This window comes from Nonomuraea marmarensis (assembly GCF_043197025.1).
In the GTDB taxonomy this organism is placed as follows: Bacteria; Actinomycetota; Actinomycetes; order Streptosporangiales; family Streptosporangiaceae; genus Nonomuraea; species Nonomuraea marmarensis.
Genome location: NZ_JBICRM010000046.1, coordinates 1 through 55,751 on the forward strand (window position 1 = coordinate 1; position 55,751 = coordinate 55,751).

Here is a 55,751-nt window from a genome sequence, read left to right on the forward strand (position 1 = left end):
CGTCTTGACCCGTCAGGTCGATCTCTCCTGCTCATAGGCCAGGAGGACACACAGGAAAAACGGCACCAAACCATCAGCATTCGGGCCGGTGTGGCTGCAAAGCCTTGACGGGCCGTTTCATATCAGATCTGTAAAGGTACGAGTCTGCGGATGTTGGCGCCGCCCTCGCCGGGCGCGGTCGACGGCGTCTTGGCGGAGTTGCCGTTGATCAGGTACGGCACGCCGTTGCCGGTGCGGTGCTGGAAGTCCGCCTCCGAGTGGTCTGTGCGCGCAGCGCCTTCGGCGGGCGGGTGGTCGGAGGCCGTGGCCCTCGGGCGTGCTGTTACGAGGTCATTGAATTCCGGTTAATCACCCCTTTGGTTATTGACCGCCCGGAACCAGGTGTGGATGATGGCGTGCATCGGATGATGTCAGACATCATCCGACCCCCGTTTGGAGACCCCCATGACCCCTCGTCCCGGGCCGTCCGTGCCCGCCTCGACGTTCGCCCGCCCCCTGGCGTACCGGCGGGACCTGCCGTTGCGTGTCGCCGTGTACAGCGAGATCGCCAGGGCGATCCGCTCGGGCGTGCTGGAGCCGGGGCAGTTGCTGCCCTCTGAGCCGGAGCTGAGCGCGGCCTACGCGGTGAGCCGTACGGTCATGCGCGAGGCGCTGATCCTCCTGGAGGAGGACGGCCTGATCCGGAACCGCCGCGGAGTCGGCCGCTTCGTCATCGACGTGTTGCCGGCCATCGGGCTGGAGCAACTGCAGCCGATCGAGCGCATGCTCGCCGCCTCCGGACCCGCTCACCCCGTCACCCGCCGCAAGGCCGCCCTGGAGAGCAGCACCGACTTCACCCTGCGCGGCCTGCAACTGGACGCAGACGGCGACGTGCTCATGTGGGAGAGCGTCGTGACGCGGGACGACGAGCCCATCGCCCTGACCCAGGAATGGGTGCCGTCCGGTCCGGCCCTCGACGCCGCGGACCCGGGCCTGGCGGGTGCGCTCGAGGCCAGGCACGCCGACCCGGTGAGCATGCTGACCGTCCTCACCGAGCACGTGGGCGCCAAGCTCGGCCCGGGCGTGTGCGACGTCTCGGTGAGCAACGCCGGATCGGAGCGGGCCCACTCCTTCGGCGTGGGCAGCACCAGTCCCGTCCTCGTGTTGTCCCAGACCGTGCTGCTCGGCAGCCGGCCCATCTACGTCGCCAAACACCTCATCGCCCAGCAAGCCGGCCATCTCACCGTCGTCCAGACCTCGTCCCTGTGAGCCTGATCCCCGGAGCCGACCATGAAGATCCCCCGCCCCGCAGTCCTCCTCACCGCCGCCACCCTCACCCTGTGCACCGCGTGCGGCGCCTCCGGCACCTCAGGCACCGGCTCCACCTCGGCAAAGGGGATCACTCCCGGTGTGATCACCGACATCGGCGGCCTCGGCGACCACGGCTTCAATGACCTGGCCAGCACCGGCCTGCAGGCCGCCGAGCGGAAGCTGGGCGTCAAGGGCCGGGTCGTCGTGCCGCAGACCCCCGCCGACTACGCCAACAACCTCGACCAACTGGCCCAGAACGGCGCCCAGCCGGTCTTCGGCATCGGCTTCACCTTCCAGGACCCGATCACCGCCGCGGCCAAGCGCTACCCGGACACCCATTTCGGGATCATCGACGCTACCGTGGACGCGCCGAACGTCGCCTCGCTGGTCTTCCGCGAGGAAGAGGGCTCCTATCTCGCCGGAGTCCTGGCCGGGTCGATGACCCAGCGGAAGACCGACTACACCGATCCGGCGAACAAGGCCGTCGGCTTCATCGGCGGGCAGGAGTCGCCGCTCATCGAGAAGTTCGGCGCCGGCTTCGAGCAGGGCGTGAAGTCGGCCTGCGCCGACTGCGAGGTGCTCTTCCAGTACGTCGGCACGACCACCAAGGCGTTCAGCGACCCCGGCACCGCGGGCGAGATCGCCAGGAACATGCGGTCCAAGGGCGCGGACGTCATTTACCACGCCGCGGGCGCCAGCGGGGACGGGCTGTTCAAGGTCGCCCAGGACGAGAAGTTCTTCGCCATCGGCGTGAACGTCGACCAGGCGGCCACCAACCCGAACGCGCCCATCCTGACCTCCGTCCTCAAACGGGTCGACACCGCCGTGGCGACGACCATCGAGGCGCAGGCGAAGGGCGGCTGGAAGGCCGGCACCCAGTCGTTCGGCCTGTCCGACGGGGGCATCGCGCTCGCCCCGTACGGCAAGTTCGACGCCCTGGTGCCCGCCGACGTCAAGCAGGCTGTCGAGGACGCGCGCAAGAAGATCGCCGGTGGTTCGCTGAAGGTCGCCACCACCCGTGCCGCGGTCGGCACGCCGTGACGGCGGACCGCCCCGCCGCGCTCCGGATGACCGGCATCACCAAGGCGTTCGGGCCGGTTCTCGCCAACGCCGGGATCGACCTGGACGTGCGCGCGGGCGAGGTGCTGGGGCTGCTCGGGGAGAACGGCGCGGGCAAGTCCACGCTGATGAACATCCTGTACGGCCTGGTACGCCCGGACGCGGGCCACGTCGAGATCGACGGGAGCGCGGTCGAGATCGGCGACCCCGCCGCCGCGCTGGCCCACGGGATCGGCATGGTCCACCAGCACTTCATGCTCATCCCGGCCTTCACGGTGGTGGAGAACCTGGTCCTGGGCGCCGAGCCGGCCAGCGCGGGCCTGCTCGACCGGGCCCGCGCGCGGGAGGCCGTCATCGAGATCTCCCGGCGGTTCGGGCTAGACGTGGACCCCGACGCCAGAGTCGCCGGCCTGGGGGTCGCGGCCCGGCAGCGGGTGGAGATCCTGCGGGCGCTCTACCGGGGAGCCAGGATCCTCATCCTGGACGAGCCGACGGCCGTGCTCACCCCGCAGGAGAGCGCCAGCCTCTTCGCCGTGGTCCACGGGATGGCCAACGAGGGCATGTCGGTGGTCCTCATCTCCCACAAGCTACGCGAACTGCTCGCGGTGACCGGGCGGATCACGGTGATCCGCGACGGCCGCGTGGTCCGTACCGTCGCCACCGCCCGGACCGGCCCGGCGGAGCTCGCCAGGCTGATGGTGGGGAGGGAGACGGAGCTCGGGTTCGACGTGCCCATGGTGGAACGCTCCGAGCTGCCGCTGCTGGAGCTGCGCGGCCTGCGCGACCGGGCCGGGCGGCTGCGCGACGTCGATCTCGCCGTCCACGGCGGCGAGATCGTGGGCATCGCGGGCGTGGACGGCAACGGGCAGTCCGAACTGGCCGAAGCCATCGCCGGCCTGCGCCCGATCGCGGCGGGGACCGTCAGGCTCGGCGGCGTCGACGTCACCCGTCTCGGGGTACGCGCCCGCACCGAGGCCGGGCTCGGCTACGTCCCCGAGGACCGCGGCGCAGAAGGGCTCGTCGCGGACCTGCCGTTGTACGAGAACGCGGTGCTGCGCAGGCAGCGCCGCGCCGGGCTGCGCCGTGGCGGGCTGCTCTCCCGGCGCAGGATGAGGGAGCGGGCCCGCCGGCTGGTCGAGGAGAGCGACGTACGCCCCCCGGACGTCGAACGGCCGGTCCGCGTGTTGTCCGGCGGCAACCAGCAGAAGCTGCTCGTGGGCCGGGAGTTGGCCGACGATCCCGCGGTGCTGGTCGTCAGCCAGCCCACCCGCGGGGTCGACGTCACCGCGGGCCGGGCCCTGCACCAGCGGCTCCTCGACGCCCGCGGCCGCGGCCGCGCGGTCCTGCTGATCAGCCTCGACCTGGACGAGGTCAAGGCGTTGAGCGATCGCATCCTGGTGATGTCCGGCGGCCGGATCGTGGGCGAGCTGGCCCGCGGTGAGGCCGGGGACGAGCGGCTCGGACTGCTGATGGCCGACGCCGTGCCGACCGGGACCGCCTCGTGAACGGCTCGCGTGCCCGGATGGCCTGGCGGTCCGCGCTGGTGCCCGTCGCGGCACTGGCGGTCAGCCTCCTCATCGGCTCGGCCATCATGGCGGCCTCCGGCGTGGATCCGCTCATCGGTTACCGCTCGCTGCTGCTGGGCGCCTTCGGCTCACCGCAGGCGTTCGGGCGTACGCTGCAGAACGCCACGCCGCTCATCCTCACCGGCCTGGCCGTCGCGTTCGCCTTCAGGGGCGGGCTGTTCAACATCGGGGGAGACGGGCAGTTCGCCGCCGGAGCCACGGCGGCGGCCTGGGCGGGCGTCGCGCTCGGGCTGCCCGCGGGGCTCGGCCCGGTGGCGGTCCTGCTGCTCGGCGCGCTGGCAGGCGGCCTCACCGGAGCCCTCGCGGGATTCCTGAAGGCCAGGTTCGGCGCGCACGAAGTGGTCACCACGATCATGCTGAACTTCATCGTGACGGACCTGTCCACCTGGTTGCTGCTGCATCCGCTGTCCGATCACGGGCAGGTGCCCGGGTCATCCGCGATCCGGCCGTCGAACGCGCTGCCACTGCTCGGTGCTGGTCTCGGAGGCGCGCACTGGGGACTGCTCGTCGCCCTGGCCGCCGTCGTCGTCGCGACGCTGCTGCTGTGGCGTACCGCGCAGGGACTGGAGCTGCGCGTGTCGGGCCTGGCTCCGCGGGCGGCGAAGTACGCCGGAGCCTCCCCGACCATGGCCGCGATCACCGCGCTCGGCGCGGGCGGAGCCTTCGCCGGTCTGGCCGGCGCGGGCGAGGTGATGGGCACGTACGGGCACATGACCGTGCCGTTCGTCACCAACCTCGGCTTTCTCGGCATCGGTGCCGCGCTGCTGGGCCGCAACCATCCGATCGGTTGCGTCGTGGGCGGGCTGGTGCTCGGCGCGCTGGCCGCCGGCGGCCAGCAGATGCAGTTCGACGTGGGAATCTCGGCGCACCTGACGGAGGTGCTCGTCGGGGTCGTCCTGCTGCTGGTCACGGTCCAGACCCTGGGGGTACGCAGGCGTTCGCGGCGCTCCCTCGCGGCCGGACCCGTCGTGGAAGGCGCACGCTGATGCTCGAAGTGACCGAACTCCTCGCGTCGGCCCTTCGGTTCGCAACCCCGCTGATCTTCGCCGCCCTCGGCGGGATCCTGTGCGAACGCGCCGGGGTGGTCAACATCGGCCTCGAAGGGCTGATGCTCACCGGCGCGTTCTTCGGCGTGCTCGGCGCCCACCTCACCGGCAGCGCCTGGGCCGGGCTGCTGCTCGCCGTGGTGGCGGGGGTGCTGCTCGCGTCGCTGCACGCCGTGGCGAGCATCCGGTTCGGCGCCGAGCAGATCATCTCGGGAACGGCCGTCAACCTGCTCGCGCTCGGCGGGACGAGCTATCTGCTCCCCCAGGTGTTCGGCAGCCCGGGCAGTTCGCCGCAGGTGACCGGTTTCGGCAGCTCGCCCGTCCCGCTGCTGCACGACATACCAGTGCTGGGACCGGCGCTGTTCGGCCAGCAGTGGTTCGTGTGGGCCGGGCCGCTGTGCGCCCTGGTGATCGGGTGGTTCCTGGTCCGCACGGTGGCCGGGCTGCGGCTGCGCGCGTCCGGCGAGGCGCCGCGGGTCCTGGAGGCGGCGGGTGTCCGGGTGTTGCCCCTGCGGTACGCGGCGGTCGCGGCGTCCGGCGCGCTCTGCGGCGTCGCGGGCGCCTACCTGTCCCTGGGGCTGCTCAGCGGCTTCTCCGCCAACATGACGGCCGGGCGCGGCTTCATGGCGCTCGCGGCGGTCATCCTCGGCGGCTGGCGGCCCCTGCGCAGTATGGCGGCCGCGCTCTTCTTCGGTCTCGCCGGGGCGCTGGTCATCCGGCTCCCGCAGGACGCGGTGGACCTGCAGATCCTCGACATGATCCCGTACGTCGCGACGATCCTGGTGCTCGTCGTCTTCAGCCGTGGCGTGCACGGCCCCGCCGCGGTCGGCCGGCCCTACCGGCCGGGCGCTGAGTGAATCCCCCTGAAAGGAACCACATAAATGGAAACAGTGGATAAGTCGGCTGTCGGTGTCACCGGGCCGCAATACCACGTCGGAGTGGCGCCCGGTGAGATCAGCGAGGTGGTCCTCATGCCCGGCGATCCCTTCCGCGTCCAGCTGATCGCCGACCGGCTCGACGACGTGACCGAGGTGGCGCACAAACGTGAGTACCGCACGGTCAACGGCTACTACAAGGGCCGGAAGATCACCGCCTGCTCCAGCGGCATGGGCTGCCCGTCGACGGCCATCGGGGTGGAGGAACTGGCCAGGGCCGGCGCCAAGGTCTTCATCCGGGTGGGCAGCACGGCGGCGCTCCAACCGCACATCGGCGTGGGGGATCTCGTGGTCAGCGAGGGGTCCTACCGCAACGACGGCACCACCGCGGCGTACGTGCCGCCCGCCTACCCCGCCGTGCCCGACCTGGAGCTGACCGTCATGCTCGCCAAGGTAGCCGCCGAGCTGGGCGAGGAGCGCGGGTTCACGGCGCATACCGGTATCAACGCGACCGACGACGCCTTCTACGCGGAGTCCCCGGAGTGGATCGCGAAGTTGTCGTCCATGGGGCTGGCCAACGTCGAGATGGAGAGCTCGGCCATGTTCGTCGTGGCCAGGCTGCGCGGACTGCGCGCGGGCATGGTGTGCGCGGTCTCCGGCAACCTGGTGACCGGCGACGTCGTGTACGGCGCGCACAACGACCGCCTGGCGACCGGATGGGACCACAGCATCGAGGTGGCGCTCGAAGCCGTGCACCGGCTGGGGCTGTAGGCATGCTGGTCAACCTGCACACCCATCTCGAAGGATGCGTACGGCCCGCGACGGCCGCCGAGCTGGCCCGCGAGGCCGGACTGCCGGAGCCGCCCGGCGGATGGGACGCGGCCCTGCGCATGCGGGAGCGAGCCGACCTGACCGTCTTCCTGGCGCACGTGGCCGCCGCCTATCCCGTTCTGGCGGGCCTGGACGGGCTCGCACGGGTCGCCAGGGAGGCGGTGGAGGACGCCGCGGCCGACGGGTGCGCGTTCGTGGAGTTCCGGGTCGGGCCGAGCACCCACGCGGGGCTCGGCCGCCCGATCCGCGAGGTGTTGCGTGCCGTCTGCGAGGGCGTCGCCGACGGCAGCGCCGCGACGGGCGTTCCGGCCGGGGTGATCGCCTGCCTGCTGCGGCACGAGCCGGCGCCGGCTAACGACGAGGTGGCCCGCGCCGCCTGCGCGCTGGCCGGGCAGGGTGTCGTCGGCCTTGACGTGGCCGGGGACGAGTTGCTGTACCCGGCGCTCGAACCGTACAAGGACGCCTTCGCCATGGCCCGCGCCGCGGGCCTCGGTCTGACGGCGCACGCCGCGGAGGCCTCCGCCGCGCCGGCGGTCCGGCAGGCCGTGGAGTCGCTCGGTGTCACGCGCATCGGGCACGGCAGCCGGGCGGCCGACGACCTCGCCCTGCTGGCGTGGTGCGCGGACGAGGGGGTGTGCTTCGAGGTGTGCCCGACGTCGAACGTGCTCACCGGAGCGGCGAACGACCTCGCCGGGCATCCGGTGCACCGGTTCCTCGCGGCGGGGTGCCGCGTGGTGCTCGGCGACGACGACCCGGTCACGACCGGGGTGCGGCTCGGCGAGGAGGTGTCGCGCCTGCTGTCGGAGGGCGGGCTCAGTCCCGGCTCGCTCGACCGGATCGCGGCCACCTCGGTGGAGGTCGCGTTCTGCCCGGACGATGTGCGGGCGGGTCTGCGCCGCCGGCTCGCTTCGTGACGGCGGGCAGCAGCCCGTGCGGCAGGAACAACACGACCAGGATGAGTACGAGCGCGTAGACGGCATACGACAACACGCTCGGCGCGTACGTGGGCATGCCCGGCAGCGCGGCCAGGCTGTTCAGTGCCTGCACCAGCAACGTGATCGCGGTCGCCCCGACCACGGCCCCCCAGATCGTGCCCAGGCCCCCGACGACGGCCATGACGATGTACTGGATCGAGATCAGCACCGGGAACGAGCCGGGCGCCACGTACCCGGTGTAGAAGCAGTAGATGCCGCCGGCGAGCCCCGCGAACGCCGCCGACAGCGCGAAGACGACCAGCTTGTACCGCCCGACCGGGATCCCCGACGAGGCGGCGGCGGTCTCGCTGGTGGCCAGGGCGCGCAGCGCGCGTCCAGGGCGGGAAATAATGACATTGCGCGTCACCAGCATCACCAGCGCCAGCCCCGCCCAGGTCAGGTACGCGTACGCGGAAGCCCCGCCCGCCTCGAACGACCCCACACTGAACTGCGGGATCGCCTGCAACCCGATGTCCCCGCCGGTGATCTCGAGTTGCCCGGCCAGCGAGAGCAGGATGAGCTGCATGGCCAGCGTCGCGAACGCCAGATGGTGCCCCCGCAGCCGCAACAGCGGGACGCCGATCACCAGCGCGGACAGGGCCGCCACCACGGGCGCGGCGACCAGCCCGGCCAGCGGTGGCACGCCGTTCAGCGCGAGCAGCGCGGCGGTGTAGGCGCCGATGGCGTAGAAGGCGCCCTGGCCCAGGGAGACCTGCCCGGCGTACCCCATGAGCAGCGACACCCCGACCGTGACCATGGCGGCCAGCCCGAGCAGGATGTACACGGCCAGCGCGCTGTCGTCCAGCACCGCCGGCAACACCAGCGTCGCGGCGGCGACCAGCAGCCCGGCCACGAGCCTGATCATGTGGACTCCTGCGAGATGGCCGAGCGGCGGCTGGCCTGCGCGATCATCACGACGATCATGAGACCCAGCGCCACCTCCAGCTGGTGGGACCCGTAGCCGTACCCGGCGGCCATGGTCTCGGCCACGCCCAGCAGCAGCGCGCCGACCAGGGTGATCACCGGCCGGGTGAGGGCGCCGAAGACGGCCGCGGCGAAGCCGTTCACGATGAGCGTGACGTCGGTGTCGAACGAGATCGGCCGCAGCGGCGTCACCAGCACCCCCGCGATGCCGCCGAGCAGCCCGCCCAGCGCGAACGCCAGGAGTCCCATCAGCCGGGTGTCGATGCCGACCACGCGGGCGGCGTACGGGTTGGAGGCGCACGCCGTCAGCGCCTTGCCCAGGTAGGTGCGCCCGAAGAAGAGCGCGAGCAGGACGAACGTGGCCGCCGTCACGCCGATGACCAGCAGGTGCTGTGTCTGGATCCGCGCCCCGGCCAGCGTCACCGAGCCCGCCAGGCCGGGGGCCGAGCGTGGCTGGTCGCCCCACAGGACGATCTCGACCGCGTAGGCCAAGACGCCGACCCCGAGCGTGATGATCAGGGATGACAGCAGAGTCGTGTCCCGCTTGCCGATGGCGGCCAGGCCGGTCAGCAGGCCCGCGAGCGCCGCGACCAGGGCGGCGGCCACCTCGCTCAGCCCGTGCGGGAACCCGAGCGCGAGCAGCGAGGACGTGCACAACCCCGCGATCACGGCGAACGTGCCCTGCGCGAAGTTCACCACGCCGGTGACCCGGTGGATGGTGACAAGACCGCTGGCGATGAGCGCGATCGCACATCCGACTGCCAGTCCGTTGAGCAGGTAGGTGAGGAACGCGCTCATGTGATCGCCCCGCCCAGGTACGCGCTGGCCACGCGCGGGTCGTCGGCCAGGTCCGCGCACTCGCCCTCGGTCACCAGCCGCCCGGATTCCAGGACATAAGCCCGCTGGCACAGGTCGAAAGCCAATCGAGCGTTCTGCTCGATGAGCAGCACGGTCAGCCCCTGCGATCGGTTCAGCTCCACCAGGTGCTCGGCCAGGTCGGCGGTCACGTTCGGCGCCAGGCCCAGGGACAGCTCGTCCACCACGAGCACGGAAGGACGCGACATCATGGCCCGCCCGAACGCCACCATCTGCTGCTCACCGCCCGACAACACGCCCGCCTGCCGCCGCGCCAGCTCGGCCAGCCGGGGCAGCAGGTCGTACACGAAGGAAGGGTCCCGCCGGCCCGAGCGCCAGCCGCCGAGCGCCAGGTTGTCGGCGACGGATAAATCCGGAAATAGCTGGCGGCCCTCCGGGATCAGCGCCAACCTGCCGTCTACCGACACCGTTCCCGAGGCGGGTTTCAGCAGGCCCGCGAGGGTGTTCGCGAGGGTCGACTTGCCCGCGCCGTTCGGGCCGAGCAGCGCGACCATCTCGCCCGGCCGTACCGTGAGCGTGACGTGTTCGAGCGCGGTCGCGGTGCCGTACGAGACCACCAGGTCCTTGACGTCGATCATGTGGCCTGTCCGAGATAGGCGGCGAGCACCAGCGGGTCGGCCCGCACCTCGGCGGGCGAGCCGTCGGCGATGACCTGCCCCAGGTCCAGCACCACGACGCGGTCGGCCAGCCGGGTCACGAACGCGACGTCGTGCTCGATGAGCAGGATCGTCAGCCCGCCCGCGCGCAACTCCTCGACCAGCGTCGCGAGCCGCTCGCGCTCCTGGCCGCGCAGCCCGGAGGCGGGCTCGTCGAGCAGCAGCAGCCGGGGCCGCGCGCACAGGGCGCGGGCGAGCTGGAGCGCCCGCTGCTGGCCGATCGGCAGCCGGTCGGCGGGCCGGTCTGCCCACTCGGCCAGCCCCACCCGCTCCAGCGCGACCCCGGCCTCCGCCGCGATCTCGCGCTCGTCGCGCCGGTGCCGCGGCAGCCGCAACGCCGCCGAGACGAATCCCGCCCGGGTACGCCCGTGCAGCCCGACCATGACGTTCTCCCGCACGGTCATGCCGCGGAAGACCCTGGCCGCCTGGAACACGATCGACATGCCCAGCCGGGCCCGCCGGTGCGGCGCGAGCCGGTCCACCCGGTGCCCGAGGAAGGAGATCTGGCCGTGCTCGGCCGTCAGATGCCCGGTGATCAGGTTGAACAGCGTGGACTTGCCGGCCCCGTTCGGCCCGATGATGCCGCAGACTTCGCCGTCCGCGACGTTCAGCGAGACGTCGCGGACGGCGTAGACGCCCCCGAAGGAGCGGGAGACCCCGGAGACCGTCAGCACGCGTTACCCCGCGGTGACGGTCTTCGTGAGCTGCTCCTGGGCCCAGTCGGTGGGGACGAACTGGCCCTTCTGCACCGTGTTGACCGAGATGAACTCGGGTGAGAGCCCGGAATGGTCGGTGGGGGAGTAGCGGAAGCGGCCGTTCGGCGTGATCAGGTCCATGGTCTCCAGTGCCTGCTGGATCTTGGTCTTGTCGGTGCTGTTGGCTTTCCTGATCGCCTCGAACAGCAGCAGGCTGGCGCTGTAGCCGTCCTGCGCGAACTGCGGCGGCGGGTAGCCGTGCTTCTGCTGGTACGGCTTGGCCATCTGCTCGATGACCTGCTTCTGCTTGCCGTCGGGCAGGTGGTCGCCGACGACGCCGATGGCGCTCTGCACCGTCATGCCCTCGGCGGCGGCGCCCATCGGCTCCAGCCACAACTTGCTGGCCTGCGACGCGGTCAGGAACAGCGGCGTCTTGAGCCCGGAGGCCACGTACTGCTTGGCGGCCGTCACGCCGGGCGCGCCCGAGCCCCAGAACACCAGGGCCTCGGCGTCGGAGTCGCGCACGTGCTGGAACGCCGGGCTGAAGTCGGAGGTCGTGGTCTCGTACGGCTCGTCGATGGCGATCTTGACGTTGTACTTCGGGGCGAGCGCGACCATGGCCTTGTGCCCTGAGACCGAATAGGCGCTCTTGGAGTCCCAGGCCACCGCGACCGTCTTGATGCCCTCGGCCTGGATGTACTGCAGGTAGCGCTCGGCGTACATGCTGGACAGGGCCGGGGTGACGAAGATGTACGACTTGATCGGCTCGACCTGCTCCTGGGCCGGGGCCAGCGACAGGTACGGCATCTTGTCGCGCTGCGCGAGCGGCTCGACCGCGAGCGCGGAGTTGGAGAACACCGGGCCGATCAGCGCGTCGATGTCGCCCTTGATCTGGTTGTAGGCCACGATGCCCTGGTCGGGAGCGGTCTTGTCGTCGCGGGTGACCAGCTCCACCTTGCGGCCCAGCAGCCCGCCCGCCGCGTTGACCTGCTCGACCGCCAGCTCGACGGCCTTCTTGTCCTCGCTGCCCAGCGGCGTGTAGTTACCGGTCAGGGAGACGATGAGGCCCACTTTGATGTTGTCCTGGGCGCCGCCGCCCGTGTCGCCTCCGCCGCACGCGGCCACGGCGAGCACCAGACAGACCAGGGACGGGAGCAACCTGCGCATCAGGACCTCCGCGTTCATTTGCCTCACTGCGTGAGGCGGCTCGGTCGCTATGGAGCCGCCGCCTTCCCTCGTCGCTCTGGTCGCTTCGCTCCCGCCGCTCCTCAGTCCAGGCGGCGGCGCTCCCTCGCGTGACCCCGAACGTAGGCAGGTACATTACGGCTGTCAATAGAGTGCCTAATATCCGGGAGGGCGATAGATGCGGCCTCAGTCAGTGATTCTGACCTTTCTCGGAGATCACGTATACGGCCGCGGGCTCTGCGTGTCCTCGAGAAGCTTCATCGAGGCCTTCGCCAAGGTCGGGATCTCGGAGGAGGCGACCCGCTCGACGCTGACCCGGATGGTCCACCGCGGGCTGCTGCGCCGCCAGCGCTCGGGCCGCCGCATGTACTTCGGGCTCACCCCGACCAGCACCGAGGTGCTCAAGGACGGCGAGCGGCGCATCTGGCACAGCGGCGTCGTCAACGACGCGGACGGGGACCGGTGGACACTGGTCGGCTTCTCGTTGCCCGAGTCGTGGCAGCGGCAGCGGCACGAGCTGCGGTCGAGGCTGATCTGGGCCGGGTTCGGGCCGTTGCAGAACGGGTTGTGGATCGCTCCAGGCGAGGTGGACGCCGCCGGGGTGATCGAGGACCTCGGCGCGAACGTGAAGGTCTTCGCCGCCGAGCCCCGGTGCCCCACCGACATGCACGCCCTGGTCGGGGACGCGTACGACCTGGCCGGGCTGGGCGAGCGTTACCGGGCGTTCCTGCGGCGCTGGGACCAGGCCGATCCCGCGCCCGACGCGCCCGACGACCTGGCCCGCTCGCTGACGCTGCTCACCGGCTGGCTGCAGATCATCAGGACCGATCCGCGACTCCCGCTGCGTTACCTGCCGGACGACTGGCCGGCGGAGAAGGCGCAGCGGGTCTGCCACACGCTGCACGAGCGGTTCAGGCCTGAGGCGGCGCGGGTCGCGGAGCGGCTCCTGGACACGGTTCCCGATCAAACTTGGGCAGAACGGTGACAGCAATCGCATCGTGGCCTAACTTGAGCCATGAGCGACGCGTCAAGGAGTGCCGATGCGGAATCAGGGGATTGGCTCATGGCCGGCACGCAGGGCGCGCATGACGCCCGAACGGGTGGCGCTGACGTACCGCGGGCGCGACTACACCTATCGTGAGCTGCGGGAACGGTCGAACAGGCTGGCCTCGGCCCTGGACGTCGGACGTGGCGACCGGGTGGCCTTCCTTGGGGTCAACCAGCCGTCGATGGTGGAGACGTTCTTCGCGGCGGGGCTGCGGGGAGCGGCGTTCGTGCCGCTCAACGCCCGGCTGGCCCGGCCCGAGCTGCGTTTCATCCTGGAGGACGCCCAGGCGGCGGTCGTCGTGCTGGGCGAGGGGCAGGACGGCGACGGGCTGCCGGGCCGCCACATCCGGGCCGCCGACTACGAGGAACTGCTGGCGACGGGCTCGCCCGAGCCGATCGACGAGCCGGTGAGCCAGGGCGACGTGTGCCTGATCATGTACACCTCGGGGACGACCGGACGCCCCAAGGGCGCCATGCTCACCCATGCCAACCTGACCTGGAACACCGTCAACCTGCTGGTGGACGTGCCGCTCGCGCACGACGAGGTGACGTTGATCAGTGCGCCGCTGTTCCACATCGCGGCGCTGGCCCAGACACTGATCCCGACCGTGCTCAAGGGCGGCCGGGCCATCCTGGAGCCCTCCTTCGACGTGGACCGGACGTACGACCTGATCGAGGCGGAGCGGGTGACGGTGATGTTCGGGGTGCCGTCGATGTTCAACTTTCTGACCCGGTCGCCGCGGTGGGAGAGGGCGGACCTGTCGAGCCTGCGGCACCTGCTGTGCGGGGGCGCGCCGGTGCCCGAGCCACTGATCCGGATATATCAGGATCGGGGGCTGACGTTCCTCCAGGGGTACGGCATGACGGAGACCGCACCCGGCGCGCTCTTCCTCGGCTCCGAGCACTCGATCGCCAAGGCGGGCTCGGCGGGGGTGCCGTGCTTCTTCTCCGACGTCCGGCTGGTCGCGCCCGACGGCTCCGCGGCGGCGTCCGGCGAGCCGGGCGAGGTGTACGTACAGGGTCCCAACGTGATGCCCGGCTACTGGGGGCGGCCCGAGGAGACCGCGAAGGTGTTGTCGCCCGACGGCTGGTTCCGCTCAGGAGACGTCGGCGTGGCCGACGAGGATGGTTATGTGCGCATCTCCGACCGGCTCAACGACGTGATCATCTCCGGCGGCGAGAACATCTACCCCGCCGAGGTGGAGAGCGCCCTGTACGAGCACGACGCGGTCGCCGAGTGCGCGGTGATCGGCGTGCCGGACGAGAAGTGGGGCGAGGTCGGCAAGGCCCTGGTCGTCCCGCGGCCGGACACGGAGGTCCAGTCCGACGAGCTGCTGAAGCACCTGGACGGCCGCCTGGCCCGCTTCAAAATCCCGAAATATCTGGAATTCGTCCCCGAACTGCCCAAGAACGCGGCGGGCAAGCTGCTCAAAGCCCCGCTCAGAAAGCTCCACGGAGGACCCGCGTGATCGACCTCGACGCGCTGGTCGCGATCGACGTACACACCCACGCCGAGATCGCGGAGAACGGCGCGGAGTCGCTGGGCGGAGAGCTCAAGGCCGCCGCCGACCGCTACTTCAAGGCGGGCCGCGAACGCCCGACCGTGCCGCAACTGGCCGCTCACTACCGGGAGCGGAACATGGCGGCGGTCGTCTTCACCGTCGACGCCGAGACCGCGACCGGCCATCCGCCGGTGCCCAACGAGGAGGTCGCCCAGGCGTGCGCCGACAACGCCGACGTGCTGATCCCGTTCGCGGGCGTGGACCCGTGGAAGGGCCGCGTCGCCGTCCGGCAGGCCCGCCGGCTGGTCGAGGAGCACGGCGTGCGCGGCTTCAAGCTGCACCCGAACCTCCAGGCGTTCTTCCCCAACGACCGGATGGCCTACGACCTGTACGAGACGATCGCCGAGCTCCAGGTGCCCGTGTTGTTCCACACCGGGCAGACCGGCATCGGCGCGGGCGTGCCCGGCGGCGGGGGAGTGCGGCTGAAGTACTCCAACCCGCTGCACGTGGACGACGTGGCGGCCGACTTCCCCGACCTGACGATCATCCTGGCCCACCCGTCGTTCCCCTGGCAGGACGAGGCTCTCGCGGTCGCCACGCACAAGCCGCGCGTGCACATCGACCTGTCCGGCTGGTCGCCGAAGTATTTCCCGCCGCAACTCGTCCAGTACGCCAACACGCTGCTGCAGGACAAGGTGCTCTTCGGCTCCGACTACCCGCTCATCTCCCCGGACCGCTGGCTGGCCGACTTCGCGAACCTCCCCATCAAGGACGACGTCCGCCCCAAGATCCTCAAAGACAACGCCGCACGACTGCTCAACCTCCAGTAAGAGGAGATGATCCATAATGCGTACCTCACCCCCCTTCCGCGCGGACCACGTCGGCAGCCTCCTGCGACCCTCCGCGTTGCTCCGCGCCCGCAACGGCCTCTCCGGTGAGGCGCTGCGGGAGGCGGAGGACGCGGCCATCAGACAGGTGGTACGCAGGCAGGAGGAGACCGGCCTGCAGAGCGCGACCGATGGAGAGTTCAGGCGGGCCTCCTGGCACATGGACTTCATCTACCGGCTCGGCGGCATCGGCCAGGCCACCGACGAGAACATCACGGTCCGCTTCCACAACGAGCGCGGCGACATAGAGTTCACCCCGGCCGCGTTGCGGGTGCACGACCGGATCAAGCTGAACGAGCCGGTCTTCGCCGACGACTTCACGTACCTGCGCGACACGGTGACCACGGCGGTGCCCAAGCTGACCATCCCGTCGCCGAGCATGGTCCACTACCGGGGCGGGCCCGCGGCCATCGACCCGAAGGTCTATCCGGACGTGGAGGAGTTCTGGCGGGATCTCAGCGCGGCCTACGCCGAGCAGGTGCGCAGGATCGGCGCGCTGGGGTGCACGTACCTGCAGTTCGACGACACGAGCCTGGCCTACCTGAACGACCCGGCGCAGCGGGCGGAGCTGAGCGAGCGCGGGGACGACGCCGAGCACATGCACCTGCGCTACATCAAGCAGATCAACGCCGCGCTGGCGGCCAAGCCGGCGGGCATGACGATCACGACGCACATGTGCCGCGGCAACTTCCGCTCCTCCTGGGCCGCCGCCGGGGGCTACGACTTCGTCGCCGAGGCCCTGTTCGGCGAGCTCAAGGTGGACGGCTTCTTCCTGGAGTACGACGACGAGCGGTCCGGCGGCTTCGAGCCGCTGCGTTTCGTGCCGCCGGGGAAGATGGTCGTGCTCGGCCTGGTCACCACCAAGCACGGCGAGCTGGAGTCGAAGGACACGCTGAAGCGCCGCATCGACGAGGCCGCCAAGTTCATCGACCTCGACCAGCTCTGCCTGTCGCCGCAGTGCGGCTTCTCCTCCACGGTCGAGGGCAACGAACTGACGGCCGACCAGCAGTTCGCCAAGCTCGCCCTGATCGTCGAGACCGCCCAGGAGGTGTGGGGCTAGAGGGTCACCACCGTGCCCGTGAGGCGGGCCTGTTCGGCGGCCCACACCACGCGGTGGGACATCAGGCTCTCGGCCGCGTCCGACTGGAGCAGGCCGGGGTCACCCGACGCGACGGCGGCGAGGAAGGCATCGGTGAGCCCCTCGTCGCCGCCCCCGTGCCCGTCGGACGCCACCCAGCAGGCCGTCATGCAGCGCGGCCAGGGGCCGCCGTGGCCGTCAAGCGCGATCGTCACGGTCTCCTGATGGGCCGGCGTGCGCCCAGGCGGCACCTGGCCTGGGCGCACGCCGTCGTCACCGGATGACGATCGTGGTGAGCGCCCGGGGCTGCAGCGTCACCGTGCGGCCCGTCACCGGGGACGGGGTGAGCGAGTTGGCGTTGTCGGTGAGGTAGGCGGTGGCCTTCCCGCGCACGCCCTGCCACGTGACGGCGGCTGTGCCCGTGTTGAGCACCTCGATCACGCGTGAGCCATCGGCGTTGCGGAACGCTGAAACTTTCAGCGCCGGATCCGCCGCCGCCGCGTCCAGCCGGACCGCGCCGGGCCTGATGAACCTGCTGTACGCCGCCAGCGCCCACAACCGCTTGGACACGCGGTACGTCTTCGCCGTGTCGTCGATCTGCAGCAGCGCCCTGGTCGCGCCGCGCGAGCCGCCCAGCCAGTAGACGTAGCCGCTGGCATTGCCGAGGGTGAGCGCGTCGTGCACGGCCTGCGCGATCGTGAATCCGTCGTAGCCGCTGCCGTCGTCCCAGCTCTCGTTCCAGGTGCTGCCGTTGGGGTTCCACTCCGACATCCACGTCTTCCGGCCGGTCGGCAGCGGGCCGTCGACGGGGCTGGCGTACGTGTGCCCGGTGTGGGTCTTCACCCAGCGGCGGGCCTCGGGGTCGGCCTCGATCGCCGCCGTGTACGCCTTGGCCTCGCTCCAGCCGAACGAGTCGCAGCAGGCCACGTTCACGCCCTTCGCGACCGGGCCCAGCACCTTGACGAACTCGGCGGCCTGCTCCGGGGTGAAGCGCATGGAGGCGTACGTGGCCGTCCAGTCGGGCTCGTTCGTGAACCCCAAATCGGTGATCTTGATGCCCTCCTGCGCGTAGAACTTCGTGTACTGCACCAGGTAGTTCGCATAGGCCCGCTGCCACTCCGGCTTCAGCGTGCCACCGTTCTTGTCGTCGCCGTTGTCCTTCATGTAGCCGGGCGCGCTCCAGGCGTCGGCGTAGAAGCGCTTCACCCCGTACGCCTTGGCCGCCTTGGCCACCCACACCTGGCTGTTGTCGTCGCCGTCCCAGACGTACTTCGGCGGCGCGTCAGGCCCGCCGGGGTCCTCCGGCTGGATCGACACCATGTGGTCGTACGGGCTGCCCGCCGGGGATGAGCCGATGCCCAGCCGCAGGATGCTGAGCCCGGCCCCCTTGCCGCGGTCGAACCAGAGGTCGAGCACCTCGCGCTGCTGCGCCGCCGAGAGCGCCTCGAGCAATTCGTTGCGCCGGAACGCCTGGGAGATGCCGAACCCGTCGATCTCCTGGTGCCGGACGTGCTCGTGCACGGTGACGGCCGGGGGATCGGCCGGATGGCCCACCGTGGGGAGGCCGAGCAGGGTGACCGCGACAACTCCTCGTAACATGACGCCTCCGAAAGTTTCGGAATTGTGACGATATATTTCGCCGATGGCCGGAACCGTAAGCGCCGGAGAGGCCCGCCGTCAACCACTCGGGGCTGCATGTAGAGGGCGCGTCAACATTCGGGCTGCGGTGGCATGGAAGCCGTCAAGAAGGGGAAAACCGCCCATTTCTGGGGGCCTGCTTTCCGTGCCGCCGCCTGTCCTGGTGGTCGAGAGCATTTCCTGATGCGAGGAGTGGGGATGGCCGACGTCATCTTCGTGGCCCTGACGATCGTGATCTTCGCGGTCTTCGGGCTGGTGGTGCGGGCGGTGGAGCGCCTATGAGCCTTACCAATACCAGCGGCCTCGTGGTCGCCGTCGCCCTGGTGATCTTCATGGTCGCGGCCCTGCTGTTCCCGGAGCGGTTCTGATGAGCACCGCGATGGGGATCGTGTACCTCGCCTCCCTGGTCATCGCGCTGATCCTGGTGCACAAGCCGTTCGGCGACTACATCCACCGGGTCTACACGAGCCGACGGCACAACGCGGTCGAGCGGAGCGTCTACCGGCTCCTCGGAGTCTGCCCGGACGTTCAGCAGACGTGGGGCGTGTACGCGCGGAGCCTGCTGGCCTTCTCGGTGGTCTCCATCCTGGTCCTGTACGGGTTGCAGCGGCTGCAGGACAAGTTGTTCCTGAGCCTGGGCCACCCGCCGGTGACCGACCACGTCGCGTGGAACACGGCGGTCAGCTTCGTCACCAACACGAACTGGCAGGCGTACTCGGGCGAGACCACCATGGGGCATCTGACGCAGATGGCCGGGCTGGCGGTGCAGAACTTCGTGTCGGCGTCGGTGGGCATGGCGGTGGCGGTCACGCTGGTGCGGGGGTTCGCGCGCAGCCGTACCGACCTGCTCGGCAACTTCTGGGTGGACCTGGTACGCGGCTGCGTGCGCATCCTGTTGCCCATCGCCTTCGTGGCCGCGCTGGTGCTGGTGGCGGGCGGCCTGATCCAGAACCTCTCGGGGGTCCACGAGGTCCAGACGCTGACCGGCGGCACCCAGGGCATCACCGGCGGCCCGGTGGCCTCGCAGGAGGCCATCAAGGAGCTGGGCACCAACGGCGGCGGCTTCTACAACGCCAACTCCGCCCACCCCTTCGAGAACGCCACCAACTGGACCAACTGGCTCGAGAACTTCCTCATCCTGCTCATCCCGTTCGCGCTGCCACGCGCCTTCGGCAGGATGGTCGGCGAGGTCAGGCAGGGGTACTCGATCGTCGCTGTGATGGCCGTGATCGCGCTGGCCAGCGTCGTGCTGACGAACGTCTTCGAGCTGAGCGGGAACGCGACCGTGCCGCTGGCGGCCGGCGCCGCCATGGAGGGCAAGGAGGCCCGCTTCGGCGTCGCGGACTCGGCCACCTTCGCCGCTTCGACCACGCTCACGAGCACAGGCGCGGTGGACTCCGCCCACGACTCCTACACCCCGCTCGCCGGCATGATGCTGCTGTACAACATGATGCTGGGCGAGGTGGCGCCGGGCGGCGCCGGCGCGGGCCTGTACGGCCTGCTCATCCTGGCGGTCATCACCGTGTTCGTGGCCGGGCTGATGGTCGGCAGGACACCCGAATACCTGGGGAAGAAGATCGGCTCCCGCGAGATCAAGCTGGCGTCGCTGTACTTCCTGGTCACGCCGGTGCTGGTGCTGACCGGCGCGGGCCTGGCCATGGGCTCGCCGCAGCGGCGCGCCGCCATGCTCAACGGCGGCCCGCACGGCCTGTCCGAGGTGCTGTACGCGTTCACCAGCGCCTCCAACAACAACGGCTCGGCGTTCGCCGGCCTCACCGTCGGCACCCCGTGGTACGACGTGGCGCTCGGCCTGTGCATGGTGTTCGGCCGGTTCGTGCCGATCATCCTGGTGCTGGGCCTGGCCGGATCGCTGGCCCGGCAGGCGCCCGTGCCCGCCTCCGCCGGCACCCTGCCCACCCACCGGCCGCAGTTCGTCGGCATGGTCGTCGGCGTCACGATCATCCTCGTGAGCCTGACGTTCCTCCCGGCGCTGGCGCTCGGCCCGCTCGCAGAAGGACTCTCCTGAGATGACCGGCCTGCTCGACCCCAAGCAGCTGATCAAGTCGCTCCCCGACGCGATCAGGAAGCTGAACCCGGCCCAGTTGTGGCGCAAGCCCGTCATGCTGGTCGTGGAGGTCGGCGCGGTGTTCTCCACCGTGCTGGCGATCCTGGAACCGTCGTTCTTCGCCTGGGCCATCGCCGTCTGGTTGTGGCTGACGGTCGTCTTCGCCAACCTGGCCGAAGCCGTGGCCGAGGGCCGCGGCAAGGCGCAGGCCGCCACCTTGCGGGCGGCCAAACGCGACACCACCGCCCGCCGCCTCAAAACCCGCACCTCCACGGAATGGGACGTGATCGGCGCGCCCGAGCTCCAGCAGGGCGACCTCGTGGTCGTCGAGGCCGGGGAGACCATCCCCGGCGACGGCGATGTCGTGGAGGGGATCGCGTCCGTGGACGAGTCGGCCATCACCGGCGAGTCCGCGCCGGTGATCCGCGAGTCCGGCGGCGACCGCTCCGCGGTCACCGGCGGCACCAAGGTGCTCTCCGACAAGATCATCGTGCAGATCACCCAGAAACCCGGCCAGAGCTTCATCGACCGCATGATCGCCCTGGTCGAGGGCGCGGATCGGCAGAAGACCCCGAACGAGATCGCGCTCAACATCCTGCTGGCCGCGCTGACCATCATCTTCCTGGTGGCCACCGCGACCATGCAGCCGCTGGCCATCTACTCCAAGTCGATCAACCCCGGCGTGCCGGACTCGCTCGCGCTGGATGCCGATGGCGTCACCGGCGTGGTGCTGGTCTCGCTCCTGGTCTGCCTGATCCCGACCACGATCGGCGCATTGTTGTCGGCGATCGGCATCGCGGGCATGGACCGGCTGGTGCAGCGCAACGTGCTGGCCATGTCGGGGCGGGCGGTGGAGGCGGCCGGGGACGTGTCCACGCTGCTGCTGGACAAGACCGGCACGATCACGCTGGGCAACCGGCAAGCTTCGGAGTTCGTCCCGGTGGACGGGGTGAGTGAGCAGGAGTTGGCCGAGGCGGCGCAGCTGTCCAGCCTGGCCGATGCCACCCCGGAGGGGCGTTCCATCGTGGTGTTCGCCAAGGAGCACTACGGCCTGCGCGAGCGCGAGATCCACGGCGCGCATTGGGTGCCGTTCACCGCTCAGACCCGCATGTCCGGCGTTAACGTGGACGGCCGCCAAGTCCGCAAGGGGGCGGCGACGGCGGTGATGAAGTGGGTGCGCGACCATGGCGGCCATCCCACCGCCGGTATCGGCCACCTCGTGGACGGCATCTCCGCTACCGGCGGCACGCCGCTGGTGGTGGCGGAGAAGGGCCGGGTGCTGGGCGTGATCCGCCTCAAGGACGTGGTCAAACATGGCATGCGGGAACGCTTCGACGAGATGCGCCGGATGGGCATCCGCACCGTCATGATCACCGGCGACAACCCGCTCACCGCCAAGGCCATCGCCGACGAGGCCGGGGTGGACGACTTCCTGGCCGAGGCCACTCCCGAGGACAAGCTGGCGTTGATCAGGAAGGAGCAGGAGGGCGGCCGGTTGGTCGCGATGACCGGCGACGGCACCAACGACGCCCCCGCCCTCGCGCAGTCCGACGTCGGCGTGGCGATGAACACCGGCACCTCGGCCGCCAAGGAAGCCGGGAACATGGTCGATCTGGATTCCAACCCGACCAAGCTCATTGAGATCGTCGAGATCGGCAAGCAGTTGCTGATCACCCGGGGCGCGTTGACCACGTTCTCGATCGCCAACGACATCGCCAAGTATTTCGCGATCATCCCGGCCATGTTCGCCGTCGTCTACCCCGGCCTGGACACGCTCAACATCATGCGCCTGAGCAGCCCGCAGTCCGCGGTCCTGGCCGCGGTGATCTTCAACGCCCTGGTGATCATCGCGTTGATCCCGCTCGCTCTGCGCGGCGTGCGGTATCGGCCCTCCAGCGCGGCCAAGCTGCTCTCGCGCAACCTCTACCTCTATGGCCTGGGCGGGATCGTGGCGCCGTTCATCGGTATCAAGATCATCGACCTCATCATCCAGTTCCTTCCGGGGATGTCATAAATGGATCGCACGCCAAGCTGGATCCGCCGGCACCTGGCCGCCGTCCGCGCGGTCGTCGTACTCACTGTGCTGCTCGGTCTGGTCTATCCGCTGGTCGTCACCGGCGTCGCGCAGGCGCTGTTCGGCGGCAGGGCCAATGGCTCTCTCGTCGAAGGGGGGCGGGGGAGCGCACTGATCGGGCAGAGCTTCACCGACGCCGGAGGCAACCCGGTCCGCAGGTACTTCCAGTCCCGCCCGCCGGCGGCCGGGCACGACTACGACCCGACCTCGACCGGCGCCAGCAACCTCGGCCCCGAGGACATCGTGGACGTGCTGCCCAAGCGGTCGCTGCTCAGCCAGGTCTGCGCCCGGTCCAAGACGGTCGGTGAGTTGGAGGGCGTCAGCGGCGCCCGGCCGTACTGCACCTCGGACGGGGTGGGTGCGGTGCTCAAGGTGTTTCCCGACCGTGCCGTCAGTATCAACCAGGCCTGTCCGGCCGCCCCCTTCATGCCCAGCTACCAGGGGTTGAAGGTGGAGTGCGCCAAGCCGGGTGAGGATTACGCGGCCGGTCGGACGGTCCCGGTCAGGGGGGCTGCGGGAATGCCTGCCGTGCCGCCCGACGCGGTGACCGCCGGCGGTTCGGGGCTGGACCCGCACATCTCCCTCGCCTACGCCTCGCTCCAGGCGCCCCGGGTGGCCAGGGAACGCGGGCTGGCGGTGCAGAAGGTGCGGGCCCTGATCGACGAGCACACCACCGGCCGGGCGCTCGGCTTCATGGGCGAACCCGCCGTCAACGTGCTCGAACTCAACCTGGCGCTCGATCGGTCATGAGCCGGGGCCGCCTGCGGGGGCGGCTGAGTGCGCGGACTCGGCGCGGGCCTTGATGGTCAGCATCTGCCTGCGCATCGCCACGAAGTCGCCCACGTCCATCGTGGCGAGGTAGGTGATGCCGCGCAGGGTGGGCTGGGCGCGGATGCGGAGCCGGAAGACCATCCTGGTCTTGCCGTCGAGGTCGCGCAGGGCGATGGAGCAGGTCGTGGTGGCGTCGGGGCCGCGCAGGGCCAGCACGAGGGTGTTGGGCGGGTCGATCTGCTCGACGACGAATCCGGTGCCGTCGGGTGCGGCATGCAGGACGTCACCCACCTTCAGCCCCTGCTGCCCGGCGGCCTCGCCCTGGTCGGTGGCGCCGGGCCATTCGGTGCTGCCGGGGTGGCCGGTGGCGGCGGCGGGGCGTTCGGTGGGACCTCCTGGGGTGTAGCCGCCCAGCTGGATCAGCCAGGCCCAGACGGAGGCCGGAGGCGCGTCGATGGTGACGGCCCGGGTCGCCTGGTACTGCGAGGCGTGGACGATGTCGTCACCGGCCATGCCCGCATGTACCTCGCTGTCGTCGGCACCCCAGCGGAGGTGCCACGGACGGACGGCGAGCAGATAGCCTGCCGCCGCGCCGACGGCCAACCTGAACAGAGAGCGCGTAATGACCATCACGAACTCCTTCGCATCGCTGGTCGGAACGCCCAGTGTCTGACATGACGCCGGACTTGGATAGGGTCGCTGACTTTTGAACATTTCTCGGGATAAATCGGGATATTTTCGTATATGGCCGGATCCCGATAATGGTGATCAGATCTGGCTGGGCTTCCAGGCGGTGAGATCGTACGTTTCCGCGATGGGCCGCCACGCCTCGGCGAATCGGCGCTTCGCCGCCTGCGCGGCCTCGGATCTGTCCAGGCCGCGCTTGTAGTCGCGGTCCTTTGCGATGGCTCCCGTACAGTCCCCGCCCACGTAGCGACGTGCCCAGGCGAGGAAGGCGGCGTCGGCGTCGTGGGACGCGGACAGGGCGTCGACCAGGGCGCCCTTGAGCTCCGCTCCTTCCGGCAGGGCGGTCACCGTGAGCGCGCCGGCGGCGGCGAGCTGGTCGCCGCGGCTGGCGGTGATGTCCTGGATGGTGTCCACGCCGTCCCGCTCGCACCTGCTGGTGCTCGCGATGGCGAGGGAGAGGCTGGAACGGGTGGAGCTGCTGCTGGACAGCAGGCCGTTCATGTCCTGGGCCTGCTGCGCGGCGGCCGGGTCGGAGGGCGTCGCGGCCGGATCCGGAGACGCCGTGCCCGTGGCCGGGTCCGGCGAGGACGCGTCGGTGGCCGGCGGTGATCCGTTGCCCGGCTCAGGGCTGCCCGGCTCCGGGCTGGAGGTGGCGAGCACGGGTGCCCGGCCCTGTTGCGTCTCGGCGGCCTCGTTCGCGGGCGCGGGGCGGTCGGCGACGATCCACCAGGTCAGGGCGAGTGCGAAACAGGCGGCTGCCAGGCTGAGGAGCACCGATGGCCGCCGCCAGGCCGGCGTGCGCCCCAGGCTGGCGGGCTCCCGGCCGCCACCGATCGGCGGCGGCGGTCCGGTCGGAGGGGGTGGGGCGGCGGTGGGCGGTGGTGCGATGGGGGCTCGGCAGCGGGGGCACTGGGAGAGGTTGCCGACGTGGGATCCGCAGCGTCCGCAGAGGCGGCCGGAGCCCGATTCGTGCACCAATACACCCTCCCGGAATATCCCAAGAAAATGGGAAAAATGCTGTATGTCCCACTCTCTTGGAGTCCCGTTGTCACTTCCCTATGCACGAAGACTATTTGATAACAACGTACCCTTGAAGCAATCGCCCACCATAAGCTCGGCCCGCACGTGAAAACGACGGGAGAGGGCCATGGTTCTCAATAGCTCCGGTGCGGACTCCCTGCGCGATACGCATGCGGCCGTTTCACCGATGAGCAACGTGACGCGTTACCTGTGCGCCGCCGCTTACCTGGACGGCGGCTTCCGCGACAGGACGCTGGGCGAGCTGCTGTTCGACCCGTTCAGGGCGGTCCCTCCCTCCTACGGTGGATTCGACCTCATGCCGGTGATCCACCACTGCCGGCGCTCCCGCACGATGCTCGTGGTCCGCGACTGCCTGATCACCGCGTTCTTCGTCATCGGCCTCCTGATCGCGCCGCTGAGCACGGTCACCTGGCTGTTCGCGCTCGTTCCCTTCGCCCTCCTCACGGTGGACGGGGTCAGGCGCGGGCCGCTGTTCCTGAGGGTGCTGATCTGGCTCTGGGCGGCCTACGCGCTCTTCGCCCTCCTCTTCCTGGTCATCCTCACCGAGGTCGTCACCGTGGTGAGCGGCCTGTTCTCGGAGCGGAGCCCGTACGAGGACTTCTACGGTCTCGACGCGCCCAGCACCGCGGGCGGCGGGTCCCTGGCGCAGGCCCTGCTCGTCCCGGTCGTCACGCTGGGCATCGCGGTCGTCTACCGGATCGCGATCTACCTGACGCTGGCCGGCACCCTCAGGCCGGGCACGCCCGAGCCGATCAGCAGGGTCACCAACCCCAAGACGGGCCGCCGCCTCGACTACATCCGCAGGGCCCAGTGGGGCAATGTGACCATGTACGCGAACGAGGACGCGTTCATGGGTGCCGGTTCCATCGAGCGGAGCTGGTCCATCGCCGTGGAGCTCGACCGCGTACGCGACGGCCAGACGAGCAGGCGGCAGGACGACCCGATCGACATCGACCCCGTGGAGCTGCACGCCTTCGTCCGCGCCCGGCTCGTGGACATGCGCGACCGCGTGTTGCGGCCCAACGAGGGCATCCAGCGGCTCGACATCGGCGATCACGTGGTGACGCGCGGGATCTTCACGGTCACCGACTGGCATCGCGACCGGGCGCCGGTGGCGCACCCGTTCATCGACAAGGACGGGCTGCCCAGGTTCCAGGCCACGCCGGAGGAGATCGCGGCCATCGCCCGCCATCCGCAGGGCGGCGTGCGCTACTACCAGCGCGTCACGATCAACAACGCCGGGCAGGAGATCCGTGACCTGCACGGCAACCTCGTCGCGCCGGCCGAGGATCAGGAGGCGCTGACCTCGGCGTTCATCTATCTGGCCGTCGAGGGGCGGATGCTCTACACCCAGTTCGTGGTCACCGTGCTGCCTCCGGCGTTCGGGCCGTACCGCGTGGTCGACCGCCTGCCCACCATGACCGGCGGGCGGATCGCGTGGGAGGCGGTCAAGGTGTTGCGCTTGCGGCTGCTGCGTGACGTGCTGGCGGCGCCCGTACGCGTCGTGCGCACCGCCGTGCAGGCCATCCGCCAGAACGTGACGGCACCCGACCCGCGCAAGCACATCGTCTATCCGTACGGGTCCCGCTTCAGCGTCCGCGAGCTCGGGGCCAGCGAGGACCTGCAGACCCACATCCAGGTGCTGGACGTCGCCAAATACGTCAGGATGATCGAGCAGCGGCTCACCGAGGCGGTCCTGGACTTCCTGGAGGAGCGCAGGGTGGAGACGGGGGCGTACCGGTTGCAGGCGGCCAGCGTGACCATGAACACGGTGTCGGTGGGCGCGGGCGGGACGGTGAGCGGCCCGATCGCGTTCGGCCAGCACGCCTCGGCGACCGTCAACAACCCGAAACCGGCTTAGGGAGGCTCCGATGGGCACGGAGGAATACGGGGTGCACATCAGCGGTGGCAACGTCAGCGGCCCCATCGCGATGGGCGCGCACGCCCGCGCCACCGTCAACAACGTCGGCGCTCCGGCGGCCGGGGAGCTCGGGGCGCTCCTGGACAGGCTCGAACGGCTGCTCGGGGAGCACGAGACGGCCCTGACCGAGCCCGCCCAGGCCCGCAGGGACGTAGTCGACGTGCGGCGGGAGCTGGAGGAGGCGGAGCCGGACCGGTCGCGCATTCTGGACGCACTCAAGCGGTTGTCGGTCCGGGCGGCCGAGGTGTCGGTGATCGTGGAGGTCGTCTCGCAAATCCGCGCCCTGTTCTCCTGACGTTTCCTGACACCCCGGCCCAGCCGGTGTGGTCAGCGGCCGAAGCAGATCGTGCGGCCCGCCTTGACGCGATCCTCCTTGTACGTCACCTGGTCGATCGACGTCCCCCCGGGATCCACCAGGATGATGGTGTCGCCCCGGTTGCCCAGTTGCACCTTCGCGTCCAGCACCACCCGCAGAGCCGCCCCGCCTTCGACGGTGCCGCTCAGGGGCTTGCGGCCGCCGGCGGCGTCCGAGAGGGCCCAGCCCGTGAGATCGATGGCGCCGGGCGTGACGTTCAGGACGGTGACGGTTTCGTTGCCGCGGTCGGCCCCAACCGGGTCCGGGAGCGCGGCCACGATCAGCAGGTCGCCCGCCGCGATGAGCGGCGGCTTGACGGGCGTGCCCGGCGGCGCCGGGTCCGGGCTGATGATGAAGTCCTCGGGCCACGTCGTCAGCTGGATCTGCTGACCGGCTCCCTTGACCACGTCGTGCAGATTGCCCCGTTCGAGCTTGCGGAGCAGGAACAGCTCGTCGTCCCGGTTGACCGGGTCCGCCCGCAGCCAGGCGTCGAAGCCGTCGAAGGAGGTGAACCCCGCCGCCAGGTACGGCACGATGCGCCGGAACAGCTTCGGCCACATGACCAGTTCCTCGGCGGCGGCGAGATCGGCGACCACGGCCGCGCCGTTCGGGTCGGCCGTCGAGCGCGGCCAGATGCCGGTGGGCAGCGCCTTCTCCCTGGCCGCCTGCGACACCCCTGCCAGATGCGTACGCAGCTCGGCCGGCAGCGTCGCGTAGAACGCCGGATAGACCAGTCCCGAGGCCAGCAGCGCCCCGTTCACGGACGCGTCCGCCAGCGGTCCGTCGAGGAACACCTCGGCCCCGTCGGTCCCCGGATGGTCGCCCGGGTAGACGAACGCGATCAGGCGCCCGTTCGCGTCGATGCCGTTGGTGAGCACGTGGCCGCGGAGGGAGTCCTGGTCGGCGGACTGCACCTTGTTCGGCAGGTCGTCCCAGAAGCGCACGTTCGTGAAGCCGAGCAGGCGCAGCAGCTCGTCCCGCGCCGCGTTGGCCCCGGCGAGCTCCTGGTGCGTCTCCTCGAAGTGGGTCTCCAGCGCGTCCACGGCCTCCAGCCGTACGGAGATGCCGCGGCCGTTGATGTTCGGCGGCCGGCCCGAGCGCCGCGGCAGCCCTTCGACCAGCGCGGGCGAGTCGGGCAGGAACTTGACGGTGTCTCCGTCGGGCTCCGGACCCTGCCGCGGGAGATCCGGATACCGGATCACGAAGGTGCCGCGTAACAGTGTGTAGCTCATGATTGCCCCCATCTAGTGGCCAGCGGAGCGTAACTCTCATAAGGGGCAGAGTCCACGTATCGGGTCAGCGATACACGGCGACGGCCGCCTCCCCGACCAGCGTGTCGACGACCGCGACCAGCTCCGCGGCCACGGGCGAGCTCTCCGCGGCGATCTCGCGCAGGCGGCCGACCAGCCGGCCCGCCGGCTGGTCGAGGTAGAGCTCCGCCTCCAGCCGCAACACCGCCACCAGCCCGCACAGCGCGGCGCACCGCGCGTCCGGCGGCTTCCACCCCTCGACCGCCGAGCGCACCCCCGAAGAGGCCCGTACGACCGAGGCGATGTCGGCGAGCCGGTAACGCGTGTACGGCAGCATGCCCATGCGCCGCCCGCTCACCCGTACCAGCACTCCGGAGGCGAGCAGGGCCTCGCGGGTGCGGTCGTAGAGACCGCCGGCCGCCTTCTTGATCAGGGACCTGACGTCGGAGTGGCCGCGCGTGATGAGGGCGACCAGGTCGTCGGCGATCGTGTCGCCGGTGGAGCCGCGGACCGAGGCGGCGGCCCGGCCCCCGGCGACGGCGACGTGACCGCCGAGCGCCAGTTCGAGCAGCACCGCGCCGGCCAGCCCGAGCTCCATCGACGACTGATGGATCAGGGGCTTGCCGGCCTGGTCGTGGGCGATGAGGTACAGGTCCTGGTGGAGCGGCAGCCGGTTCATGGCGGCGGGTGTCCTTTGCTCGCTACACGTGTCCGGCGGTCATGCCCTGCACGCTCGGCCGGCGGCCCATGGCGTACAGGACGATCAGCACCACGGCCCCGACGCCGAGCCAGATCAGGCCCACCACCTGCGCCAGGATGTTGGCGTTGATCACGACGAAGACGAGGATACCCATCCCGATCAGCGGCGCGAGCAGATGCGACCAGAGGTTGTTCGAGCCGCGGCGGAACGAGTAGTGCACGATGACCGACACGTGCAGGACCACGAACGCCACCATGGCGCCCATGTTGACCAGGCTCGTGAGCAGGTCCACGCCGTCGGCGCGGGTGGACATCCAGACCCCCAGGCCCACCGAGAGCAGCGAGATGAGCACGATGGCGTTGGCCGGCACCGAGTGCCTGACCGACACCTTGGCGAGGAAGGACGGGAGTTGCCTGTCGCGCGCCATCGCGAACAGCAGGCGCGACACCGCGACCTGGGCGACCAGGGTGTTGGCCAGCCCCCAGGAGAGCGCGGTGGCGGTCGTGGTGACGTGCCTGAGCCACTCGCCGCCGGCGACGGCCGCCGCGTCGTAGAACGCGGTGCCGGTGTCCTTGACCAGCAACCCTGCGGGGTCGGGCACCAGCAGGGCGGCCACCCAGACCTGGGTGATGAACAACACGCCGGCCAGCACCAGGGCCAGCCGCATGGCCCTGCCCACCTGGGCCGAGCCGCCGGTGGACTCCTCGACCAACATGCTGATCCCGTCGAAGCCGAGGAACGACAACACCGCCACGGAGACCGCGGCGAAGACGACCGGCCAGGAGAACGTCTCCGGGTTGAACAGCGGCGAGAGGCTGAAGCCGCTGCCCTTGCCCTGGAGGAGCGCCCAGACGCCGATCATGAGGAACAACGCCAGGACGACCAGCTCGACGACGATCATCACGCGGGTGAGCTTGACGGTGATCCTGATACCGCGCAGATTGATCAGCGTGTTGACGGCCACGAAGATGATCAGCCAGGCCCAGACGGGCACCTGCGGCACGCTGGAGTGCATGGCGATGGACGCGACGAGGTAGAGCAGGCACGGGACGAGGATGTAGTCCAGCAGGATCATCCACCCGGTCAGGAACCCGACCGGCGGGGCGATGCCGCGGCCCGCGTAGTTGTAGACCGAGCCGGATAGCGGGAACGCCTTGACCATCTGCGCGTAGGAATTGGCGGTGAACAGCAGCGCGACCATCCCGACGACATACGCCAGGACCGGCATGCCGCCGGAGCGGGAGTAGACGAGACCGAAGATCGCGAAGGGCGCGATCGGGACCATGAAGACCAAGCCATAGAACACGAGGTCGGTCAGCCCGACCCCGCGACGTAACTCCTGCCGGTAACCGAACTGCTCGATATTTTCTTGTGTGCGCACGACAAGCCTCTCAATGACGCCATGCAGCTGCGGGGGGTTCGACTGGGCGATCCTTCCGTAGCTCGGCCCCACGTCGCAAGACTGGAACCGCCCGGTGATCAGCCGAGGCGGGACTGAAGGCCGTCCAGGACGCGCTGGAGGCCGTACTCGAAGGAGTCCTCGTTGCTTTTGGTCGCGTCGCCGCCGCGCTGCGCCGCGTATCGGGCGCGCAGCCGCGGGTAGTCCTGGACGGCCTGCTCGGCCGCGGGCCACAGGCGCTCCAGCCACTCCTGCTCGCTCTGGCCGCTGCGGGCGACCATGGACAACCAGGCCGCCTCGCTGGTCGAGATGCCGAGCACGTAGGCGATGACCGTGTTCACCGCCTGGTCGGCCTCGTCGAGAGGGAAGCCGGCCGACTCGAACAGGCCGAGCAGGTGCTCGGACTGCCGCAACATGTTGGGGCCGAGGTAGGCCAGCCCCATCTCGCCGAGCTTGGCGGCGAGCCAGGGGTGGCGCAGGATCGTGGCGCGCAGGCCGCGGGCGACGTGCACGACGCTCGCCCGCCAGTCTCCCGTGTCGTCGGGGGCGGGTACGGGGAGCTCGCCGTAGACCTCGTCCACGGCCAGCTCGAACAGCTCGTCCTTGCTGGCCACGTGCCGGTAGAGCGAGGTGGCCCCGGCACTCAGCCTGCTGCCCAGGCGACGCATGCTCAGGGCCTCGACGCCCTCCTCGTCGAGCAGCCGGACGGCCTCGGCCACGATGTGCTCCCGGCTCAGCGCCGGCTGCTCCCGCTCCTTGCGCGGGCGGGCCCACACCGACGGGATCGGCTGCTCGTCTGCTGGCATGCCGCCCACGCTAGCGCACGGCGTACGCAGTTGCGTACCGCGTGGTTGCGGGCTCAGTGCGTGGAGCGGTGGTGGCGGTCCTCGCGGCAGCTCTCAGGTGTCCGCCACGCTAGCTGTGGCCGGTGCTCGGTGGACGATCATCGTCGCGGCGGGGCCGTGGAGTCGCGGACGACCAGGGAGACGGGGAGCAGGAGGGAGCGGGCCGGGCGGTCCGGCTCATCGATGCAGTCCAGGAGCATGCGCGCGGCCTCCGCCCCCAGCTCGTGGTGCGGCACCGCGACCGTCGTCAGCGGCGGGCGCAGCTTGTCCAGGAAGGGCATGTCGTTGAAGCCGATGACGCTGATGTCCCGCGGGCAGGACAGGCCGCGTTCGGCGAAGACGTCGTAGCAGCCGAGCGCGATCAGGTCGTTGCCGGCCACGACCGCAGTGCAGCCGGTGGTCCGGCTCATGAGGTCGCGCATGGCGGTGGCGCCGTCGGCCTCGCTCCAATGAGCGCACTCCACGATGAGGTCGTCGGGCAGGCCGTGGTCGCGTACCGCGTGGCGGAAGGCCTGGAACCGGACGTGGCCGGTGGAGGTGGACAGGGGACCCGACAGGTGGGCGATCCTGGTGTGGCCCAGGTCCGCCAGGTGGCGGACCGCGGCCGCCACGCCCGTCGCGTCGTCGCCGGTGACGGCGGGGATCCGCAGGTTCTCCACCTGGCGGTTGATCAGGACCATGGTGACGCCCTGCTCGTGCAGCTGCTGGAGCAGGGGGTGTTCCAGGCGGGCGGTGGCGACGATGAGGCCCTCCACCTGGCGGGAGCGCAGCGACTCGATCTTGGCGCGTTCGCGGTTGTCGTCGTTGTCGGTGTTGACGATCCAGACGTTGTAGCCGTCGGATTCGAGCACGCTCTCCACGCCGCGGACGATCGGGGGGAACAGCGGGTTGGTGAGGTCGGGGATGACCAGGCCCACGGTGCTGGAGCGGGAGGTCTTCAGGCCGCGGGCGAACGAGTTGGGCTGGTAGCCGAGAGCCTCCGCGGCCCGCATGACGCGGCGGGCCGTCTCCGCGCTGATCTGCCGGCGGGTCTTGGGGTTCAGGGCGCGCGAGGCGGTGGCGGTGTGCACCCCGGCGGCCTCGGCGACGTCGCGGAGCGTCGGGGCCGGCAACGGGTTGGGGTTGGTCATCGGCCGCCTTCTCCCAGCAGGTCGGGGAGCACGTCTTTGCCGGGGGCCGTGCCGTAGCGGCGCCTCAGGTCGATGACCGTGGAGAGCGACTCCGCGTCGGCGCGGCCATCGGTGACGAGGCCCTCGTCGGGATCCGTCAACCGGTGAAGGTAGCGCGCTGCGGTGGCCGGTGACAGCCCGAGCGCCTTGGCCGCCTCCTCCGTGACGACGTCGTCGGCCTCGCCTCGCAGGATCGTGCGGGTGGTCTCGCGCAGGTCGCCGGCGAGGGCCCGCACGGCCGGATCCGCGCCCACGGCGCACAGGACCGTCCCCAGGTACGGGCGGGGCACGCCGGCCAGCCGTACCGCTCCCGCGTCTTCCGCACGCAGGTCGGAGCCCGCGTTCAGCATGGTCGCCGCGCAGCCGCCGGTCAGCAGCGCGTCCAGGCGGCGCGGCGTGGAGCCGAGCGCGGCGAGTCGGTAGTCGCCGGGGCGCAGGCCGAGCCCGTCGAGCAGCGCGTAGAGCGCGAACGCGAACCCCGAGTCCGGCACGTCGACCCCGATCAGCTCGCCCTTCAGCTCGGCCGCCGAGGTCAGGCCCGGGCGAGCGTAGAGGGCCAGGCCGAGGCCGCGGTCCACGGCGGAGACGATCCGAACGTCGGCGGTCCGGCCGAGCGGGTTGCCCGGGACGAAGCGGTAGGCGAGCACGTTGTCGGGGCTGGTCAGCGCGGCGTCGATGGCGCCGTCGAGCAACGAGCGGAACTGCGCCGGCGAGGACGCCACCGGTTCCTCGGAGACGTCGCCGCGGAGCAGGCCGAGGCGGCGGGCGGTGCGCAACAGCACGGACGGGCTGAAGGCGCCCACCGTCAGGTGTCGTGTCACGTCCCCCTCCAAGTTCATGCACTCGTTTGCGTTGGGCCCTTGACAGTAACTGCATTGAAACGGATGCTCCAAGCCAGCGCAATCGTTTGCGGGGAACGATCGGCGCGCGGCGGAAAAGTTCATCGAAGGAGGGCTCATGACCGCACCATCTCCCCGACGACCCGCACGCCTGAGCCTGATCGTGACGCTGGCGGTCGTGGCCGCCCTGGCACTGTCGGCCTGCGGGCAACGCCCGTCGGAGACCCAGGCGGGCGAGGTGAGCAAGCCCATCGTCATCGGCGTCTCCCTGCCGCTCACCGGGGACTTCGCCCAGCCGGGCAGCGAGGCCAAGCGCGGTTACGAGATCTGGCGCGACATGGTGAACGCCAAGGGGGGCGTCCTGGGCCGGCAGGTCGAGCTCAAGATCGTCGACGACGCGAGCAACCAGGACACCGTAGTCGCCGACTACACCAAGCTGATCACGCAGGACAAGGTGGACCTGCTGCTCGGCACGTTCTCCTCACTGCTGAACTACCCCGCATCAGCCGTCGCCGAGAAGAACCGTATGGTCTTCGTGGAGCCCGCGGGCGGCGCGCCGGACATGTTCTCGCGCGGCTTCAAGTACCTGTTCTTCGCCCAGCCGGCCACCGCGCCGCGCCAGGCCGACGTGTTCGTGAACTGGGTCAAGTCGCTGCCGGAGAGCGAGCGTCCCAAGACGGCCGCGTACCCGAGCCAGGACGACCCCTTCGCGCAGCCCGTCATCAAGTCGATGCAGGAGCAGCTCGAGGCGCTGGGCGTGAAGACCGTCTACAGCGAGCTCTACCCGGCCGACACCACGAACTTCCAGAGCGTCGCCAGCACCCTGGCCAGCAGGAAGCCCGACCTGGTCGCCCAGGGCGCGGTGTTCGAGGACGGCGTCGGGCTGGTGCGCTCGCTCAAGCAACTCGACTTCTCGCCGAAGTTGCTCTTCCAGACCTCCGCGCCGAGCAACTCCAGCCAGTACAGCGACGGCGTGGGCATGGCCAACACCGAGGGCGTCTTCTACACGGTGAGCTGGAACGAGAAGGCGACCACGCCGCTGAACGCCGAGTTCGTGGCCGCGTACCGGAAGGCGCACGACGCGGCGCCCGCCGAGGACGCGGCGGACGCGTTCGCCGCCGCGCAGGTGTTGCAGGCCGCCGTCGAGAAGGCCGGCGTGATCGACCAGGACAAGATCAGGGACTGGCTGCACGCCAACACCGTGCAGACCCTGCTCGGGCCGCTGAGCTGGGAGGCGACCGGCGAGCCGAAGGGCAGCTTCCTGCTCGCCCAGTGGCAGGCCGGCAAGGTCGAGGTGGTCGGTCCGCCCGAGCTGGCGACGACGAAGACCGTGGTGAACCCCAAGCCCGGCTGGAAGTGAACGATGGCGCACCTCATCCAGGCGGTCGCGCTGGGCCTGCTGATCGGCGGGGTCTACGCCCTGATGGCCTCCGGGCTGACGCTGATCTTCGGCGTGATGCGGATCATCAACGTGGCGCAGGGCGCGTTCCTGGTGCTGGTGGCGATGGTCACCTGGTGGTTGTGGAACCGGACCGGGATCGACCCGATCGTGGCATCGGTGATCACCACGCCGCTGATGTTCGGCTTCGGGTGGCTCTCCTACCGGCTGCTGGTCTCGCGCATCCGCGGGTCGTCGCCGTCGATGTCGGTGTTGCTGACGTTCGGGTTCGCGCTGGTCATCGAGGGGGTGCTGAACCTCACCGCGGGCAACAAGTTCAAGTCCGCCAGCCCGTCGTACTTCGAGGAGTCGTTCCGGGTCGCGTCGATCTCGTTGCCGAAGGCGCAGGTGTTCGGGTTCCTGGCGGCGATGGGGGTGCTGGCCGTCCTGTACTACGTGCTCAACCGTACGTGGACGGGGCGGGCGATCAGGGCGGCCACCCAGAACCCCTCCGGGGCGGCGCTGGTAGGGGTGAGCGCGGCGGGCACGGCGGCGCTGGCGTTCGCGATCGGCAGCGCCACGGCCGGGGTGGGCGGGTCCATCCTGTCGGTGTTGTATCCGTTCTTTCCCGCGTCGCACTACGAGTGGATCTCGCGGCTGCTCGGGATCGTGGTGCTCGGCGGGCTGGGCAGCCTGCCGGGCGCGGTGGCCGGGGCGGCCATCCTCGGGCTGGCCGAGACGCTGACCGCGACCTACGGCTCGCTGGGCTGGTCCACGCTGGTGTTCTACCTGGTGATCATGGCGGTGCTGCTGGTCAGGCCCCAGGGGTTGTTCGGGGCCCGGCTCAGGGAGGACGCGGCATGAGGCGCGCGCACCTCGTCGCGGCGGCCTGCCTGGTCGTGCTGCTCGTCTACCCCGTGGTCAACCCGTGGCAGCCCTATCCGCAGGGGGTGCTGCTGGTCGGATTCCTGCTGGCGATCCAGGCGTCGAGCTGGAACATCATCTCCGGGTACGCCGGATACATCTCGCTCGGGCACAGCATGTTCCTGGGGCTGGGGTCGTACACGGTGGGGATCCTGGCCATGCGGTGGGGCGTCAACCCGCTGTGGGTGGCGCCGCTCGGCGGGGTGACCGCCACGGTCATCGCGGTGCTGATCGGCACGGTCGTGCTCAGGACCCGCGGTCACGCGTTCGTGATCATCACGATCGCGATGTTGCTGGCGGCGCAGATCCTCGCGGTGAACTCCAGGGGCCTCACGCGCGGCTCGGACGGGATCACGCTGGAGCTGCCGTTCTGGCACCGCGACTTCCAGAACATCCCGTTCTACTACGCCTTCCTCGTGCTGCTGGTGCTGACGGTGTTGTTCAGCGCGTGGATCAGGCGCACCAAGTTCGGCACGGGGCTGGTGGCGATCAGGGCGGACGAGGGCAAGGCGGCCTCCATCGGGGTCGACACGACGCGGTTCAAGGTGGTCGCCTACGCGGCGAGCGCGTTCTTCATCGGGGTGGCCGGTGGCGTCTACGCCTACTACCTGACGTTCATCAATCCGGTCGGCTCCTTCGCGATCCTGGGCAGCGTGACGATCGTGCTCGCCGCGCTGGCCGGCGGGCGCGGCACGCTGTACGGGCCCGTGGTGGGGGCGTTCGCCGTCAACCTGGTCAGCGAGGCGGCCACCGTCTACGCGGGCGGGGTGCAGTCGCGGGTGCTGCTGTTCGGGGGCGCGCTCGTGCTCGTGGTGTTGTTCCTGCCCAAGGGCCTGCTGCCGACTGTCGAGGCGTGGTGGCGCCGGCGGCATCCGGCGCAGATCGAGTACATCGAGCAGGCCTTTTCCGTGCGCGAACGGGTGCCCCCTCCCGAACCCGGTGGGGTCCTGCTGTCGATCCGTGGCGTGTCCAAGCGGTTCGGCGGGCTCACCGCGGTGGACGACGTCTCGCTGGACGTCCGCCAGGGCACCATCACGGCGCTGATCGGGCCGAACGGCTCCGGCAAGACCACGCTGTTCAACCTGATCACCGGGGGTCTGCCGGCCGACTCCGGCGAGATCTGGTTCGACGGGCGGCGCATCGACGGGCTGCGGCCCTGGCGGCGCTGCCATCTCGGGCTCGGGCGGTCGTACCAGGTGACCAGGTTGTTCAAGGACATGACCGTACGGGAGAACGTGGTCGCCCCGCTGGCCGACTCCCGCTGGCGCACGATGTGGTCCGACGCCGTCCACGGCCACGAGGCCGAACGCGCCCGCGACCTGCTCGACCTCGTCGGCCTCGGCCGCTTCGCGGAACAACCGGCGGGCGCGCTGTCGTACGGGCAGCAGAAGCTGGTCGAGCTGGCCCAGGTCCTCATGCTCGAACCCAAGCTGATCCTGCTCGACGAGCCCGCCGGGGGAGTGAACCCGAGCCTGCTCGGCCACATCACCGACGTGATCCGCGAGCTGAACGCGAACGGCGTCACCTTCCTCGTCGTCGAGCACAACATCCCGCTCGTGCTCGACCTGTGCGACCCGGTCGCCGTGCTCGCGGGCGGCCGGCTGATCGCCGAAGGGCCGCCGGGGCGCGTACGAGAGGACCCGGTGGTGCTGGACGCCTACCTCGGGGACGACTGGTTGCCGGTGGTGAGATAGATGTTGCAGCTCAAGGCGGTCGTCGCGGGGTACGGCGGCGGCAGCGTGCTCCAGGGCGTCGACCTCGAATGCGCGGCGGGCACGATCACCTGCGTCGTCGGCCCCAACGGCGCCGGCAAGTCCACCGTGCTGCGCGTCATCAGCGGCCTGCTCGCCCCCACCGAGGGCGAGATCCGCATGGACGGCGCGCCCATCGGCGGGCGCGCCCCCGACGACATCCTGCGCAGGGGCATCGCCCAGGTGCCGCAGTCGCACGCCCTGTTCCCCGCCATGTCTGTGCAGGAGAACGTGCTCATGGGCGGCTACCTGATCCGCAAGGACCGCAGGCTCCTGCGCGACCGCTTCGATCAGGTCAGGCAGCGGCTCCCCATCGTCGCCGAGCGGGCCCGCGACCACGCCGGCAATCTCAGCGGCGGCCAGCGGCGGATGGTCGAGATCGCCAGGTGCCTCATGCTCGACCCGAGGCTGATCCTGCTCGACGAGCCGTCGCTCGGCCTCGACCCGCGTGGCCTGGCCGGGGTCGCCGAGGTCATCCACGAGCTCAACCGGGCGGGCACCACCGTGCTGCTGGTCGAGCAGAACGTCCGGCTCGGACTCGGGCTGGCCACGCACGGCGTGGTGATGGAAGGCGGCAGGGTACGCCTCACCGGCACGGCCGCCGCAGTCCGGGACAACCCCGAGATCGCGTCGCTCTACCTGGGCGGCATCCCGACGAAGGCAGCCCAAAGGAATGAGAGCTGATGATGGTGGACGAGCGCGGCTGGTGCGCCGACTGGCTGGCCCAGCGGCTTGCGAAAGGCGAGACCCGATGACCTGGACACGACAGCGGGTGGGCTGGATCGGCACCGGCCGGATGGGAGCGCCCATGGCCGAACGGCTGGCCAAGGCCGGGGTGGACGTGGCTGTGGACGACGGGCTCGGCTCATGACCGCGCCTGTTGGGCCGCTACCCTCACCAGGCCACATGGGGGTCGACTACGAGCAGCGCGTCGACTTCCCCCGGCTCAGGGACTACCGGCTGCGCCGCGCCCGCGCCGCCCTGGAGTCCAGCGAGTGCGGCGCCTTCCTGCTCTTCGACTTCTACAACATCCGGTACGTCACTCAGACCTGGATCGGCGGCGCCCTCGGCGACAAGATGACCAGGTACGCCCTCCTCACCCGCGACGGCCGGCCGAAACTGTGGGACTTCGGCTCGGCGGCCCGGCACCACCGGCTCTACAGCCCGTGGCTGGACCCGGCCGACTGCCACGCGGGCATGCTGGGCCTGCGCGGCGCCATCGCCCCCACTGCCGGGCTGATGGCCGACGCGATCCGCCAGATCAAGGGCCTGCTGGCGGACGCCGGGCTGGCCGACGCCCCGGTGGGCGTGGACATCGTCGAGCCGCCGTTCCTGTTCGAGATGCAGCGGCAGGGGCTGCGGGTGGTGGACGCGCAGCAGCTCATGCTGGACGCGCGGCAGATCAAGTCCCCCGACGAGATCATGTTGCTCACGCAGGCCGCGGCCATGGTGGACGGCGTCTACCAGGACATCGTGGAGGCGCTCAAACCCGGCATCAGGGAGAACGAGATCGTGGCGCTGGCCAACAAGCGCCTCTACGAGATGGGCTCCGACCAGGTGGAGGCGATCAACGCGGTCAGCGGCGAGCGGTGCAACCCGCATCCGCACAACTTCTCCGACCGGCTGATCCGGCCCGGCGACCAGGCGTTCTTCGACATCATCCACTCCTTCAACGGCTACCGGACGTGTTACTACCGGACGTTCAGCGTGGGCAGCGCCACCGCCTCACAGCGGGACGCGTACACCAAGGCCCGGGAGTGGATGGACGCGTCGATCGGCATGATCAAGCCGGGGGTCGGCACGGACCAGGTGGCGGCGGTGTGGCCGGAGGCCACCTCGTTCGGGTTCGAGGACGAGATGGCGGCGTTCGGCCTGCAGTTCGGGCACGGGCTGGGGCTCGGGCTGCACGAGCGGCCGATCATCTCGCGGCTCAACAGCATGCGGGAGCCGATCGAGTTGCGGGCCGGGATGGTGTTCGCGCTGGAGACGTACTGCCCGGCGAGCGACGGGTTCTCGGCGGCCAGGATCGAGGAGGAGGTCGTGGTCACGCAGGACGGCTGCCGGGTGCTGACCTTGTTCCCGGCACAGGACCTGGTGATTGCCAACCCGTACTGAATCGCCGCGTGGGCCTGGGCCACGGGCAGAGCCGAGCCATGATGCGGCACTGGCGACTCCTCGCCCGTCGCGAGCCTGTCGGTGACTTGGCCCTGATCCAGCGGCTTCCGCAATCCGCCTACCGTGCGCGCCCATCAAGGAGGTCTTCCCACAGCGAGTTCGCCGCAACTGCTCGAAGCCAAGGGCTCTCGCTGACACGGTCGATTCTGCACTGTGACGATCTCGCCAGGACCACCCGACTTGCCTTCAGCGGGACCTGCGGCGGGTTCGTCGCATGCCGTCGACTTTTGCGGCGAACTCACGCGGTCGGAGAATCGGCGTCCCCCGCCAAGGCGACATCGACGTCAGGTCCGTGTCTTCGGAGACGACCAGCAGAGCGCCGACATGCGCGGCCACGTCGAGAATTCGGTTGTCCTCCCAGTCCGCGCAGTCGGATACGACTTGAGGCGGATCTACGGTCTCCCCGCCGCTGTGCCGGGCCACCCTGATCAACACGGACAGGTACTGCTCGATCTTCTCTTCCTCCCAGAGGAGCCCCTTGCCCAGGACGCGAGCGGTGTTCTCCAGGATGTGCGGCGACAGCCACAAAGCGAACTCCGCCGCATCGACAATGATGCCGAGACAGTCCGCGTACGGGTTTCCGGACGTGGGCGGCGGGGATGGCCATGATCGGAAGGGGCTGTTGCCGCCCGCAGCCGCTCCGACCAGGACGTTCACGTCGAAAACCACGGATACGGGGTCGGCCACGGCTATCCCTTCAATATCCGCCGAGTGATTTCCGGAATGTCTTCCAACGTCATGCCCTGCTCGCCGACCCTGCCCTGGCCGTAGGCCTGCAGATCCCGAAGCTCCTCGGCCAGCTTCACGGATTTCATGATCCTGATGGTCGCCCGAAGGTAGGCGGACCGATTGCCCTGTCCGAAGTACTCGACCAGTTCGTCGAGGTCAGCCCGATCCTCGTCGCCCACTGCGAACCCGATTGTCTTGGTCGCCATGACTCACCACCTCCACTTTCTGCAGGATAGCATGAGAATTGCATAGCGGATGCACTTTTCTGCATTTACGCAGAGCCGGGTCACCTGCGCTAGTGGCTGAACCGGACCGGCTTGGGGCGGCGCAGCCGTACGGCGAGGGGCATCGCTTGGCGGTGCCCGGGCGCTCGGCGGCCGCCCCCGATCATGCGCGCTCGATCGCGGCGAGGATGGCGTCTCGGGTGAGGGGCAGGTCGCGGACGCGCACGCCGATCGAGTCCGCCACCGCGTTGGCGATGGCCGCTGCCACCGGGCCCTGGGCGGCCTCGCCCGCGCCCACGGACGGCGTGCCGGGGTGCTCCACCAGCTCCACCGACACCTCGGGCGCCTCGCTGAAGCGCAGGATCGGGTAGCTCTCCCAGTCGCCGCTGGTGATCCGGCGCCGGTCGAACCGCACCCGTTCCTTCAACGTCCAGCTCGCTGCCTGGGTGGCGCCGCCCTCGATCTGGTTGCGCACCCCGTCGGGGTTGACGACCTGGCCGACGTCCACGGCGATGGTCAGGCGGCGCACCCGTACGTCGTGCTCGGCCTCCACCTCCGCCACGACCGCACAGTAGGCGCCGTTGCCCTTGTACCGCGCGAACCCGAGCCCGCGGCCCTGCCCCTCCGGCCTCGGCGACCCCCATCCGGCCGCTCGGGTCGCCCGCCGCAGGACCTCCCGCCCGCGCGGGTCGCTCAGGTGCGCCAGCCGGTACGCGAGCGGGTCCTGCCCCGCCGCCAGGGCGAGCTCGTCCATGAACGACTCGATGGCGAACACGTTCATGAACGCGCCCAGCGAGCGCAGCGCCGACGAGCGGATCGGCGTCTCCAGGACCCGGTGACCGGTGACCGCGAGGCGCGGGAAGTCGTAGATCGGCACCGCGTTGCGCGCCATGCCCGATCCGGACGCCGGTGGCGGGTCGGCGGCGGCCGGGTAGGTCCACGGGCGCTCCAGGTGGGCGCCGGCGAGCAGTCCTGGCGCACCGGAGTAGCCGGGGCGGCTGGTGTGTCCCTGGCTCCACATGTCGTACTCCCAGGAGCGGACCAGGCCCGCCGCGTCCACCACCGCCGCCACGTCCACCGACATGGCCGAGCCGAACGGCGCCCAGGTCAGCTCGTCGCGCCTGCTCCACCGCACCTGCACCGGCCTGCCGGGGGTCTCGCGGGCCAGCAGGGCGGCGTCCAGGGCCACGTCGTCGGCGGCGTTGTGGCCGTAGCAGCCCGCGCCTTCGACGTGGCGCACCTCGATGTCTTCCGGTGCCAGGCCCAGGACCTGGGAGAGAGCCCTCCGCAGCGGATGCACTCCCTGGGTGTGGCTCCAGACCTCCAGGGTGCCGTCGGCGTTCCAGCGGGCGGCGGCGCAACTCGGGGCGATCGAGGCGTGAGCGATGAAGGGCCTGCTGTAGGTCGCGTCGAGGGTCGTGCCCTCCGGCTGCTCACCGGTGGCAGGGTGCACCTGGATGGTCTCGTGCGGGCCCTCTCTCAGGAAGCCGTGCAGGTCGTGTTCGTCGGGGAGGGTGTCGCGCTCGTCCCATTCGGCGGCCTTGCGGAGCCGGGCGAGCGCTCGGTCGGCCTCGGGTTCGGTCTCGGCCAGCACGCCCAGGAACGAGCCGTCGCGTACCACGTGCAGGTCTTCGTACGGGGTCAGGGTCTTGAGCCGGGCGGCGGGAGAGGGCGGGCGGAGGACGCGGCCGTAGAGCTGGCCGGGCAGGCGGAGGTCGTGGACGAAGCGGGGGCGCCCGGCCACCTTGTCGGGCAGGTCGAGTCTGGGGACGCTGACGCCCACGAACACGGCCGGCTCGTCCTGGATCGGTGGCTCTCCGGTTTCGAGGTCCACCGCCTTCGCCAGGCCGGCATAGGTCGTGGTCTGGTCGCCGTACCGGAACTCGCCTCGCCGTACCGTGACCTGGTCGGGGGAGACGTCCCAGCGGCGGGCGGCCTCGGCGGTGCAGGCGGCGCGCACGCGGGCGCAGGCCGCGCGCAGCGCCGGGCCTGATCGGGCGATCGACATGCTTCCCGCCGTCAACCCCTCGTCAGGCCCCTCGCCGGTACGGGCCGGCAACATCCGGACCTGGGCCAGGTCGGCGCCCAGGGCGTCGGCGGCGATCTGGGCGAGGGCGGTGAGCACGCCCTGCCCGAGCTCCACCTTCCCGGCCCGCACCGAGATGACCCCGTCCGGCCCCACCGACACGCTCATTCGGCCACCTTCAGCACCGCGCGGACGATGCGGCGGTGCACGCCGCAGCGGCACAGGTTGCGGTCGAGGGCCGCCACCACGGCCTCCTCGTCCGGCCGGGGTTCGGAGGCCAGCAGGGCGGCGGCGCTGATCATCATCCCCGACAGGCAGTAGCCGCACTGGCCGGCCTGCTCCTCCAGGATCGCCCGCTGCACCGGGTGCAGCTCCTCCCCGGGGGCGAGGCCCTCGACGGTCACCACTTCCCGGCCCTCGGCGGCTGACAGGGGCGTGTCGCAGGAGGCCACCACCCGCTCGTCCAGCAGCACGAAGCAGGCCCCGCACAGGCCCTCCCCGCACCCGAACCTGGTCCCGGCCAGCCCCAGCTCGCCGCGCAGCACGTCCAGGAGCGGGGCACCGGGGTCGGTCGTGACTTCGACAGGCGTGCCGTTGACGGTTAACCGCGTCACCGCCGCATCCCCTCCTCCGCGAAGACCTCCGGATGCTGGGAGAGCTCCACTCGCGTGCGCCTGATGTGGCCGCTCAGGCAGCGTTCGGCGTCCACGGCGTCGCGCCGTTCGATGGCGTCCAGCAGCAGCCGGTGCTCGGCGTTGACCACCCAGCGCCGCTCAGGGCCGGTGATCCGCATGAACTCCCGCCGGTGGTGCTGGGTCGTGTTCCACAACCTGACGACCATGGCCGAGAGCTGCTCGATCGCGCAACCCGAGTAGGTGAGCAGGTGGAACTCGCGGTCGAGGGCGAGGAACTCGCCGAGGTCGGCGTTCGCCTCGATCTTGTCCTGGATCAGCGCCAGGCGACGGTGGTCGTCGTCCGTGAGGCGCGGGATGCTCTCGGACAGGGCCAGGGGTTCGAGGCGCTCGCGCATCTGGTAGATCACGTCCACCTGGTGCATGCCGAGCCGGGGCACGCGGGCGCCCCTGCGCGGGTGGTGCTCCGTGAGGCCCTCGGCCTCCAGCATGCGCAGCGCCTCGCGTACCGGCAGGCGGCTGGACCCGAGGCGCTCGGCCAGCTCCTCCTGCCTGATCCGCGCGCCGGGCGCGATCGCGCCGCTGAGTATGGCCGCGCGCAGGTGGTCGGCCACCCGCTCGCTCTCAGGCGCCCGCACGGTCGAACGCCTTGCCATCCGGGTACGAGACCAGCTCGAACTGCATCCCCCAAGGGGCGAGGAAGTAGACCCAGCGCTGGCCCTCGCTCGGCCCCCTGCTGACCGTCGGCTCCCCGAGCACCTGAACGCCCTGTTCGCGCAGGTAGGTCACCGCGGCGTCCAGGTCGTCCACGTACAGGGCCACGTGATGCCCGCCGATGTCGCTGTTGCGCGGGACCTCGGGGTGCTGGCCGGGCGCGGCGTACTGGAACACCTCGAAGATCGCCTGCCCGCCGCACCTGAAGAAGTGCAGCCGTTCCATCACCGCCCGCGGGTGCACGTTGAGGTGCTCCTTCATCCACGAGCTCTCGTCGTGCCGGAAGGGGCCGAGCGAGTACATGTACTCGCAGCCGAGCACGTCCACCAGGAACGTCCTGGCCTCCTCCAGATCGGGCACCGTGAAGCCGATGTGGTCCACCCGGCTCAGCCCTGGAAGTCCGCTCATGCCGCCCCTTCCTTTTTGGATCCAAAGCAGCGTACTCCGGCCCTGGCGAGCCGGAAAGGGCTGTTCTTTGGATCCATCCCGTGTAAGGCTGAGGAATGCCTCAGCATCACCGGCTCGAACCGCGGGCGCCCTGGGTCGAGGTCGTCGCCACGGAAGAGGACTGGGACGCGGCCGACCCGCACCTGCTCACGAGCATGCTCGGCCAGCTGCTGCTGATCAGGACGTTCGAGGAGTACGTGCTCGACCTCGCCAAGTCCGGCCTCGTGCACGGCCCCGCCCACTCCAGCATCGGGCAGGAGGGCGGCGCGGTCGGCTCGATCCTGCCGTTGACGAGCGTTGACACGGTCAACGGCTCGCACCGGGGACACCACCAGTTCCTGGCCAAGGCGCTGGCCTACGTGGAGCCCAAGGGCATCGACCCGGCCAGGGACTTCTCGCCTGAGGTACGCGGGGTGCTGCTGCGTACGCTCGCCGAGATCTGCGGGCTGGACCGGGGCTTCAGCCACGGCCGCGGCGGCTCCATGCACCTGCGCTGGAAAGAGGCCGGCGCCATCGGCACGAACGCGATCGTCGGGGGCGGCGTCCCGTTCGCGGCCGGGTCGGCGTGGGCGCACCGGCAGGCGGGCACCGGGCCCAGCGGCTACACGGTGGCGGTGACGTACTTCGGCGACGGCGCCGCCAACATCGGCTCCACCCTGGAGACCCTGAACCTGGCCGCCGCCTGGCGCCTGCCCCTCTGCTTCTTCGTCGAGAACAACCGCTACGCCGTCTCCACCGCCGTCGCCGAGGCGACCGGCGAGCCCAGGCTCTCGGCCCGCGGCCCCGGCTTCGGCATCGCGAGCTGGAAGGTGGACGGCATGGACGTGCTCGCCGTCCACCTGGCCATGCGCGAGGCGCTCGCGCACATGAGGGCGGGCAACGGCCCCGCCGTCGTCGAGGCGGACGTCTACCGATATTTCCACCAGAACGGCCCCTTCCCCGGCAGCGCGTTCGGCTACCGGACCAGGGAGGAGGAGCAGGAGTGGCGCGCCCGCGACCCGATCGCGCAGCTGTCCGGTCACCTCGTGCGCCGCGGCATCCTGGCCGGTCCTGACATCGACGGCGCCGCCGCGCGGGCCAGGGAGCTCATGGTGGACATAGGCGACGTCCTGCTCGAACCCCTGCCCGGCGGCAAGCCAGGACAGCGCAGGATCAAGCCTGCGGAGTGGCCCGACCCGGGCTTCGCGCACGTGGGCGTCCGAGGGGATCTCGGGGAGTTCGCGGGAGTGCGCTTCGCCGACCGTGACACGTTCGCGGGGGAGCTGGCCGAGCAGAAGTTCATCGACGCCGTGGCCGGGGTGATGGCGCGGCGGATGCGGGCCGACGAGTCGATCGTCGTGCTGGGCGAGGACGTGCACCGCCTCAACGGCGGCACCAACGGCGCCACCCGCGGCCTCAAGGACGCCTTCCCCGACCGCGTGCTGGGCACCCCGATCAGCGAGAACGCCTTCACCGGGCTGGCCGGCGGCATCGCCTCCGACGGGCGCCACGTGCCGGTGGCCGAGCTCATGTACGCCGACTTCATGTGGGTCGCGGCGGACCAGCTGTTCAACCAGATCGCCAAGGCCAGGCACATGTACGGGGGCGACGACGCCATGCCACTGGTCCTGCGCAGCAAGGTCGCCATGGGCACTGGGTACGGCTCCCAGCACTCGATGGACCCCGCCGGCATCTTCGCCACCGCGCCGGGCTGGCGGATCGTCGCGCCGACGACGCCGTTCGACTACGTGGGGCTGATGAACAGCGCCCTGCGCTGCAAGGACCCCGTCGTCGTCCTGGAACACGTCGACCTGTACGCCTCGACGGGCGAGGGTCCGGTCGACGACCTGGACTACTGCATCCCGGTCGGCAGGGCCGCCGTCCGGCGCGCGGGCTCGCGGCTGACCGTGTTGACGTACCTGGCCATGACCTCGTACGTGCTGCGTGCCGTCGAGTCGCTCGACCTGGACGCGGAGGTGATCGACCTGCGCTGGCTCGACCGGGCCAGCATCGACTGGGACACGATCGGGGCCAGCGTCCGGAAGACGAACAACGTACTGATCGCCGAGCAGGGGCCGGTGGGGACGTCATATGGCGGGTGGCTGGCCGACGAGCTCCAGCGCCGGCTCTTCGACTGGCTGGACCAGCCGGTGCAGCGGGTGACCGGGGGTGAGGCGTCGCCGAGCATCAGCAAGGTGCTGGAGCGGGCGGCCATCGCCCAGGAGGACGAAGTGGCCGCCAAGCTCGCCGAGATGGCGGCGTACTGATGGCTCGGGTGTCGCACAGGCCGGAGGTGGCCGCCTGATGGCTCGGTTGTTGCGCATGCCCGAGGTGGCCGCGAACGCCACCGAAGCGGTCCTGCAGGGGTGGGCGGTCGCGGTGGACACGCCGTTCGCGGCCGGGGACGTGATCGCCACGGTGGAGACGGACAAGGCCGTGGTGGACGTCGAGGCCGAGGCCGACGGTGTCCTGCTGCGCCCGCTGGCGGCGGAGGGCGCCACTCTGGCGGTCGGAACGGCCATCGCGATCGTCGGCGACCTGGGGGAGCACGTGGACGACCTCGACCGGCTCGTCACCGACCTGACCACCGCCGCCTCCGATGGGGCGGCCACCCGGCCGGGCCGGGCTGCCCCCGATCGGCCCGCGCGGCTCTTCTCCAGCCCGCTGGCGCGGCGGCTGGCCCGGGAGGCGCGCCTGCCGATCGAGGACATCACCGGCACCGGCCCGAACGGGCGCATCATCCGCCGGGACGTGGAGGCGGCGATCGAGCACCGCACCACGTTCACGCCGCGCGACACCCCCGTCGCCGCCCACCAGGCCCCGGCCGAGCCCGCCCCAGCGAGCCGGATCCCGGCCGAGGCACCGGTCAGCCGGATCCCGGACGCAGCCGTCGCGGCGCGTCAGGGGCCGGAAACCAGTCCCGGCGCGGTCACCGAGGTGCCGCATACGCGGGCCCGGCAGGCGATCGCGTCGCGGTTGACCACGAGCAAGCAGACCACGCCCCACTTCTACCTGCGCGGCACCGCCCACGTCGGCAAGCTGCTCGAACTCCGCCGCCACCTCAACGAGGGCGCCCAGCGGAAGATCTCCATCAACGACCTGGTGATCAAGGCCGTCGCCCACGCCCACCAGCGAGTCCCCGACATGAACGTCATCTGGACCCCGGAGGCGACCCGCCAGTTCGGCACGGTAGACCTGTCGGTGGCCATCGCGACCGATCGCGGCCTCGTGACCCCCGTGCTCAGGTCGGTCGAGCAGCAGTCCGTCATGACGATCGCCGACGCCACGCAGGACTTCGCCAAGAGAGCGAGAGCCGGGCGGTTGCGGCAGGGCGAGCTCGAAGGCGGCGTGCTGACCGTGACGAACCTGGGCATGTTCGGCGTGGAGGAGTTCGCCGCGATCATCAACCCGCCCCAGTCCGCCATCCTCGCCGTCGGCGCCGTACGCCAGGAGCCCGTCGTCAAGGGCGGCAAGCTGAAGGCGGGCGAGGTGATGCGCGTGACGCTGTCCGTCGATCACCGCCCGATCGACGGGACGGTCGCCGCCGCCTGGATGCAGGCGTTCCTGGAGCTGCTGGCCGACCCCGTCAGAATCCTGGCGTGATCACGTAGCAGGCACTATTGATCCGGCGAACGCCGCGAAATATGGTGTTAATCGTTTCACAACAACCAGCGGCGCCGAGGTAGGGAACCACCCCCATCTCAGCCATTTCACCGAGCTATCGACCCCGCGAATCCCCATATTCCAGTAGGGAATGCTAGGTTATTCGACTAACATGAGACCAACAGTGCGACAAGTGGCCGAGCTGGCGAACGTGTCGGTCGCGACCGTCTCCTACGTGCTCAGCGGCCGGGACCGTCCGGTGGCCGCCGAGACGAGGCAGCGGGTGCTCGACGCGGCCAGGCAGCTCGGCTACACCCCCAACCAGGCCGCCAGGAGCCTGCGCAAACGCCGTACGCAGCGGGTCTGCCTGGTGCTGAGCTCGCTCGGCGGCGTGCCCACCGACGAGCGGCTGGCCACGGACCTGCACGAGATGGCGGACGCGCGCGGCTACTCCGTGGTCACGCTCGCCGTCTACTCCGAGGCCCGCGCGAGCGCCGCCGTCGACGTGCTGCGCGGCGGGATCGCCGACGGCGCGCTGGTCAACGTGGTCGGCGACCACCTCACCCACGACCTGCTCACCGGGCTCGCCGCCACCGGGCTGCCGATGGTGGTGCTGAGCAACGAGAGCGGTCTGGAGGGTTGCGACGTCGTACGCACTCCGGAGACGGAGGCGTGCGCCGAGGCGGTCGAGCACCTGCTGGCGCAGGGCAGGCGGCGCATCGCGTTCATGGCCCACCGCCACGAGCTCTACCGCGACCGGCCCGCCGGCAGGCTGCTCGGCTACACCACGGCCCTGGAACGGCACGGCGTGGACCAGCGGATCGTCACCTCGGGCGCGGACGACCGGGTGGCGGCCTACCAGACCGCGACCGAGCTCCTGCGTTCCCCCGACCGCCCCGACGCGATCTTCGCCGCCTCCGACAGGGCCGCGATCAGCGCGATCTGGGCCGCCAGGGATCTCGGGCTCAGCGTCCCCGGCGACGTCGCGATCGTCGGCGCCGGCAACATCGACGAGGGTCTCATCAGCAATCCGCAGCTCAGCACCGTCGGCCCGCTCAGGCACGACTACACCGACGTCGTACGCCTGCTCTTCGACCGCCTCCAGGCCGAGGAGCCGCCGCCCGCCCGCGAGATCGTCCGTCCCTGGACCTTCGTGCGGCGGGGCTCGTCCTAGAAGGGAAAACCGAGATGTCCCCCTCCTATCTCTCCCGCCGTGACCTGCTCCGCCTCGCCGGGGCGGCCGCCGCCGTACCGGTGTTGTCGTCCTGCGCGGGAGCCCCGACCGCGCAGACCGCCGCGCCGGGGACCTTCACCGTCTACTGGAACGCGGGCCACGACTACCAGGCCTACCGCACGGTGATCGCCGAGTTCGAGCAGGCCAACAAGGTCAAGGTCAACCTGCAGAAGTACCAGTGGCCCGACCTGCGGACCAGGCTGCTGGCCGACTTCGCCTCGGGGACCGTGCCCGACCTGGTCGAGGAGCCCGGCGGGTGGGTGCAGGAGTTCGCCATCTCCGGCAACGCCCGCTCGCTGCAGGATTACGTCGACCGCGACGGCGCCGCGATGGGCTTCCCGTCCGACTGGCGCCCCGTCACGGTCGAGCGCAACTCGTATCAGGACAAGGTGTACGGCGTGCAGCTCCACCTGACCTGCAACACGCTCTTCTACAACAAGGCCATGCTCAGGGACGCCGGGGTGGAGGTGCCGACCACCTGGGAGGAGTTCCTCGCCGCCGCCCAGAAGCTGACCAAGGACGGCGTGTACGGCGTCGCGCTCAACCAGGACTACACCTACGTCTGGCCCTGGCTCGTGCAGGCCGGCGTCACCCCGTACGACCCCGAAACCGGAAAAGTCATGACACCGGTCGCGGACGCGGTCGCCGCCTTGCAGTTCCAGGCCGACCTGGTTCACAAGCACAAGGTGGCCCCCGTGCCGGTGTCGAGCACCGACTACTCGGGCCCGCAGAAGCTGTTCTCGGCCAAGCGTGCCGCCATGATCCTCACCGGCCCCTGGGACCTGGACCCGATCAGGAAGACCAGCCCCGACGTCGAGCTGGGTGTCGCGCCGCCGCTGAAGCACAAGGAGCAGGCCACCCAGGCGGCGGGCGTCAGCATGTTCGTGCCCGCCAAGGCGGCCAGGCCCGATCTGTCGTGGGACTTCATCAAGCGCATCACCGACCTCAAGGTCGAGCAGGCCGCCACCAAGGAGACCGGCATGCTCATGCCGCGTACCTCTTGGGCGGACCTGCCCGAGGTGCAGTCGGACGAGGCCATCAAGGTCTTCGCCGACGCCCTGCCCTATGCCCAGGACTCGTCGCAGCAGGTCCGCCTCACCGGGCAGCTCGGCAAGTGGGAGGAGCAGCTCAAGGTCATGTACCAGCAGGTCCTCATCCAGAACCAGCCGGCCGCCGAGGCGCTCGGCACGTTCACCGAGGCGGCGGAGGGCTTCCTCAAATGAGGCCCCGCACCCTGGCGGGACGTTATGCCAGGACCGCCTACCTGTTCCTGCTCCCGGCGATCCTGTTCTTCACGGCCTTCTTCTACCTGCCGATCGGCAACGTGGCGGCCACCAGCCTGCGCACCGGGCCACAGGCGGACCAGTGGAGCGGCCTGGCCAACTACGGCCAGGCGCTGGGCGACCCGGCGGTGCGGCACTCGTTCCTGGTCACGGTGGTCTTCGCGGTGGCCGTGGTGGCCGGGTCGATCGTGCTCGGGCTGGCCCTGGCGCTGGCGCTCGACCAGCCGCTCAAGGGCCGGGTGGCCTTCCGGGTGCTGCTGCTGGTGCCGTACCTGACCTCGGTGGCGATCGTCGGGCTGCTGTGGCGCAACATCCTCGACCCCGAGCTCGGCGTGCTGAACCGGGTGCTGGCCGCGGCCGGGCTGCCCGAGCAGCAGTGGCTCAACACCGCCCCGCTGCTCACCATCGCCGCCGTCACGCTGTGGCAGGGCGTCGGCTACACGATGGTGTTGTTCCTGGCCGGGCTGCAGGGCATCCCCGAGACCTACCAGGAGGCGGCCAGGATCGACGGGGCGGACGCGTGGCGCCGGTTCTGGCGGATCACGCTGCCGCTGCTCGCGCCCACGACGCTGTTCGTCTCGGTGATCTCGGTCATCTCGGGGCTGCAGGCGTTCGGGCAGGCGTACATCATCACCAACGGCGGCCCCGGCGACGCCACCGACCTGTCCGTCTTCCACATCTTCAACGTCGCCTTCCGCGCCAGGGACTTCGGTTACTCCTCGGCGCAGTCGGTGTTGCTGCTGTTCGTGATCGTGGCGTTCACGCTGATCCAGCTGCGGGCCGGGCGGCGCGGGGAGGTCACGTACTGATGCGCAAGCCGCTGCTCTACACCCTGCTCGGGCTGGCCTCGCTGGTGACCGTGCTGCCGCTGGTCTACATGGTGTCGCTGTCGTTGCAGACCGAGGCGGAGACGCTGTCGGCGAACGCCGTGCTCTGGCCGGACTCGCCCCAGTGGGGCAACTATGCCGAACTGTTCGCCCGCGCGCCGTTCGGGAACTTCATCGTCAACAGCCTCGTCGTGGCCGGCGCCATCACGCTGTCGCACCTGGTCTTCGACCCGCTCGTCGGGTACGTGTTCGCCAAGTTCCGCTTCCCGCTGCGCAACACGCTGTTCGTGGCGCTGCTGGCCACGTTGATGGTGCCGTTCTTCGTGCGGATGATCCCGCTGTACGTGCTGATGGCCAACCTGGGGTGGCTGAACACGTACCAGGGGTTGATCACGCCGTTCCTCATGGACGGGTTCGGGATCTTCCTCATGCGGCAGTTCATCCAGCCCATCCCCGACGACCTGATCAGCGCGGCCAGGATCGACGGGGCCTCCGAGCTGCGTATCTACCGGAGCGTCATCCTGCCGCAGACGCGGCCCGCGCTGGCCGTGCTCGCGTTGTTCACGTTCGTCTTCCAGTGGAACGAGTTCCTCTGGCCGCTCGTCGCCACCACGACGCCCGAGATGCGCACCATCCCGGTCGGGCTCACCCTGTTCAACCAGGAGTACTTCACCCTGTGGCACCTCACGGCCGCCGGCTCGGTGATCCTCTTCGTCCCCACCGCCGTCCTGTTCCTCTTCACCCAGAGATACTTCGTGCGCGGTATCGCGCTCACCGGCCTTCGATAGGAGTTGTCTTCTTGCGCCCGAACGTGATCGTCGTCTTCACCGACCAGCAGCGGTGGGACACCGTCGGCCCCTTCACCCCGAACCTCGACCGCATGGCCAGGCACGGCACGCAGGCCACGGTCGCGCTCACCCCGCAACCGGTGTGCGCGCCGGCCCGCGCGGCGCTGCAGACGGGCCGCTACCCGACCACGACCGGCGTCTACCGCAACGGCCGCGTCCTGCCGCCCGAGGAGCGCACGCTGGCGCACCACTTCGGCGCGGCCGGCTACGCCACCGGCTACATCGGCAAGTGGCACCTGGCCGGCAACGAGCCCGTGCCGGACGAGGAGCGCGGCGGCTACCAGTCGTGGCTGGCGGCGAACGCCCTGGAGCACACCTCGGACGCGTACCGCACGATCGTGTACGACGAGGCGAACGACCCCGTCCTGCTGCCCGGCTACCGCTCCGACGCGCTCGTGGACGCGGCCGTGCGTTTCGTCGCCGACCACCACGAGGAGCCGTTCTACCTGTTCCTGTCGTTCCTGGAGCCGCACCACCAGAACGAGGTGGACAACTACCCGGCCCCCGACGGCTACGAGGAGCGTTACCAGGGCCGGTGGATGCCGCCGGACCTGGCCGCGCTCGGCGGCACCGCCCACCAGCACATAGGCGGCTACCTGGGGCAGGTCAAGCGCCTGGATGAGGGGCTCGGGCGGCTGCTGGACGCGCTGCGCAGCATGGACCTGCTGGACGACACGATCGTGGCCTACACCTCCGACCACGGCAACCACTTCAAGACCCGCAACGGCGAGTACAAACGATCCTGCCACGACGCGTCGCTCCGGGTGCCGCTGGCCCTGCGCGGGCCGGGCTTCGACGGGGGCGGCGCGATCTCCCGGCCGGTCAGCACCATCGACCTGCCGCCCACGCTGCTGGCGGCCGCCGGGCTGCCCGTCCCTCCCGAGATGCAGGGCCGCTCATTCCTGCCGTTGGTGCGCGACCCCCGGGCCTCGTGGCCGGAGGAGGTGTTCTTCCAGGTGAGCGAGTCGGAGGTGGGCCGCGGCATCCGCACGTCCCGCTGGAAGTACTACGCCGTCGCCGAGCACGCCGACCCCTGGGACGTCGCGGCCGCATCCTCTTACCGCGAGCAGGCCCTGTACGACGTGGTCAACGACCCGCACGAGCTGGTCAACCTGGCGGGGTACGCCTCGCACGCCGAGGTGGCGGCGGAGTTGCGGGAGCGGCTGGTCCGCAGGATCGTGGCGGCGGGTGAGGCGGAGCCGGTCATCGAGCCGGCCGCCGAGGTTCCCGGCCGCCCGCAGGCGATGACCGACCCGGAGGTACGGCTGCGTGGCCCCAAGCCGGTCAGATTCGGTCACCAACGCCCATAACCGGGCAAGGAGCCGACCCTCTCCTTCGAGGGCCGGCCCTTGCATGTCAACGTCAGCCCAGGCCGTTCTTCATGGCCGTGAGCAGTTCGGCGTTCGTGGTGTCGCCGCTGAGCTCCCAGAAGAACGCGCCGCCGAGGCCCTGGTTCTTCGAGTAGGTCATCTTGCCGCCGATCGTGCTCGGCGTGTCGTAGCTCCACCACTGGTTGCCGCAGTACGCGTACGCCGTGCCCGCGACCGTGCCGGTGGACGGGCAGCGCGTCTTGAGCACCTTGTAGTCCTCGATGCCCTGCTCGTACGTCCCCGGCGCCGGTCCCGTGGCCGTGCCGCCCGGCGCGGCCTGCGTGACCCCGGTCCAGCCGCGGCCGTAGAAGCCGATGCCGAGTAGCAGCTTGCTCGACGGCACGCCCTTGCTCTTGAGCTTCTGGATCGCGTTGTCGGAGTAGAAGCCGGGCGTCGGGATGCCGGTGTAGGAGGTGAGCGGCGAGTGCGGAGCCGTCGGGCCCTGCGCCGCGAACGCGCCGAAGTAGTCGTAGGTCATGACGTTGTACCAGTCTAGGTACTGCGCCGCGCCGCCGTAGTCGGCCGCGTCGATCTTGCCGCCGCTGGTGCCGTCGGCGGTGATGGCCGCGGTGACCAGGTTGCCGGAGCCGAAGCGGGAGCGCAGCGCCGACATGACGTTCCTGAACGCGGCCGGGCCGCTGGAGTCGCAGGTCAGGCCGCAGGCGTTCGGGTATTCCCAGTCGATGTCGATGCCGTCGAAGACGTCGGCCCAGCGCGGGTCCTCGACCAGGTTGTAGCACGAGTTGGCGAAGGCCGTCGGGTTCTGCGCGGCCTGGGTGAAGCCGCCGGACCAGGTCCAGCCGCCGAAGGAGAACAGCACCTTGAGGTTCGGGTACTTCTTCTTGAGCTTGCGCAGCTGGTTGAAGCTGCCGCGCAGCGCGCCGGCGTCCCAGGTGTCGGCCACGCCGTCCACGCTCTCGCCCGCCTGGTAGAACCGGTCGTAGTCGGCGTAGCTGTCGCCGATCGTGCACTGCCCGTTCTGTACGTTGCCGAAGGCGTAGTTGATGTGCGTCAGCTTGGCCGCCGAGCCGCTGGTGTCGATGTTCTTGACGTGGTATCCGCGCTGGTAGACGCCCCACTGGACGAAGTAGCCGAGGACCTTGTTACCGCCCCCGCCACCACCGCCGCCCGTGGTCGTGGCGCTGACGGAGTTGCTGTTGGCCGAGCGGTTGCCGGCCGCGTCGCGGGCGCGGACGGTGTAGGAGTAGGCCGTGCTGGCGCTGAGGCCGCTGTCGGTGTGGGAGGTGCCGGTCACCGTCGTGATCAGGGTGCCGCCCCGATAGACCTCGTAGCCGGTGACGCCGACGTTGTCGGTGGAGGCGTTCCAGGCCAGCGACACGCTGTTGCTGGTGACGCCGGTCGAGCGCAGGTTGCCCGGCACGGTCGGCGCGCTCGTGTCGGTGCCCCCGCCACCCGTCGTGGTGGCGGTGACGGAGTTGCTGTTGGCCGAGCGGTTGCCGGCCGCGTCGCGGGCGCGGACGGTGTAGGAGTAGGCCGTGCCGGCGGTCAGGCCGGTGTCGGTGTGCGTGGTGCCGGCGACGGTGGTGATCAGGGTGCCGCCGCGGTAGATCTCGTAGCCGGTGACGGCGACGTTGTCGGTCGAGGCGTTCCAGGCCAGCGACACGCTGCTGCCGGTGACGCCCGTGGAGCGCAGGTTGCCGGGCACCGAGGGCGCGCTGGTGTCGGTGCCGCCGCCCCCGCCCGTGGTCTTCCACAGTGCCGGGACGTTCGGGGGCTCCCAGCCGGGCTGGGAGGTGTGGCTCTGGACGCATTCGTACTCGACGCCGTTGTACGTGACGCGGGTGCCCGCCGTGTACGCCGTCCACGGGGCCCAGTCGGCGAAGGCGGCACTTGCCGAGGCCACGGCTTGAGGTGGGGCGACGGCCGCCGCCGTGAGGGGCAGCAGTAAGGCCGCCAGCCCGGCGAGGACCTTGCTCAGGATGGTGTGTCTCATGATGCTCCGACATCCGGTTGGGGGGTTGTACGGGGTGGGATGCCAAGGGAAACTATTAGGAAAGTTTCCTTTAAATTATGAGACGACGTTAGCCTCTGCCTGCGGAGGCGTCAATATGTGAAATCTCTGCCCGACCAGCGTGGCGGCCTGATGCGGCCTTCGGTGAGCCGGCTGATCGCGTACGTCTCGGCCCGAGTGCCGCTGGCGGGCACGGTCACGGCGGTGGCCACCTGGCTAATCGTCCACCGCTGACCGTGCCGCCCCGGACAAAGGGAACCGGGGCATCAGGTCACGCCCTCCACAGTCGTATCGGGCCATGGTCTACCGCCATATCACCTTACGAACCGGACCGGACGTCGAGCCTGTGGCGGAGGTCACAAAGCCAATA

General features: G+C 70.3%; 53 protein-coding genes. 31 read left to right on the forward strand and 22 right to left on the reverse strand.

Features of this window, described 5'->3' with window-relative positions:
- Window positions 1–444 precede the first annotated feature (444 nt).
- From ACFLIM_RS44565 to add, 7 genes are read left to right on the forward strand one after another with little or no spacing between them, the layout of a single operon-like run.
- Window positions 445–1,248, forward strand: a complete 804-nt coding sequence (locus ACFLIM_RS44565) for a GntR family transcriptional regulator (RefSeq protein WP_393175869.1) — start codon at window positions 445–447, stop codon at window positions 1,246–1,248.
- Between the two features lie 21 nt (window positions 1,249–1,269).
- A complete protein-coding gene (locus ACFLIM_RS44570; RefSeq protein WP_393175871.1) occupies window positions 1,270–2,331 on the forward strand; it encodes a BMP family lipoprotein in 1,062 nt (353 codons plus the stop codon).
- The gene (locus tag ACFLIM_RS44575; RefSeq protein WP_393175873.1) at window positions 2,328–3,854 is read left to right on the forward strand and encodes an ABC transporter ATP-binding protein; all 1,527 of its coding nucleotides are present in this window, start codon (window positions 2,328–2,330) and stop codon (window positions 3,852–3,854) included. The genes ACFLIM_RS44570 and ACFLIM_RS44575 overlap by 4 nt, the downstream gene beginning before the upstream one ends.
- Window positions 3,851–4,921 (forward strand): ABC transporter permease, encoded by a 1,071-nt coding sequence (locus ACFLIM_RS44580; protein ID WP_393175875.1) that lies wholly within the window; start codon window positions 3,851–3,853, stop codon window positions 4,919–4,921. Before ACFLIM_RS44575 ends, ACFLIM_RS44580 begins: the two co-directional genes overlap by 4 nt.
- Window positions 4,921–5,838, forward strand: coding sequence for an ABC transporter permease (locus ACFLIM_RS44585; RefSeq protein ID WP_393175877.1), 918 nt, complete (start codon window positions 4,921–4,923; stop codon window positions 5,836–5,838). The genes ACFLIM_RS44580 and ACFLIM_RS44585 overlap by 1 nt, the downstream gene beginning before the upstream one ends.
- Before the next feature lie 24 nt (window positions 5,839–5,862).
- On the forward strand, window positions 5,863–6,627 hold the full coding sequence (locus tag ACFLIM_RS44590) for a nucleoside phosphorylase (RefSeq protein WP_393175879.1): 765 nt from the start codon (window positions 5,863–5,865) through the stop codon (window positions 6,625–6,627).
- Window positions 6,628–6,629: 2 nt separating this feature from the next.
- The gene (gene add / locus ACFLIM_RS44595) at window positions 6,630–7,601 is read left to right on the forward strand and encodes an adenosine deaminase (protein ID WP_393175881.1); all 972 of its coding nucleotides are present in this window, start codon (window positions 6,630–6,632) and stop codon (window positions 7,599–7,601) included.
- Here the strand turns inward: add and ACFLIM_RS44600 are convergent.
- The 5 genes from ACFLIM_RS44600 to ACFLIM_RS44620 are packed head-to-tail and all read right to left on the reverse strand — an operon-like array spanning window position 7,501 to window position 11,997.
- A complete protein-coding gene (locus tag ACFLIM_RS44600) occupies window positions 7,501–8,526 on the reverse strand; it encodes a branched-chain amino acid ABC transporter permease (RefSeq protein WP_393175883.1) in 1,026 nt (341 codons plus the stop codon). The two genes, add and ACFLIM_RS44600, sit on opposite strands and share 101 nt — an antisense overlap.
- A complete protein-coding gene (locus tag ACFLIM_RS44605; RefSeq protein WP_393175885.1) occupies window positions 8,523–9,383 on the reverse strand; it encodes a branched-chain amino acid ABC transporter permease in 861 nt (286 codons plus the stop codon). The genes ACFLIM_RS44600 and ACFLIM_RS44605 overlap by 4 nt, the downstream gene beginning before the upstream one ends.
- Window positions 9,380–10,039: an ABC transporter ATP-binding protein gene (locus ACFLIM_RS44610; RefSeq protein ID WP_393175887.1), complete on the reverse strand. Its 660-nt coding sequence runs from the start codon at window positions 10,037–10,039 to the stop codon at window positions 9,380–9,382. Before ACFLIM_RS44610 ends, ACFLIM_RS44605 begins: the two co-directional genes overlap by 4 nt.
- Entirely contained in the window at window positions 10,036–10,791 is a 756-nt protein-coding gene (locus ACFLIM_RS44615; protein ID WP_393175889.1) for an ABC transporter ATP-binding protein, read from the reverse strand. The genes ACFLIM_RS44610 and ACFLIM_RS44615 overlap by 4 nt, the downstream gene beginning before the upstream one ends.
- Window positions 10,792–10,794: 3 nt before the next feature.
- On the reverse strand, window positions 10,795–11,997 hold the full coding sequence (locus tag ACFLIM_RS44620) for an ABC transporter substrate-binding protein (RefSeq protein ID WP_393175891.1): 1,203 nt from the start codon (window positions 11,995–11,997) through the stop codon (window positions 10,795–10,797).
- 178 nt (window positions 11,998–12,175) lie between these two features.
- Here ACFLIM_RS44620 and ACFLIM_RS44625 point away from each other — a divergent pair, with 178 nt between their 5' ends.
- The 4 genes from ACFLIM_RS44625 to ACFLIM_RS44640 all read left to right on the forward strand — a co-directional run bounded on the left by ACFLIM_RS44625 (window position 12,176) and on the right by ACFLIM_RS44640 (window position 16,493).
- A complete protein-coding gene (locus ACFLIM_RS44625) occupies window positions 12,176–12,982 on the forward strand; it encodes a PaaX family transcriptional regulator (RefSeq protein ID WP_393175893.1) in 807 nt (268 codons plus the stop codon).
- A gap of 100 nt (window positions 12,983–13,082) precedes the next feature.
- Window positions 13,083–14,513 carry an acyl-CoA synthetase gene (locus ACFLIM_RS44630; protein ID WP_393175895.1) on the forward strand — a complete coding sequence of 477 codons (1,431 nt, stop codon included), beginning with the start codon at window positions 13,083–13,085 and terminating at the stop codon, window positions 14,511–14,513.
- Window positions 14,510–15,376, forward strand: coding sequence for an amidohydrolase family protein (locus tag ACFLIM_RS44635; protein ID WP_393175897.1), 867 nt, complete (start codon window positions 14,510–14,512; stop codon window positions 15,374–15,376). Before ACFLIM_RS44630 ends, ACFLIM_RS44635 begins: the two co-directional genes overlap by 4 nt.
- A 16-nt stretch (window positions 15,377–15,392) precedes the next feature.
- A complete protein-coding gene (locus ACFLIM_RS44640) occupies window positions 15,393–16,493 on the forward strand; it encodes a 5-methyltetrahydropteroyltriglutamate--homocysteine S-methyltransferase (RefSeq protein WP_393175899.1) in 1,101 nt (366 codons plus the stop codon).
- Here the strand turns inward: ACFLIM_RS44640 and ACFLIM_RS44645 are convergent.
- Both ACFLIM_RS44645 and ACFLIM_RS44650 read right to left on the reverse strand, forming a co-directional pair.
- The gene (locus ACFLIM_RS44645; protein WP_393175901.1) at window positions 16,490–16,726 is read right to left on the reverse strand and encodes a hypothetical protein; all 237 of its coding nucleotides are present in this window, start codon (window positions 16,724–16,726) and stop codon (window positions 16,490–16,492) included. The genes ACFLIM_RS44640 and ACFLIM_RS44645 overlap by 4 nt on opposite strands.
- Before the next feature lie 58 nt (window positions 16,727–16,784).
- Window positions 16,785–18,110: a glycoside hydrolase family 30 protein gene (locus ACFLIM_RS44650; protein ID WP_393175903.1), complete on the reverse strand. Its 1,326-nt coding sequence runs from the start codon at window positions 18,108–18,110 to the stop codon at window positions 16,785–16,787.
- Between the two features lie 317 nt (window positions 18,111–18,427).
- Here ACFLIM_RS44650 and kdpF point away from each other — a divergent pair, with 317 nt between their 5' ends.
- The 4 genes from kdpF to ACFLIM_RS44670 are packed head-to-tail and all read left to right on the forward strand — an operon-like array spanning window position 18,428 to window position 23,038.
- The gene (kdpF, locus tag ACFLIM_RS44655) at window positions 18,428–18,517 is read left to right on the forward strand and encodes a K(+)-transporting ATPase subunit F (protein WP_393175905.1); all 90 of its coding nucleotides are present in this window, start codon (window positions 18,428–18,430) and stop codon (window positions 18,515–18,517) included.
- The gene (gene kdpA, locus ACFLIM_RS44660; protein ID WP_393175907.1) at window positions 18,517–20,175 is read left to right on the forward strand and encodes a potassium-transporting ATPase subunit KdpA; all 1,659 of its coding nucleotides are present in this window, start codon (window positions 18,517–18,519) and stop codon (window positions 20,173–20,175) included. Before kdpF ends, kdpA begins: the two co-directional genes overlap by 1 nt.
- 1 nt (window position 20,176) lies before the next feature.
- Complete coding sequence (gene kdpB / locus ACFLIM_RS44665; RefSeq protein ID WP_393175909.1) at window positions 20,177–22,228, forward strand: potassium-transporting ATPase subunit KdpB; 2,052 nt, start codon at window positions 20,177–20,179, stop codon at window positions 22,226–22,228.
- A complete protein-coding gene (locus ACFLIM_RS44670; protein WP_393175911.1) occupies window positions 22,229–23,038 on the forward strand; it encodes a potassium-transporting ATPase subunit C in 810 nt (269 codons plus the stop codon).
- On the opposite strand, the gene ACFLIM_RS44675 is transcribed toward ACFLIM_RS44670, so the two are convergent.
- Together ACFLIM_RS44675 and ACFLIM_RS44680 are read right to left on the reverse strand one after the other, a co-directional pair.
- Window positions 23,033–23,689, reverse strand: coding sequence for an SRPBCC family protein (locus tag ACFLIM_RS44675; RefSeq protein WP_393175913.1), 657 nt, complete (start codon window positions 23,687–23,689; stop codon window positions 23,033–23,035). The genes ACFLIM_RS44670 and ACFLIM_RS44675 overlap by 6 nt on opposite strands.
- 138 nt (window positions 23,690–23,827) lie before the next feature.
- The gene (locus ACFLIM_RS44680) at window positions 23,828–24,721 is read right to left on the reverse strand and encodes a hypothetical protein (RefSeq protein ID WP_393175915.1); all 894 of its coding nucleotides are present in this window, start codon (window positions 24,719–24,721) and stop codon (window positions 23,828–23,830) included.
- Between the two features lie 232 nt (window positions 24,722–24,953).
- On the opposite strand from ACFLIM_RS44680, the gene ACFLIM_RS44685 reads away from it, so the two are divergent.
- On the forward strand, window positions 24,954–26,648 hold the full coding sequence (locus ACFLIM_RS44685) for a hypothetical protein (protein WP_393175917.1): 1,695 nt from the start codon (window positions 24,954–24,956) through the stop codon (window positions 26,646–26,648).
- Between the two features lie 10 nt (window positions 26,649–26,658).
- Window positions 26,659–27,003, forward strand: a complete 345-nt coding sequence (locus ACFLIM_RS44690; RefSeq protein WP_393175919.1) for a hypothetical protein — start codon at window positions 26,659–26,661, stop codon at window positions 27,001–27,003.
- Between the two features lie 32 nt (window positions 27,004–27,035).
- Here ACFLIM_RS44690 and ACFLIM_RS44695 read toward each other — a convergent pair whose 3' ends face one another.
- The 6 genes from ACFLIM_RS44695 to ACFLIM_RS44720 all read right to left on the reverse strand — a co-directional run bounded on the left by ACFLIM_RS44695 (window position 27,036) and on the right by ACFLIM_RS44720 (window position 33,247).
- Complete coding sequence (locus tag ACFLIM_RS44695; RefSeq protein ID WP_393175921.1) at window positions 27,036–28,295, reverse strand: lamin tail domain-containing protein; 1,260 nt, start codon at window positions 28,293–28,295, stop codon at window positions 27,036–27,038.
- 64 nt (window positions 28,296–28,359) lie between these two features.
- Window positions 28,360–28,992: a GOLPH3/VPS74 family protein gene (locus ACFLIM_RS44700; RefSeq protein WP_393175923.1), complete on the reverse strand. Its 633-nt coding sequence runs from the start codon at window positions 28,990–28,992 to the stop codon at window positions 28,360–28,362.
- 22 nt (window positions 28,993–29,014) lie between these two features.
- Window positions 29,015–30,394, reverse strand: a complete 1,380-nt coding sequence (locus tag ACFLIM_RS44705) for an APC family permease (RefSeq protein ID WP_393175925.1) — start codon at window positions 30,392–30,394, stop codon at window positions 29,015–29,017.
- 98 nt (window positions 30,395–30,492) lie between these two features.
- Window positions 30,493–31,218 carry a TetR/AcrR family transcriptional regulator gene (locus tag ACFLIM_RS44710; protein ID WP_393175927.1) on the reverse strand — a complete coding sequence of 242 codons (726 nt, stop codon included), beginning with the start codon at window positions 31,216–31,218 and terminating at the stop codon, window positions 30,493–30,495.
- A gap of 137 nt (window positions 31,219–31,355) precedes the next feature.
- Entirely contained in the window at window positions 31,356–32,387 is a 1,032-nt protein-coding gene (locus ACFLIM_RS44715) for a LacI family DNA-binding transcriptional regulator (protein WP_393175929.1), read from the reverse strand.
- Window positions 32,384–33,247 carry an ABC transporter substrate-binding protein gene (locus ACFLIM_RS44720; RefSeq protein WP_393175931.1) on the reverse strand — a complete coding sequence of 288 codons (864 nt, stop codon included), beginning with the start codon at window positions 33,245–33,247 and terminating at the stop codon, window positions 32,384–32,386. The genes ACFLIM_RS44715 and ACFLIM_RS44720 overlap by 4 nt, the downstream gene beginning before the upstream one ends.
- A 136-nt stretch (window positions 33,248–33,383) precedes the next feature.
- On the opposite strand from ACFLIM_RS44720, the gene ACFLIM_RS44725 reads away from it, so the two are divergent.
- The 6 genes from ACFLIM_RS44725 to ACFLIM_RS44750 all read left to right on the forward strand — a co-directional run bounded on the left by ACFLIM_RS44725 (window position 33,384) and on the right by ACFLIM_RS44750 (window position 39,433).
- Window positions 33,384–34,625 carry an amino acid ABC transporter substrate-binding protein gene (locus tag ACFLIM_RS44725; RefSeq protein WP_393175933.1) on the forward strand — a complete coding sequence of 414 codons (1,242 nt, stop codon included), beginning with the start codon at window positions 33,384–33,386 and terminating at the stop codon, window positions 34,623–34,625.
- Window positions 34,626–34,628: 3 nt separating this feature from the next.
- Window positions 34,629–35,507, forward strand: coding sequence for a branched-chain amino acid ABC transporter permease (locus tag ACFLIM_RS44730; protein WP_393175935.1), 879 nt, complete (start codon window positions 34,629–34,631; stop codon window positions 35,505–35,507).
- A complete protein-coding gene (locus ACFLIM_RS44735; protein ID WP_393175937.1) occupies window positions 35,504–37,261 on the forward strand; it encodes a branched-chain amino acid ABC transporter ATP-binding protein/permease in 1,758 nt (585 codons plus the stop codon). The genes ACFLIM_RS44730 and ACFLIM_RS44735 overlap by 4 nt, the downstream gene beginning before the upstream one ends.
- On the forward strand, window positions 37,262–38,002 hold the full coding sequence (locus tag ACFLIM_RS44740) for an ABC transporter ATP-binding protein (protein WP_449291499.1): 741 nt from the start codon (window positions 37,262–37,264) through the stop codon (window positions 38,000–38,002).
- 67 nt (window positions 38,003–38,069) lie between these two features.
- Window positions 38,070–38,189: an NAD(P)-binding domain-containing protein gene (locus tag ACFLIM_RS44745; RefSeq protein ID WP_393175939.1), complete on the forward strand. Its 120-nt coding sequence runs from the start codon at window positions 38,070–38,072 to the stop codon at window positions 38,187–38,189.
- 35 nt (window positions 38,190–38,224) lie between these two features.
- A complete protein-coding gene (locus tag ACFLIM_RS44750; protein WP_393175941.1) occupies window positions 38,225–39,433 on the forward strand; it encodes a M24 family metallopeptidase in 1,209 nt (402 codons plus the stop codon).
- A gap of 246 nt (window positions 39,434–39,679) precedes the next feature.
- Here ACFLIM_RS44750 and ACFLIM_RS44755 read toward each other — a convergent pair whose 3' ends face one another.
- From ACFLIM_RS44755 to ACFLIM_RS44780, 6 genes are all read right to left on the reverse strand, one after another.
- Window positions 39,680–40,180 carry a PIN domain-containing protein gene (locus ACFLIM_RS44755; RefSeq protein WP_393175943.1) on the reverse strand — a complete coding sequence of 167 codons (501 nt, stop codon included), beginning with the start codon at window positions 40,178–40,180 and terminating at the stop codon, window positions 39,680–39,682.
- Between the two features lie 2 nt (window positions 40,181–40,182).
- Window positions 40,183–40,428, reverse strand: coding sequence for a hypothetical protein (locus tag ACFLIM_RS44760; RefSeq protein ID WP_393175945.1), 246 nt, complete (start codon window positions 40,426–40,428; stop codon window positions 40,183–40,185).
- A 181-nt stretch (window positions 40,429–40,609) separates the two neighbouring features.
- On the reverse strand, window positions 40,610–42,640 hold the full coding sequence (locus ACFLIM_RS44765; RefSeq protein WP_393175947.1) for a xanthine dehydrogenase family protein molybdopterin-binding subunit: 2,031 nt from the start codon (window positions 42,638–42,640) through the stop codon (window positions 40,610–40,612).
- Window positions 42,637–43,086 carry a (2Fe-2S)-binding protein gene (locus ACFLIM_RS44770; protein ID WP_393175949.1) on the reverse strand — a complete coding sequence of 150 codons (450 nt, stop codon included), beginning with the start codon at window positions 43,084–43,086 and terminating at the stop codon, window positions 42,637–42,639. The genes ACFLIM_RS44765 and ACFLIM_RS44770 overlap by 4 nt, the downstream gene beginning before the upstream one ends.
- Complete coding sequence (locus ACFLIM_RS44775) at window positions 43,083–43,760, reverse strand: GntR family transcriptional regulator (protein WP_393175951.1); 678 nt, start codon at window positions 43,758–43,760, stop codon at window positions 43,083–43,085. The genes ACFLIM_RS44770 and ACFLIM_RS44775 overlap by 4 nt, the downstream gene beginning before the upstream one ends.
- On the reverse strand, window positions 43,729–44,226 hold the full coding sequence (locus ACFLIM_RS44780; protein WP_393175953.1) for a VOC family protein: 498 nt from the start codon (window positions 44,224–44,226) through the stop codon (window positions 43,729–43,731). The genes ACFLIM_RS44775 and ACFLIM_RS44780 overlap by 32 nt, the downstream gene beginning before the upstream one ends.
- Before the next feature lie 95 nt (window positions 44,227–44,321).
- On the opposite strand from ACFLIM_RS44780, the gene ACFLIM_RS44785 reads away from it, so the two are divergent.
- The 7 genes from ACFLIM_RS44785 (at window position 44,322) to ACFLIM_RS44815 (ending at window position 53,349) form a co-directional block, all read left to right on the forward strand.
- Window positions 44,322–46,511, forward strand: coding sequence for an alpha-ketoacid dehydrogenase subunit alpha/beta (locus ACFLIM_RS44785; protein WP_393175955.1), 2,190 nt, complete (start codon window positions 44,322–44,324; stop codon window positions 46,509–46,511).
- A 37-nt stretch (window positions 46,512–46,548) separates the two neighbouring features.
- The gene (locus tag ACFLIM_RS44790) at window positions 46,549–47,847 is read left to right on the forward strand and encodes a dihydrolipoamide acetyltransferase family protein (RefSeq protein ID WP_393175957.1); all 1,299 of its coding nucleotides are present in this window, start codon (window positions 46,549–46,551) and stop codon (window positions 47,845–47,847) included.
- 193 nt (window positions 47,848–48,040) lie between these two features.
- Window positions 48,041–49,021, forward strand: coding sequence for a LacI family DNA-binding transcriptional regulator (locus ACFLIM_RS44795; protein WP_393175959.1), 981 nt, complete (start codon window positions 48,041–48,043; stop codon window positions 49,019–49,021).
- Between the two features lie 14 nt (window positions 49,022–49,035).
- Window positions 49,036–50,304 carry a sugar ABC transporter substrate-binding protein gene (locus ACFLIM_RS44800; RefSeq protein ID WP_393175961.1) on the forward strand — a complete coding sequence of 423 codons (1,269 nt, stop codon included), beginning with the start codon at window positions 49,036–49,038 and terminating at the stop codon, window positions 50,302–50,304.
- Entirely contained in the window at window positions 50,301–51,173 is an 873-nt protein-coding gene (locus ACFLIM_RS44805) for a carbohydrate ABC transporter permease (RefSeq protein ID WP_393175963.1), read from the forward strand. The genes ACFLIM_RS44800 and ACFLIM_RS44805 overlap by 4 nt, the downstream gene beginning before the upstream one ends.
- Window positions 51,173–51,979, forward strand: a complete 807-nt coding sequence (locus ACFLIM_RS44810; RefSeq protein WP_393175965.1) for a carbohydrate ABC transporter permease — start codon at window positions 51,173–51,175, stop codon at window positions 51,977–51,979. The genes ACFLIM_RS44805 and ACFLIM_RS44810 overlap by 1 nt, the downstream gene beginning before the upstream one ends.
- Window positions 51,980–51,990: 11 nt before the next feature.
- Window positions 51,991–53,349 carry a sulfatase-like hydrolase/transferase gene (locus tag ACFLIM_RS44815; protein WP_393175967.1) on the forward strand — a complete coding sequence of 453 codons (1,359 nt, stop codon included), beginning with the start codon at window positions 51,991–51,993 and terminating at the stop codon, window positions 53,347–53,349.
- Between the two features lie 52 nt (window positions 53,350–53,401).
- Here the strand turns inward: ACFLIM_RS44815 and ACFLIM_RS44820 are convergent, their stop codons facing one another.
- Window positions 53,402–55,363 carry a glycosyl hydrolase family 18 protein gene (locus tag ACFLIM_RS44820; RefSeq protein ID WP_393175969.1) on the reverse strand — a complete coding sequence of 654 codons (1,962 nt, stop codon included), beginning with the start codon at window positions 55,361–55,363 and terminating at the stop codon, window positions 53,402–53,404.
- Between the two features lie 117 nt (window positions 55,364–55,480).
- On the opposite strand from ACFLIM_RS44820, the gene ACFLIM_RS44825 reads away from it, so the two are divergent.
- Window positions 55,481–55,615, forward strand: a complete 135-nt coding sequence (locus ACFLIM_RS44825) for a hypothetical protein (protein ID WP_393175971.1) — start codon at window positions 55,481–55,483, stop codon at window positions 55,613–55,615.
- Window positions 55,616–55,751: the final 136 nt, after the last annotated feature.

Bases quoted from the DNA above. Each gene is read 5' to 3' on its own strand.
- ACFLIM_RS44565 (WP_393175869.1), top strand. From the start codon at position 445: ATGACCCCTCGTCCCGGGCCGTCCGTGCCCGCCTCGACGTTCGCCCGC.
- ACFLIM_RS44570 (WP_393175871.1), top strand. From the start codon at position 1,270: ATGAAGATCCCCCGCCCCGCAGTCCTCCTCACCGCCGCCACCCTCACC.
- ACFLIM_RS44585 (WP_393175877.1), top strand. From the start codon at position 4,921: ATGCTCGAAGTGACCGAACTCCTCGCGTCGGCCCTTCGGTTCGCAACC.
- ACFLIM_RS44590 (WP_393175879.1), top strand. From the start codon at position 5,863: ATGGAAACAGTGGATAAGTCGGCTGTCGGTGTCACCGGGCCGCAATAC.
- add (WP_393175881.1), top strand. From the start codon at position 6,630: ATGCTGGTCAACCTGCACACCCATCTCGAAGGATGCGTACGGCCCGCG.
- ACFLIM_RS44600 (WP_393175883.1), bottom strand. From the start codon at position 8,526: ATGATCAGGCTCGTGGCCGGGCTGCTGGTCGCCGCCGCGACGCTGGTG.
- ACFLIM_RS44605 (WP_393175885.1), bottom strand. From the start codon at position 9,383: ATGAGCGCGTTCCTCACCTACCTGCTCAACGGACTGGCAGTCGGATGT.
- ACFLIM_RS44610 (WP_393175887.1), bottom strand. From the start codon at position 10,039: ATGATCGACGTCAAGGACCTGGTGGTCTCGTACGGCACCGCGACCGCG.
- ACFLIM_RS44620 (WP_393175891.1), bottom strand. From the start codon at position 11,997: ATGAACGCGGAGGTCCTGATGCGCAGGTTGCTCCCGTCCCTGGTCTGT.
- ACFLIM_RS44625 (WP_393175893.1), top strand. From the start codon at position 12,176: ATGCGGCCTCAGTCAGTGATTCTGACCTTTCTCGGAGATCACGTATAC.
- ACFLIM_RS44630 (WP_393175895.1), top strand. From the start codon at position 13,083: ATGACGCCCGAACGGGTGGCGCTGACGTACCGCGGGCGCGACTACACC.
- ACFLIM_RS44640 (WP_393175899.1), top strand. From the start codon at position 15,393: ATGCGTACCTCACCCCCCTTCCGCGCGGACCACGTCGGCAGCCTCCTG.
- ACFLIM_RS44650 (WP_393175903.1), bottom strand. From the start codon at position 18,110: ATGTTACGAGGAGTTGTCGCGGTCACCCTGCTCGGCCTCCCCACGGTG.
- kdpF (WP_393175905.1), top strand. From the start codon at position 18,428: ATGAGCCTTACCAATACCAGCGGCCTCGTGGTCGCCGTCGCCCTGGTG.
- kdpA (WP_393175907.1), top strand. From the start codon at position 18,517: ATGAGCACCGCGATGGGGATCGTGTACCTCGCCTCCCTGGTCATCGCG.
- kdpB (WP_393175909.1), top strand. From the start codon at position 20,177: ATGACCGGCCTGCTCGACCCCAAGCAGCTGATCAAGTCGCTCCCCGAC.
- ACFLIM_RS44670 (WP_393175911.1), top strand. From the start codon at position 22,229: ATGGATCGCACGCCAAGCTGGATCCGCCGGCACCTGGCCGCCGTCCGC.
- ACFLIM_RS44675 (WP_393175913.1), bottom strand. From the start codon at position 23,689: ATGGTCATTACGCGCTCTCTGTTCAGGTTGGCCGTCGGCGCGGCGGCA.
- ACFLIM_RS44685 (WP_393175917.1), top strand. From the start codon at position 24,954: ATGAGCAACGTGACGCGTTACCTGTGCGCCGCCGCTTACCTGGACGGC.
- ACFLIM_RS44690 (WP_393175919.1), top strand. From the start codon at position 26,659: ATGGGCACGGAGGAATACGGGGTGCACATCAGCGGTGGCAACGTCAGC.
- ACFLIM_RS44695 (WP_393175921.1), bottom strand. From the start codon at position 28,295: ATGAGCTACACACTGTTACGCGGCACCTTCGTGATCCGGTATCCGGAT.
- ACFLIM_RS44700 (WP_393175923.1), bottom strand. From the start codon at position 28,992: ATGAACCGGCTGCCGCTCCACCAGGACCTGTACCTCATCGCCCACGAC.
- ACFLIM_RS44710 (WP_393175927.1), bottom strand. From the start codon at position 31,218: ATGCCAGCAGACGAGCAGCCGATCCCGTCGGTGTGGGCCCGCCCGCGC.
- ACFLIM_RS44715 (WP_393175929.1), bottom strand. From the start codon at position 32,387: ATGACCAACCCCAACCCGTTGCCGGCCCCGACGCTCCGCGACGTCGCC.
- ACFLIM_RS44725 (WP_393175933.1), top strand. From the start codon at position 33,384: ATGACCGCACCATCTCCCCGACGACCCGCACGCCTGAGCCTGATCGTG.
- ACFLIM_RS44730 (WP_393175935.1), top strand. From the start codon at position 34,629: ATGGCGCACCTCATCCAGGCGGTCGCGCTGGGCCTGCTGATCGGCGGG.
- ACFLIM_RS44735 (WP_393175937.1), top strand. From the start codon at position 35,504: ATGAGGCGCGCGCACCTCGTCGCGGCGGCCTGCCTGGTCGTGCTGCTC.
- ACFLIM_RS44740 (WP_449291499.1), top strand. From the start codon at position 37,262: ATGTTGCAGCTCAAGGCGGTCGTCGCGGGGTACGGCGGCGGCAGCGTG.
- ACFLIM_RS44745 (WP_393175939.1), top strand. From the start codon at position 38,070: ATGACCTGGACACGACAGCGGGTGGGCTGGATCGGCACCGGCCGGATG.
- ACFLIM_RS44750 (WP_393175941.1), top strand. From the start codon at position 38,225: ATGGGGGTCGACTACGAGCAGCGCGTCGACTTCCCCCGGCTCAGGGAC.
- ACFLIM_RS44760 (WP_393175945.1), bottom strand. From the start codon at position 40,428: ATGGCGACCAAGACAATCGGGTTCGCAGTGGGCGACGAGGATCGGGCT.
- ACFLIM_RS44765 (WP_393175947.1), bottom strand. From the start codon at position 42,640: ATGAGCGTGTCGGTGGGGCCGGACGGGGTCATCTCGGTGCGGGCCGGG.
- ACFLIM_RS44775 (WP_393175951.1), bottom strand. From the start codon at position 43,760: ATGGCAAGGCGTTCGACCGTGCGGGCGCCTGAGAGCGAGCGGGTGGCC.
- ACFLIM_RS44780 (WP_393175953.1), bottom strand. From the start codon at position 44,226: ATGAGCGGACTTCCAGGGCTGAGCCGGGTGGACCACATCGGCTTCACG.
- ACFLIM_RS44785 (WP_393175955.1), top strand. From the start codon at position 44,322: ATGCCTCAGCATCACCGGCTCGAACCGCGGGCGCCCTGGGTCGAGGTC.
- ACFLIM_RS44790 (WP_393175957.1), top strand. From the start codon at position 46,549: ATGGCTCGGTTGTTGCGCATGCCCGAGGTGGCCGCGAACGCCACCGAA.
- ACFLIM_RS44800 (WP_393175961.1), top strand. From the start codon at position 49,036: ATGTCCCCCTCCTATCTCTCCCGCCGTGACCTGCTCCGCCTCGCCGGG.
- ACFLIM_RS44805 (WP_393175963.1), top strand. From the start codon at position 50,301: ATGAGGCCCCGCACCCTGGCGGGACGTTATGCCAGGACCGCCTACCTG.
- ACFLIM_RS44810 (WP_393175965.1), top strand. From the start codon at position 51,173: ATGCGCAAGCCGCTGCTCTACACCCTGCTCGGGCTGGCCTCGCTGGTG.
- ACFLIM_RS44820 (WP_393175969.1), bottom strand. From the start codon at position 55,363: ATGAGACACACCATCCTGAGCAAGGTCCTCGCCGGGCTGGCGGCCTTA.